This window comes from Diplocloster hominis, assembly GCF_032380655.1.
Classification (GTDB): domain Bacteria; phylum Bacillota; class Clostridia; order Lachnospirales; family Lachnospiraceae; genus Diplocloster; species Diplocloster hominis.
Genome location: NZ_JAWDIY010000041.1, coordinates 1 through 43,363, shown reverse-complemented (window position 1 = coordinate 43,363; position 43,363 = coordinate 1). Strand labels below are relative to the sequence as shown.

35 protein-coding genes are annotated in these 43,363 nt (G+C 50.1%); 10 read left to right on the top strand and 25 right to left on the bottom strand.

The window, feature by feature from the left end:
• Window positions 1-274: 274 nt before the first annotated feature.
• Window positions 275-892 carry a superoxide dismutase gene (locus tag ABC831_RS23185; protein WP_343250447.1) on the top strand — a complete coding sequence of 206 codons (618 nt, stop codon included), beginning with the start codon at window positions 275-277 and terminating at the stop codon, window positions 890-892.
• Between the two features lie 79 nt (window positions 893-971).
• Here the strand turns inward: ABC831_RS23185 and ABC831_RS23180 are convergent, their stop codons facing one another.
• From ABC831_RS23180 to ABC831_RS23145, 8 genes are all read right to left on the bottom strand, one after another.
• The gene (locus ABC831_RS23180; RefSeq protein WP_343250446.1) at window positions 972-1,865 is read right to left on the bottom strand and encodes a phosphatidylserine decarboxylase; all 894 of its coding nucleotides are present in this window, start codon (window positions 1,863-1,865) and stop codon (window positions 972-974) included.
• Window positions 1,862-2,545: a CDP-alcohol phosphatidyltransferase family protein gene (locus ABC831_RS23175; protein ID WP_343250445.1), complete on the bottom strand. Its 684-nt coding sequence runs from the start codon at window positions 2,543-2,545 to the stop codon at window positions 1,862-1,864. The genes ABC831_RS23180 and ABC831_RS23175 overlap by 4 nt, the downstream gene beginning before the upstream one ends.
• Window positions 2,542-3,609, bottom strand: coding sequence for a lysylphosphatidylglycerol synthase transmembrane domain-containing protein (locus ABC831_RS23170; protein ID WP_343250444.1), 1,068 nt, complete (start codon window positions 3,607-3,609; stop codon window positions 2,542-2,544). The genes ABC831_RS23175 and ABC831_RS23170 overlap by 4 nt, the downstream gene beginning before the upstream one ends.
• Window positions 3,606-4,325, bottom strand: a complete 720-nt coding sequence (locus ABC831_RS23165) for a phosphatase PAP2 family protein (protein ID WP_343250443.1) — start codon at window positions 4,323-4,325, stop codon at window positions 3,606-3,608. The genes ABC831_RS23170 and ABC831_RS23165 overlap by 4 nt, the downstream gene beginning before the upstream one ends.
• 190 nt (window positions 4,326-4,515) lie before the next feature.
• Window positions 4,516-5,877, bottom strand: a complete 1,362-nt coding sequence (locus ABC831_RS23160) for an arylsulfatase (protein ID WP_343250442.1) — start codon at window positions 5,875-5,877, stop codon at window positions 4,516-4,518.
• Window positions 5,878-5,911: 34 nt separating this feature from the next.
• Entirely contained in the window at window positions 5,912-6,979 is a 1,068-nt protein-coding gene (locus ABC831_RS23155; RefSeq protein WP_343250441.1) for an ABC transporter substrate-binding protein, read from the bottom strand.
• A gap of 77 nt (window positions 6,980-7,056) precedes the next feature.
• The gene (locus ABC831_RS23150) at window positions 7,057-8,028 is read right to left on the bottom strand and encodes an ABC transporter permease (protein WP_343250440.1); all 972 of its coding nucleotides are present in this window, start codon (window positions 8,026-8,028) and stop codon (window positions 7,057-7,059) included.
• Window positions 8,028-9,542, bottom strand: a complete 1,515-nt coding sequence (locus ABC831_RS23145) for a sugar ABC transporter ATP-binding protein (RefSeq protein ID WP_343250439.1) — start codon at window positions 9,540-9,542, stop codon at window positions 8,028-8,030. The genes ABC831_RS23150 and ABC831_RS23145 overlap by 1 nt, the downstream gene beginning before the upstream one ends.
• Window positions 9,543-10,109: 567 nt before the next feature.
• Here ABC831_RS23145 and ABC831_RS23140 point away from each other — a divergent pair.
• Together ABC831_RS23140 and ABC831_RS23135 are read left to right on the top strand one after the other, a co-directional pair.
• Window positions 10,110-10,538 carry a MarR family winged helix-turn-helix transcriptional regulator gene (locus ABC831_RS23140; protein ID WP_343250438.1) on the top strand — a complete coding sequence of 143 codons (429 nt, stop codon included), beginning with the start codon at window positions 10,110-10,112 and terminating at the stop codon, window positions 10,536-10,538.
• 54 nt (window positions 10,539-10,592) lie between these two features.
• Entirely contained in the window at window positions 10,593-12,029 is a 1,437-nt protein-coding gene (locus ABC831_RS23135) for an MATE family efflux transporter (protein WP_343250437.1), read from the top strand.
• Here ABC831_RS23135 and ABC831_RS23130 read toward each other — a convergent pair.
• The 5 genes from ABC831_RS23130 to ABC831_RS23110 all read right to left on the bottom strand — a co-directional run bounded on the left by ABC831_RS23130 (window position 12,009) and on the right by ABC831_RS23110 (window position 17,973).
• Entirely contained in the window at window positions 12,009-12,812 is an 804-nt protein-coding gene (locus tag ABC831_RS23130; protein ID WP_343250436.1) for a MerR family transcriptional regulator, read from the bottom strand. The genes ABC831_RS23135 and ABC831_RS23130 overlap by 21 nt on opposite strands.
• Window positions 12,813-12,828: 16 nt before the next feature.
• On the bottom strand, window positions 12,829-14,244 hold the full coding sequence (locus ABC831_RS23125; protein ID WP_343250435.1) for a sugar ABC transporter ATP-binding protein: 1,416 nt from the start codon (window positions 14,242-14,244) through the stop codon (window positions 12,829-12,831).
• On the bottom strand, window positions 14,234-15,283 hold the full coding sequence (locus ABC831_RS23120; protein ID WP_343250434.1) for a sensor histidine kinase: 1,050 nt from the start codon (window positions 15,281-15,283) through the stop codon (window positions 14,234-14,236). Before ABC831_RS23120 ends, ABC831_RS23125 begins: the two co-directional genes overlap by 11 nt.
• A gap of 10 nt (window positions 15,284-15,293) precedes the next feature.
• Window positions 15,294-16,919: a response regulator gene (locus tag ABC831_RS23115; RefSeq protein ID WP_343250433.1), complete on the bottom strand. Its 1,626-nt coding sequence runs from the start codon at window positions 16,917-16,919 to the stop codon at window positions 15,294-15,296.
• A 76-nt stretch (window positions 16,920-16,995) separates the two neighbouring features.
• A complete protein-coding gene (locus tag ABC831_RS23110) occupies window positions 16,996-17,973 on the bottom strand; it encodes a Gfo/Idh/MocA family protein (RefSeq protein ID WP_343250432.1) in 978 nt (325 codons plus the stop codon).
• Between the two features lie 200 nt (window positions 17,974-18,173).
• On the opposite strand from ABC831_RS23110, the gene ABC831_RS23105 reads away from it, so the two are divergent.
• Complete coding sequence (locus ABC831_RS23105; RefSeq protein WP_343250431.1) at window positions 18,174-19,658, top strand: DUF1846 domain-containing protein; 1,485 nt, start codon at window positions 18,174-18,176, stop codon at window positions 19,656-19,658.
• Window positions 19,659-20,447: 789 nt separating this feature from the next.
• Here ABC831_RS23105 and ABC831_RS23100 read toward each other — a convergent pair.
• The 5 genes from ABC831_RS23100 to ssnA all read right to left on the bottom strand — a co-directional run bounded on the left by ABC831_RS23100 (window position 20,448) and on the right by ssnA (window position 28,745).
• Window positions 20,448-20,831: a RidA family protein gene (locus ABC831_RS23100; RefSeq protein ID WP_343250430.1), complete on the bottom strand. Its 384-nt coding sequence runs from the start codon at window positions 20,829-20,831 to the stop codon at window positions 20,448-20,450.
• 80 nt (window positions 20,832-20,911) lie between these two features.
• On the bottom strand, window positions 20,912-23,476 hold the full coding sequence (xdh, locus tag ABC831_RS23095) for a selenium-dependent xanthine dehydrogenase (protein WP_343250429.1): 2,565 nt from the start codon (window positions 23,474-23,476) through the stop codon (window positions 20,912-20,914).
• A gap of 120 nt (window positions 23,477-23,596) precedes the next feature.
• Window positions 23,597-24,388 (bottom strand): selenium-dependent molybdenum cofactor biosynthesis protein YqeB, encoded by a 792-nt coding sequence (gene yqeB / locus ABC831_RS23090; RefSeq protein ID WP_343250428.1) that lies wholly within the window; start codon window positions 24,386-24,388, stop codon window positions 23,597-23,599.
• Window positions 24,385-27,387 carry a putative selenate reductase subunit YgfK gene (gene ygfK, locus ABC831_RS23085; RefSeq protein WP_343250427.1) on the bottom strand — a complete coding sequence of 1,001 codons (3,003 nt, stop codon included), beginning with the start codon at window positions 27,385-27,387 and terminating at the stop codon, window positions 24,385-24,387. Before ygfK ends, yqeB begins: the two co-directional genes overlap by 4 nt.
• A gap of 26 nt (window positions 27,388-27,413) precedes the next feature.
• A complete protein-coding gene (gene ssnA, locus ABC831_RS23080) occupies window positions 27,414-28,745 on the bottom strand; it encodes a putative aminohydrolase SsnA (RefSeq protein WP_343250426.1) in 1,332 nt (443 codons plus the stop codon).
• Between the two features lie 305 nt (window positions 28,746-29,050).
• Here ssnA and ABC831_RS23075 point away from each other — a divergent pair, with 305 nt between their 5' ends.
• The 5 genes from ABC831_RS23075 to arcC all read left to right on the top strand — a co-directional run bounded on the left by ABC831_RS23075 (window position 29,051) and on the right by arcC (window position 35,086).
• Complete coding sequence (locus ABC831_RS23075; RefSeq protein WP_343250425.1) at window positions 29,051-29,695, top strand: helix-turn-helix transcriptional regulator; 645 nt, start codon at window positions 29,051-29,053, stop codon at window positions 29,693-29,695.
• A gap of 44 nt (window positions 29,696-29,739) precedes the next feature.
• Window positions 29,740-30,936: a diaminopropionate ammonia-lyase gene (dpaL, locus tag ABC831_RS23070; RefSeq protein WP_343250424.1), complete on the top strand. Its 1,197-nt coding sequence runs from the start codon at window positions 29,740-29,742 to the stop codon at window positions 30,934-30,936.
• A gap of 94 nt (window positions 30,937-31,030) precedes the next feature.
• Window positions 31,031-32,224, top strand: coding sequence for a YgeY family selenium metabolism-linked hydrolase (locus tag ABC831_RS23065; protein WP_343250423.1), 1,194 nt, complete (start codon window positions 31,031-31,033; stop codon window positions 32,222-32,224).
• A gap of 116 nt (window positions 32,225-32,340) precedes the next feature.
• Window positions 32,341-33,534, top strand: a complete 1,194-nt coding sequence (ygeW, locus tag ABC831_RS23060) for a knotted carbamoyltransferase YgeW (protein WP_343250422.1) — start codon at window positions 32,341-32,343, stop codon at window positions 33,532-33,534.
• Window positions 33,535-34,144: 610 nt separating this feature from the next.
• On the top strand, window positions 34,145-35,086 hold the full coding sequence (arcC, locus tag ABC831_RS23055) for a carbamate kinase (RefSeq protein ID WP_343250421.1): 942 nt from the start codon (window positions 34,145-34,147) through the stop codon (window positions 35,084-35,086).
• 25 nt (window positions 35,087-35,111) lie between these two features.
• On the opposite strand, the gene ABC831_RS23050 is transcribed toward arcC, so the two are convergent.
• From ABC831_RS23050 to ABC831_RS23020, 7 genes are all read right to left on the bottom strand, one after another.
• On the bottom strand, window positions 35,112-36,044 hold the full coding sequence (locus ABC831_RS23050; RefSeq protein WP_343250420.1) for a DMT family transporter: 933 nt from the start codon (window positions 36,042-36,044) through the stop codon (window positions 35,112-35,114).
• A 225-nt stretch (window positions 36,045-36,269) separates the two neighbouring features.
• Window positions 36,270-37,511 (bottom strand): threonine synthase, encoded by a 1,242-nt coding sequence (locus tag ABC831_RS23045; RefSeq protein ID WP_343250419.1) that lies wholly within the window; start codon window positions 37,509-37,511, stop codon window positions 36,270-36,272.
• Window positions 37,512-37,531: 20 nt separating this feature from the next.
• Window positions 37,532-39,007, bottom strand: a complete 1,476-nt coding sequence (locus ABC831_RS23040; protein WP_343250418.1) for a hypothetical protein — start codon at window positions 39,005-39,007, stop codon at window positions 37,532-37,534.
• A 103-nt stretch (window positions 39,008-39,110) separates the two neighbouring features.
• Window positions 39,111-39,812 (bottom strand): LytR/AlgR family response regulator transcription factor, encoded by a 702-nt coding sequence (locus ABC831_RS23035; protein ID WP_343250417.1) that lies wholly within the window; start codon window positions 39,810-39,812, stop codon window positions 39,111-39,113.
• A 219-nt stretch (window positions 39,813-40,031) separates the two neighbouring features.
• Entirely contained in the window at window positions 40,032-41,375 is a 1,344-nt protein-coding gene (locus ABC831_RS23030; RefSeq protein ID WP_343250416.1) for a uracil-xanthine permease family protein, read from the bottom strand.
• Between the two features lie 167 nt (window positions 41,376-41,542).
• Window positions 41,543-41,719 (bottom strand): (2Fe-2S)-binding protein, encoded by a 177-nt coding sequence (locus ABC831_RS23025; protein WP_343250415.1) that lies wholly within the window; start codon window positions 41,717-41,719, stop codon window positions 41,543-41,545.
• On the bottom strand, window positions 41,719-42,231 hold the full coding sequence (locus ABC831_RS23020) for a ferritin (protein WP_343250414.1): 513 nt from the start codon (window positions 42,229-42,231) through the stop codon (window positions 41,719-41,721). The genes ABC831_RS23025 and ABC831_RS23020 overlap by 1 nt, the downstream gene beginning before the upstream one ends.
• 263 nt (window positions 42,232-42,494) lie before the next feature.
• On the opposite strand from ABC831_RS23020, the gene pduL reads away from it, so the two are divergent.
• Window positions 42,495-43,136, top strand: coding sequence for a phosphate propanoyltransferase (gene pduL, locus ABC831_RS23015; protein ID WP_343250413.1), 642 nt, complete (start codon window positions 42,495-42,497; stop codon window positions 43,134-43,136).
• The last annotated feature ends 227 nt before the right edge of the window (window positions 43,137-43,363 follow it).

The window sequence follows — 43,363 nt, the reverse complement described above, 5'->3', positions numbered from 1 at the left end:
TAAAAATAATTTCGAAATAAGAATACCATACAACATTTCATAATCAAAAAAAGAGAAGAATCCCCAGTGTTTATGCGGGTTTTCTTCTCTTTTCTCTTTTTCAAGTGTCGAAAACGGGATTTTAACATATATAGATGGCTGGAGCAACCGCTTTGTAGGAAATGTATGTAATTGGCTTTTTCCTCTAAAATATTAATGTTGTATGATTTTTCCAATTACCGCATATAATAACTGCGTAAATTCCAAAGAAAACCCAAAAAAGAAGGAGGGCCCTATGAACCAACAACATTATCCTTTTACTCTGCCGCCGCTTCCGTATACTTATGATGCCTTGGAACCGGCTATCGATATGGAGACGCTGCATTTTCATCATGACAAGCATTTCAAAACCTATGTGGATAACCTTAACAAGGCTCTGGAAAACCATCCGGAGTATCATGACTGGACACTTCCCATGTTACTGTCCCGCCTGGATGAACTCCCGGAGGATCTGCAGAAACCTGTCCGGAATAACGGCGGAGGCGTTCATAATCACGCACTGTATTTCGATTCGATGAAGCCGGGAAAGAATGAACCTTCCGGAGCCATCCGTTCCGCAATCGAATCTCAGTACGGCTCCGTGGACCACTGGAAAAGTGAGATGAAAACCGCCGCGCTGGGACAGTTCGGTTCCGGTTATGCATGGCTGGTAAAAGACGAAAACCAGCATCTGCTGGTCATCAATCTTCCGAATCAGGACAGCCCGCTTACTAACGGTTACTGTCCGCTGCTCCTGGTAGATGTCTGGGAACATGCTTATTATCTGAAATACCAGAACCTTCGGGCCGACTATGCAGACGCCTGGTTTGGTCTGATTAACTGGGATGTGGTAAACAGCCGTTTTGCGGAATAAGCAGCCATTTGATCCAAAGAAATTAAGAAAAGGCAGGATGACGGCACGAAAGTCCGATCACTTGCCTTTTCTATTTCAGTTATGAACGCTTATGGTCTGTATTTGAGGTGTCAGCTACGCCGATGCGCTCCCCCATCTTCACTATGGTCTCGCCGCCGGCGCGGGTATTGTCGATCAAATCCTGATCCGGCCGGACACGGCCAGCGGGAAGCAGTACCACGATCGTGGAACCGCCGAACTCAAACCGGCCTTTCTCCTGTCCCTTACTCACAAAAGTTTTCCGGGGCTGATGATTCGTGATCCGGCCGACCATCAGCGCGCCGACCTCCATGATCAATAAGCTGCCGAAATCCTTCGTCTTTAACACACAGTACTCTCTGGTGTTTTCCTTATAGATTGGATAGCAGTCATTGGCAATGGGATTCACCGTGTGAAACATCCCCGGAATCTTCCGGTTTGCTGATTTTAATCCATCCGCCATATAACAGTACCGGTGGTAATCATCCACCGTCAGGCGAAACACACAGGCAAAGCCCCCTTCATAACGTTTGGCCAGGCTCCCCGACCGAAGCAGTTCGTTTAGCGTATACCAGGTATTCTTGATCTGAAAACTCCGGTCATCCTTAATAGGCCATACACTGAGTTTCCCGTCACAGGGACTGATCAGCACCTGCTCCCCCTCCGCGATGGGTCTGGCTGCCACCTGTAATCTCCTGGTGAAGAAATCATTAAAAGACTGAAATGTTTTCCGTTCACACTGGCTCAGATCGATCCGGTTCCACCGGACGAACGGCTTCACCAGCAATGCGGATACACGGGAATTTAACAGCCATCCTCCCGCTTTGGATACGGCGGGACGAATCAGAGGCTTTAACAGCAGCCGGCCTGCTGCGTGGGTATAGAGAGCTTTTAGCAGCCGGTCCTGCCCGGACGATTTCTCTGTCAGGCGGCCCTCTCTGTCAAAATATTTCAATGGACTCCTCCTTTGAGTATGGCCCCATTCAGCAGTCCTCCCCGGAACCGGATCGGATACCTGGTAAAGATCAGCATGACCAGCAGCGCTGCGGCGACCACAAGCACCAGAATCGCAAGCGTTGAATTCTTCGGCTTCTTTAATTTAAAATCCACCACAAACAGGATACCAACGAGAAGCAGAATAACATGCAGCAGGATCCGGAATACAAAATTTGGCACAAAGAACTGTACCATGAACACCAGAGGCAGGGCCACTGCCATGGAAGTGATCGGAAGCCCCCTGTAAAACTTTTCTCCGTCCTCCGATACCAGCGCATTCTTGGATTCCATCACATTAAAATAACCCAGCCGGATGACCGAAGCCGTACAATACAGCACGATAACCGCTATTCCCAGTATCCCCCGCACACCCAGCAGATAACAGATCAGCGCCGGAAATGCGCCGAAACAGACCATGTCACACAGGGAATCGATCTGGATTCCAAACGCTTTCGCGTCTTCGGACCGGTTCTTCATGGCTCGGGCGATCTTACCGTCGAACATATCACAGAACCCCGACAGCGCCAGGCAGAAAATGGCAGTTTTAAACCTTCCATGGATCGCCTGTGTCATCCCGAATACGGAAGATGCCAGACTTATATAAGTTAAGATAACTGAGTGATTATAAAATCCTATCATATGCTTTTTCCTCTACTTTGTTGTTCAAACAATACCCGTTCGGGTTTTGGTTTACCGATTACAAAATGTGCCACTACCGTCATGGCAGCGCTGAACAGCAGCTGGCTGTAGTAGGCCAGCCCTCTGCTTAGGATCATACCCGGCAGCAGCAATGCCGTGCCGAACACCGGAGGGAATATCATCAAAAACAGCTTTTCGCTGATCCCCATCCCTCCCGGCAGCGGAAGCATATCCACTGCTACAGAGATAGCCGCCTGCAGCATCATCACATCATAGATACTGGTACCGCTGAGTCCGAACGCCCGGTAGACCAGATAGGTGACAAAAAACAGGGCAAAGCGCTGTACAAAAGTAATCAGTGTGACATTGACAATCACTTTCTTGTTCTTTTTGAAATATGCTGCCGTTGCCGTATACTGCTCCATGGAATCCGTGAGCCTACGGGCCCGCTCCGGTTTGTCCTTGAGAATGTGCATCCTGACCAGCAGCTTCAGGCAGCCCTGCATGATATTCTTTGCCAGCACCGGATGAAACACCAGCACCAGCATAATGGCGCAGCAAAACACATTCAGTACAACCCCCAGATAAAATACAGGGAGAATACCGGTCAGATACCGGTTCACGAATCCGCGCTGGAATATGACCAGAAAGAGCCCGGTAAAAACAAGGATCGATTTATACGTGATGGTGACCACCATCAGTACCAGCGTAGAGACGGATATCGGAATTTCATTTTTCTTCATATAATAGATCTGCGCCGGCTGCCCGCCGCTGGCCGACGGTGTGATGCAGCTGAAGAAAAATCCCACGCAGGAATACAGAAAGCAGGTTCTCTTCCTCGTACGGATGGAAAGCGTCCCCAGCATATAATGGATGATGATCGATTCTCCCCAGATAAAGAAGATTACAAATATCATCCCGAACAGCAGATACCAAAGTTTCACCTTCGTCAATGCATGTAAAACCGCATGCAGATCTTCACCTTTAAACACTCCATATATCGTAAGTCCGAATACCGCTGCCAAAAACAGCAGATTCAGTATATTTTTCTTTTTTCCCTTCAACGTAAACTCTCTTTTCCACTGTCCAAAGCCTTTTTGCCAAACAACAGTCCGGTAATCCGATCCATCCATCTTTCTACAGATCGGTAAAACTGCGTGTGGTGTGTCAGATAATAAGCCGCTTCCGCTATGACCATTCCACCAATCACGTCAATGATATAGTGCTGCTTCGTCACCTGGGTGGAGACAAAGACCAGTACGGCGAACACACAGGAGAATATCCGGTATGCCCGGGGAATAGACTTCTGCCCCCGGATGCCGATAAAGCAGAACCAGCTGACCAGACAGTGAATCGACGGAAACAGATTCGTAGCTTGGTCGATCTGATAGATCATTCGCAGCAGCTCTGTCCACATGCCGCTTCCTTCCAACACCGGTCTTACATTCGTAGTAGGTATCAGAAGGTAAAAAACACCACAGACCAACCGCGATATCATATCTGCCGTCACAAACCGCATACAGTGCTCTTTACTGATTCTCGCAATCATTATGTAATTCACAATCCAAAACAGATAACAGCCTAAATATATACTAACAAACCATGGCACGACCGGAACCAGCCGGTCAAACGCAGTTGTAAAGTCATAATGCTTCCAGCCGGAAGCGAATCCCGCCAATCCAAAATAAACCAGACAATTTACAATAACACAACTGATCAGGGGTATAATCGCATATGTCGGCACCAGCTGTTTGGAATACCCCGTAGTTTTCCTTACCATATAGCAGCTCCTAACTTGTAAGACCATCACATATTATAGCAAATTTCGCCGTTCTCTTATAGGTTATTGGGTAATCTTAATATTTCTTAATATTTCATAGGAAATGGGACTGGCACTTTACGGCAGTCCCCCCGCGAAAAAAAGGATGTATGTCGATTACTGACTTACATCCAATCTTTTCCCTATTCTATTATTGGCCGCCAGCCACGTCTTCAAACCAGGCATACAGGGAATGCCTCATCTCCTCCGCCTGCTGGGGATGCCTTGCAACGAGATTCTCCTCTTCTTTCCGGTCCGCCGACAGGTCGTAGAGTTCCCCCTGTATGACCGCTGGCAGCGCGCGGTCTGGTATCGGCCGTTCGATGACGGCCTGATATTTTTCCGGATGGTACTTGATATCCTCGTCGATGTCATATTCCCACTGAGGCAGTTCCAGATAGGATGCCACCGGCGGATGGATGAATTTCAGATTCCCCCTGCGGACCGCACTGTTACAGTATTTCTCCGGCCGGTAACGGTTCCACTGCCAGTAGAGCGGCCGCTCCGGCAGGGAAGCCCCGTAAAAAGCGCCGTCTGCGTTGATCCCATCCAGCTTTAGCTCCTTCGGGTATTGCAGTCCGCACATGTGCATCAGGGTGGGCAGCCAGTCAATTCCATGAATCACTTCCGCAGAGCGGCTTTTCGCTGCTATTTTCCCTTTAAAGACCACCACCGCCGGTACCTTGATTCCGCCTTCGTACACCCGCATTTTACTTCCCCGCAGCCCGCAGTTATAGCGCATCAGCGCGGAGTTTCCCGACTCATCTCCCAGATCCGGACCATTGTCACTGGTGAATATAAGAATCGTGTCCTGATACAGGTTTTCTTCCTCCAGGGCATGGAGTACTCTTTGGATTCCGGCATCCATACATTCGATCATCCCATAGACCGCTGCCACTTCTTCCGTAAATTTCCCAGCCGCGCGGTATTTTTCCACATAGGTCTCAGGCGCCATCAGCGGATAGTGCGGGCAGTTGTAGGCCAGATGCAGGAAAAACGGCCGTTCTTTGTGTTCTCTGATGTAATTCACCGCCTGATCACTGAACAAGTCCGTCAGGTACTGTCCTTCGCAGGCAACCGGCTGCCGGTTGCATTCTATATGGTATTGATAATAATCACTCCATCCTCCCCGGAATCCGTAGAAATAATCGAACCCCCGGTTATTCGGATGATAGGCCGGATCGATGGCGCCCAGATGCCATTTACCGATCAGTCCGGTGTCGTAACCATTAGCCCGGAACACATCGGCCATGGTCGTCTCATCCGGATTCAGACGGTCCAGGCCTCTGGCTTCCAGTGTGTCCACCACGCCGGTCCGATGGGGATACCGGCCGGTCATGATACCGGCCCTGGCCGGGGCGCACACCGGGGAGGCGCTGTAGCATTCCTCCAGTGTGCAGCCTTCTTCCACCAGGCGGTCCAGGGCGGGTGTATGCACGTCCGGGTTAAACGCGCCAAAGTCTCCATATCCCATATCATCGGCCAATATATAGATCACATTTGGTTTTTTCATTCTTAACTCCATTCCGCCGCTAACGGCAAGACGCTTAATCCAAAGGATTGATGATTTTCTGGATTTCCTCAGAGTCCAGATTGTCTTTCGTCACCAGCGCGACGCCGGTGTCTATCAGAGGTTCCACTTCTTTCCCGTTCAGCGCGTCCACTGCTTTTGCCACTGCGTCATAGCCCATCTTGTAGGGGATCTGTGTGACGATGCTGGATGTGATGCCGTCCTTGATCTGGGCACAGGTCTGTTCTGTGGCATCGAAACCGATATGTGTGATTTCTCCCACCTTGCCTCTCTCGGACAGAACTGTAGCTGCCGCGATGGTTCCGGTCTCGTTGTTGGTATAGATTCCCTTAATATCCGGGTTGGATGTGATCCAGTCATTGATAATAGAGATCGCTTTGTTCATGTCATTGTCCATGTACTGGGTCTGGATCAGCTCCATATCCGGATAATTTTTTTCAATATAAGCTACGGCTCCGTCACTTCTGTCTCTGTTATTCTTTACCCCTTCTGCGCTCCCCAGCACAGCATATTTTCCAGAACCGCCCAGCGCCTCGCCCAGAGTCTTGCCTGCCAGTTCCCCGGCCGCGTAGTTATCAGTCGCCACATGGCAGACCGGGACGTCGCTGTTGATTGTGGAATTGAAGGTAATAATCTTGATTCCTTTGCTGTCCGCCTCCTCGCAGATCGGGACCAGTGCTTCGGAGTCCAGGGTAGACAGGGCGATGGCATTGGCGCCTTTCATAATCGCGCTTTCCACCAGCTGTATCTGCTGTTCATATTCGGTCTCGGTATCACAACCGTCCACCACCACTTTGACCCCCAGATCCTTACCGGCCTGTTCCGCGCCCAGCTGGACGGTTTTCCAGAAATCTCCGGTGAAGCTTTTCATAATCACTGACACATAGTAATCACCATTGCTCTCACCGGATGCCTGCGTTTCCTGACCTTCCCCGGTCCCTCCGGCCGGTTCTGCGGATTCCTTCTGTCCTTGTGCCTGCGCTTGCGTACCCGCCGCGGGCGTCTCTTCTTTTGCTCCGCATCCGGCCAGTAAACTTGCCGCTAACATTCCACCCAATATCAAACTCCATAATTTTTTTCCCATTCTGTAATGCCCTCCTTTATTTTTAACTTCCGCTTAGGAAGTTTTTATCATGGTTTTATCATGGTTCCATCGTGTTTTTATGAACCGCTCTTGGCATTCCTTAATTTATCCATATAGACCGCACCGATTACTACCAGGCCGGTAATTACTGTCTGCCAGTTCTGTGATACGGACATCAGATTTAACCCGTTCAGCAGGATGCCCATAACCAGCGCTCCCAGGATCGTTCCGCTCACCGTTCCGTGACCGCCGGTCATGGAAGCTCCCCCGATGACTGACGCGGCGATGGCGTTACATTCATAACCGGTCGCTATGGTCGGCTGCCCTGAATTCACCCTGGCCGCCAGCACGATCCCCGCGATGGCCGCCATAACTCCGCTGTAAGAATAGGCAAACATCCGGATCTTAGCCGTATTGATCCCGGACAGTTTGGCCGCGTCCTCATTGCTGCCCACGGCGTAGATGTGCCGTCCGATCACCGTTTTCTTTAAGATAAAGGCTGATATAATTCCAAGCAGCACCAGATATATGGCCGGAAACTGGATCACTCCAAAGAGCTTTCCCTGTGCGATCTTTTTGAAAAAATCCGAGTTGGTTACATACACCGGGGACGCATCCGTAACTACCAGCGCCAGTCCCCGCAGTACCATCTGCATTCCCAGCGTGGCCACGAAAGGCGGAAGGCCCATTTTGGATACACAGAATCCATTGACCACTCCGATGACCGCTCCCAAAAGGATACACAGCAAAACCGCAATCGGAAGCGGGATACCAGCCGAGATCATCATGGCGCAGACCACGCCGGCCACAGCGATCGTTGAACCGATGGATAGATCCACCGCCTGCGATATGATGACGAATACCATGCCGTAAGCGGTTATGCCCGTAACCGCGGTCTGGGTGATAATCAGCAGAAAATTATCGGTCGACAGGAAATAGGGGCTTTTAAAAGCGAAAAAGATACATAATAAAATCAATGCCAGCAATACGGTCAGCCGCTGAAGCTGTTCATTATCCAGCGAGCGGAATTTTTCTTTGATGGTTGTCATCACATTACCTCCCTTTTACGTGTATGCGTATTGGATGCCATATGCAGGATCGTTTCCTGGTCGGCCTCGTCCCTAGTCACTTCCCCTGTGACCCTTCCCTCGCACATGACGATGATCCGGTCGCTCATACCCAGGATCTCAGGCATATCCGAGGAAATCATGATCACGCCGACGCCGCTTTGCGCTATCTGATTGATCAGTGAATAGATCTCATACCTGGCTCCCACATCGATGCCCCGGGTTGGTTCGTCAAATATGATCAGGTCCGCCTTCCTGCACAGCCATCTGGCGATCAGCACCTTCTGCTGGTTGCCGCCGGACAGGAATTTGGCGATCTGCCGGTCGGACGGGGTTTTGATCCGAAGTTCCCGAATCTGATCCGCCACGACCTTCCTGGCCTTCTTTTCATGAATGACGTTATGGCTGGCATAGTAGGGCAGGCTGCCGATGATGATATTCATCCCCACTTCCATATCCAGGAAAATGCCGTCCTTTTTCCGGTCCTCCGTCAGATAGAGCATCCCTCTCTTAATCGCGTCATAGGGTCTTTTGATATGCAGCTGCTGTCCATTTAAATAAAACTCTCCGGACTCCACAGGATCGGCCCCGAAGATCGCTCTGGCAAGCTCTGTTCTGCCCGCTCCCATGAGTCCCGCCAGACCTACCACTTCCCCTCTGCGCACACAGATCCCCGCGTCCTTTAGCACCTTTTTGCGGCTGACATGCCTGGCCTCAAATACCACTTCTCCTGGTTTTACCGTCCTCTTGGGATACTGCTCCGTGATACTGCGGCCTACCATCAGGGTCACCACCCCGTCGATGTCCGTATCTTTCCATAGCATGGAATCCACATAGGTGCCGTCCCGAAGGACTGTGACCCGGTCCACGATCCGTTCGAATTCCTCCAGCCGGTGGGATATGTAGACGATTCCTTTTCCCTCGTTTCTCAGAGAGCGGATGATATCGAACAGTGTGTTCACTTCATTCTCCGCCAGCGCGGAGGTGGGTTCATCCAGAACCAGGATATCGGAATCCACCGCCAGCGCTTTGGCGATCTCAACCATCTGCTTTTGCGCTACACTTAAGTTCCCGACGATTTCCGTAGTCCTTATGTCGATCGAAAGTTTCTGCATCAGCTCTTTCGCCCTCTGATGCATCTTTTTGTCATCCACCATACAGCCCGCCGCTTTTGTCGGTTCCCGGGTTATAAAAATATTCTCCGCCACATTCAAATCCGGCAGCAGATTCAGCTCCTGATGGATGATACTGATTCCCTGTTCCTGTGCATCCCTGGGATTCCTGGCCTGGAACTCTTTCCCTTTGAAATGTACCGTACCGCTTTCGGCTCTATAGATACCGGTCAGCACCTTCATCAGCGTGGACTTTCCGGCGCCGTTCTCACCGATCAGGGCATGTACCTCGCCGCGTCTCACGGTAAAGTCCACACCGCTTAAGGCTTTCACTCCCGGAAATTCTTTACAGATATTCTTCATTTCCAGTATGATTTCTCCCATTCTGACACCCCCTTAATTTCGTTTTGTGATCCTTTCGATAGATAAAGTTTAACATTTCTGGTCCAGCCGCCTCAATTGGGTGAATTTATGAATAGGTGTGTGATTTTATTTTTTTGTCGAATTTATGCAGTAACAGAACCCCTGCAAATATATTTTTGTGTAATAATCATTATATAACAGATCATCTGTCCAAAGTTTTGGTAAAATTTTGCACGGTCTCGGCCATCTTCGGTAAGTGGGGATTTTAATAAACTAAGGGATGAGGAAGGGAAGCGGCCGTCGATCTGCAGTACAAGCCGCAACTATAAGACCATATCAATGAACAAACTTTAATAGAAAAACAGCCTTCCAAATGGTAGCTACTCATAAAACAGTATCAACCAACAAACTGAAATAGGGTAGCTGCCATACAGGGTGCAGAAAAAGGCGAGTGAGAAACAAAGCGTTTCTTGCCCGCTTTTTTCATGCTCTTTTCTGGCTTTGCTATTTAAGAACATCAAAAAAGAGGCTTGACAAAAAGGAAAATTCGATTTAGAATTACTTAGGAAACTAAGAAAGGAGAGTGCTATGACTTCACTTACCAAAAATGCGGCAAGATATGTTAGCAAGCTGTCCAACAAACTGCGTAGAAAATTAGATATGCTTTCCTCAAGAGAAGAATTTAGCGGTTCCCAGGGAAGAACGCTCCATTTTTTGCTTGCGCAGACAGACGATATATTTCAAAAGGACATAGAGGAAGAATACAGCATACGCCCTTCTACTGCAACGGAATTGTTAAAGCAAATGGAAAAGAATGGGCTTATTGTCCGTGAGCCAGTAGCTTATGACAACCGCCTAAAAAAGATTGTGGTAACGGATAAAGCCTTATTGTATAAACAACAAGTTGTAGCGGACTTGACTGCATTAGACGAAACCCTTGTAAAAGGTATTTCGGAAGCAGATTTACAGGTCTTTTTCAAGGTAATTGAGAAAATGATGGATAACTTGTCTGAATGAAAATTTTAGATGTGTTATCCAAAATTTTCACACAAATACTTAGGAAACTAACTTATGAAAATGAAAGAGAGGTACAAAAACATGAACGAAACAAATAATTTTTCGACAGGGAAATTGTTCCCTATGATTTTGAGGTATTCTATTCCGGCGGCGATTTCGCTTCTGATTACGGCAATTTATAACATTGTTGACCGTATTTTTGTAGGAAACTTTAATGGTACTTCCGCATTAGCCGGATTATCAATCTGCTTTCCTCTTTCCTACATGATGATGGCTTTTGGGCTTACTTGCAGCGCAGGCGGTTCCTCGCTGTTCAGTTTATTTGCAGGAAAAGGCGAACAGAAAAATATGAACCGTTCTTTTGGAAACTCATTGATATTAGTCGTTATTTTTGAAGTTCTGCTGTCTGCGCTTCTGCTTATTTTTGCAAATCCTATCCTCAAAGTATTTGGAGTAACGGAAACGGCATACGAGTATGCGTTTGAATATTATAGGATTGTGGCGCTGGGCTGTCTGTTTCAAGGGCTTACACAAGTTTTTTGCGACTTCGTGCGTGTTTCTGGAAAGCCTGTTCTGGGTATGTGTGTTACGGGTATCGGTGCAGTAACGAACATCATTCTCGACGCTGTTTTTGTGGCAGTTTTGGACTGGGGTGTTACCGGCGCGGCATGGGCGACTGTGATAGGACAAATTCTTTCCGCACTGTTTGGTACATACCTCGTTTTGAAAGGCTACACAAAAGTAGAAATTGAAAGAGGAACTTTTTCTTTTGATTTTAGACTTTCTGAAAAAATTATATCCTGTGGCTTTGCCTTTTGGATTGCACAAATGGCTATGGGGCTGATCAGTCTTGTTTATAACAGTCAATTAGGCAAATATGGCGGCGATATAGCGATCAGCGTGTATGCGGTTGTTGCAAGCATTATGACCTTTGTAATTATGCCCGCCAGCGGTATCAGTCAAGGTATTCAACCGATTGTCGGCAATAACTTCGGCGCAAAAAATTACAAAAGAGTTATGGCTACCTTGTATCAGGCTTCTGCTTTCTCGGTAGGCATTACCTGTATCATCTGGCTCATTGTTATGTTCTTTCCGGAAGCAATCCTGTTGGCTTTCGGTGCTTCTGATGAAATGCTGGAAATTGGCGTTTCGGGACTGCGGACAAACTTTTGCATTACGCCTATCTTAGGATTTGTAATGCTTGTAACGACATTTTTTCAGTCGATTGCAAAACCAGTTCCCTCAATCGTGATTACATTTTTAAGGCAAATTTTGTTTTTAATATCGTTTATCTACATCTTCCCTGTAATCTGGGATATGAACGGAATTTTTGTGGCTCAACCTGTAAGCGACGCATTGGCACTGATACTTTCTACTGTTCTCGTCATCAAAGAAAAGCGACAGCTTTATAGCATGGCGGATTGTTCAGCGGGAAATAGCCCTCGAATATCTCATGGAAGAAAAGTATTATCAGTTCGGTATAGAAGATGAATATTGCAAAGCACCAGGGCAATTCTTTCCTTCCAAATAACAATTCAAAACAGCATTCATATATTCATCAATCTCCTGCTGCTTTTCGGCTATCTCATTATTCCATTCCCCTTTGGCGTTATTAAAATCTTCCAGCTGGACGATCAGATTGAGATCTCCGCCGGTGAATTCCAGAACCATATTCCACCACCGTTCTGCCAGCTCCTGGCTTAGATCACTGTCCGCTGCCTCCCCGCGCCGTTTCAGTATAAGCGCCTCCTCCACCATTTCTTTATAAGTCTCATAAATTTTCAGACCGGAGTCAGCATCCTCCCCGAACCGATTCCGTATATGATGCCTCAGCGGTTCATCCATGTGTTTCCAGACCCAGTACCCCTGATTCCCTGTCCTCAGGAACTCGATTATTTCCGCGTATTTGGTAAAATCCACTTCCTGGTCAGCCAGAACCTCCTCCTTAAGTTTACTGACCGCCTGTAAAGCCTCCTGCAAAGCTTCGATCTCCTCCCGGATCGTCCTCTTCTGATGTTCCAGGGCCATAGCCACGTCCTGAGGAGTATCCAGTGTAAGCAGCCGGCTTTTGATCTCCTCCAAAGAAAACCCCAGATACTTAAACGATAAGATCTGATGGAGCTTGACAATATCCTTCTTAGAATACAGCCTGCGCCCGCCCTCACTTTTCGCCGAAGGCTTCAGCAGCCCCTCCTGATCATAATACTGCAGCGTGCGTACGGTAGTCCCCATTAAACGCGCCAGTTCCCCCACCGTTAGAAATTCTTTATCCACAACCGCAAACCTCCGTTTAAATCAAATCATTGTAATAAACCATTCTGGTACAGATCTTTTCCATTTCCACCGCATTGGTTGAAAGAATCAGCACGCTCTTCCCCTGCTTTTGCAGATCATAAATATAATGAAGCAGCGGATGGCTCTGGGTCACCTCATCGGTCAAATTAGACAGCTGCATAACCAGCAGCTCCCACCGGTACTGGGAATATCTTTTGATCATCAGCTCCAGTATCTCCGAACGGTGCATCTGTTTCAGCGGCTTTTTGCCCGCATCCGTGTCTCCGCCTCCGAGAAACTTTCCGGTGAAATACTTTTCCAGCGGCTTATTCAGTACTCCGGGAATCCGGCACAGCTTATCGTAGGCCAGGATTTCCACATTATCCCGGGCGGAGAGATCCCGGAATGCGGTCCGTTCCACCGTATCATAAAACAGACCCACCCCCTGCTGCAGCAAGACTTCCAGACTGCCGGTCATAAGCTGCTGTCCGTCCATTTCAAGTCTCCCCATTTTTTTCTTCATAAATATACCGTCGATTATGCCGTCACTTACTTTTTCCCCGGCTGCCACTCCGAGGATTTCACCGCTCCCCAGCTGTATCGTATCTGAACCGAACGCCGCGATGGCAGGTACGGTAATGTTGATATGGCCTGTCTGCAGGGAAGTTTTTTTCTGCAGAGGGATCAGATGCTTATAAATATTCTGATGATACTGCCGCAGCATCGCCTCGTTATGGATCTTATACGGACCGTCATCCCGGTAAAACGTTCTGGCCATGCTGTTTTCGTGCATATAGTAATTCAGATCCGTCTGATCGAACAGAGGCGTATGCACACTGGAAAAATAAATCACCGCGCCGCCCTGCCGGCGGAAGTTTTCTGTACATTCCACCAGCTCCTGCTGTTTTTTTTCATCGGTAATCTCATTGATATGGTCGATCGCCAGCAGTTTCACGTGGTAAACTTCGATGGCTTTCGCCAGCTCCAGAAGATAACGCTCATATTTTGTCAGCTTGTCCACGGGAAGGTCCAAAGAGATATCCAGATGGTATTTCATCAGGATCTCTGCCGCTTCCTTCCTGCACCGGGCGTTGGATAAGATCAGCCGCCTTCCGGTCTTTTGTTTCAAAAAAAGCAGATTGTCCATCACGCTCATATTGCGGATACAGCTGCCTGCGTCGACCAGAAACGTGTAAGGATCGTTTCCGCTGGTGCGGGCCGCTTCCCTTAAGCTGTCATTCATCTCGATTGTCCCCTCGTCCGGCGCTGTCTGCAGTAACAAAAGCTCCGTCAGCCTTCTGCGCGCCTTTGTACTGGCACAGAGAATCCCCACCTGATCGCCTTCGCAGATCACACAGTTGATATGCCGCATGACCCGGCCGGCTGAGAAGGTCTTTCCCACATCCCGGAAACGGCATAATTCAGCTTTCATGTACCTGCTCCCCTTTTTCTTTGATCGGAGGAAGCAATATTTTCACTTCCGTCCCCAGCTGCTCCAGGCTGTTGATTTCCAATCCGTATTCCTCGCCATAGTACAGTTTTATCCGCTTATTTACATTGATCAGCGCAATGCCGCCCTTCTTCGGCTTTTCTGCGGTTCTGTCCGCTGCCCGGTCGCTGAATCTGTCAAGCAGCTGTTCCAGTTCCGCCTGCTTCATCCCTATTCCATTATCCTGGATCAGTATTTCCAGATAACGGTTGGTGAAGGTGGAGCGAATATGGATAATTCCCATACCGGTTTTGGGCTCCAGCCCGTGGTTAATGGAATTTTCAACGATGGGCTGTATGATCAGCTTTGGTATCTTATATTCCATCAGCGCAGCGTTGTTATAATCACAGTCATTGATCAGATAGAACCTGTTTTCAAACCGGTATTGGATAATTTTGAAATAATTGTCCAGATTATCCAGTTCTTCCTCCAGTGTGATGATGTTATTTTTCATATTAATGCTGTACCGGAAAAATTTGGCCAGCGCCTCCACCATATCGGCGGTGTCGCCAAGCCCTTCCTCCACGATATCGCCCCGGATCGCATCCAGCGCGTTGTAAAGGAAATGCGGATTAATCTGGCTTTGCAGCATATTCAGCTCCGCTTCCTTTTTTAACAGCTTCTTTTCATATTCCCGCTCTGCCAGTTCTTTTTCCCTGGAAGCCGCCTCCAAAAGTTCCGGAAATATGGTCATGTCACGATTTGATATTTCTTCCTCCAGCGTCTGGGCACTGAAGATCTGATGCAGCCGTTCCTGTGTCTTCCTGTTATGCTTCCGGCAAATAACCAGTTCATAAAGGGTACCCGCTATCCCAATGATATCCAGCAGAAGGATGAGAAAAAGACCGCCCTTCACACCGCTGCCGTCTAAGCGTTTCAGCGGTAAGAGCAGCCACAGGCCAATGAGGAGGGACAAGAGCAAAAGGATTCCGGTGCCTGATAGCCAGACGAGAAATGAGCCATTCCTGTTTTTAAATTTCATGGTATTCCTCCTACGCATTCATCCGGCGGTATTCCTGGGGTTTGATTCCCACCCGCTTGGCAAACAGCCTGCTGAAATGGCGTGCGTCGGAATAACCGCAAAGTTCAGCGATCTCCGAAATATTTTTCGTCGTATCTTTCAGCAGCCGTTTCGCATGATCGATCCGGACCTGTATCAGATAGTCCGTGATCGTAACTCCCGTCTCCTGTCTGAACAGGCCGCTGAAATAGTGATAGCTCAGATCCACCTGCGCGCATACCTCTTCCAGGGATACCGGCTCTTTATAATGTTGTTCGATATACTCGATGGCGATGGTGATCGGCTGCTTGTGCCTGCTGTTCATGGTTTCAATATAGGCGGCCATGATCTGCGTAATGTATTCACAGACAGCCCGCTTCAACTGTTCAAGGCTGTTCAGCGCCAGGAAATATTCATTCTGAGCGGTTATTTCCTCCTGCAATATTTTAATCCCGTCTTTCTTAACCTCTTCCCTGAACTGATTTAAAAGTTCCATCAGCAGGATTTCCAGCTGCCATGGGCTCTCCTTCAGCTTGGGGGACCATTCTTCAAAACTCTGTTCCAGAAATTCTTCCATCCGTCCGGTCTGGTAGTTATGGATCATCTCATCAAACTTGTGAATCCACTGTTTCGTCAGCATGGGAACCGCTTCCTTTAGCTGAATCCGCTCGGCCGAGACTGGTTTTGAGGTACCGAACACCGGCTTCATCCTGGTACAGGCAAAGGCGTCCCGGACACTTTTGCTGATCCCCGAATGGCTTTCATAAAATCTGCCGACTCCCAGTATGGATACCATCTCCGGATAGACTAACAGGGCGGACGCCCAGTCCGAATGGAGCTTTAAAAACGCTTTGTTCATTTCTTCTTTTTTGCCTGCCGGGATATTATAGATACATTCGATGACATTCTTTTCTTCGATCATGGCCCAATCATAGCACAGACCGGAAAGCAGCCGATCCGCCATATTATATATTTTATAAGAGACTGATGGGCAATCCTGCGCATCCATAAGCCTCCGGTTCGCATGATCCGGACAGAATATCCGAATGAGAAACGCTCCATACAGCCCCTCCCGGAACCGGAACCCATTCTGCCGGTTAAACCGCTCCAGATCGGCCTCGCAGTCCCCGACCTGGTGCAGGCAGTTAAACAGGAACTGGTTCCTGGCCAGTTTGGTAAACTCTTCCTCCAGTTTCTGCTGCTTTTTGCCGATATCACTTCGCTCTATCCGCTGTGACTCTTTGATTTTCAGAATTCTGGCCAGACTGTTGTTCAGATCCGAAGCGTTGATCGGTTTTATCAGGAAATCGATCACACCGCTTTTCAATGCGTCATAGGCGTAGTCAAACACCTTGTACCCGCTGATGATAATAACGGATATCTTCTCCTGTATCTCCTGCACTTTCCTGGCAAGAACCAGACCGTCCACACCGGGCATCTTGATATCCGTAATCAGGATATCCGGATGCAGCTCCCTGACTTTTTTCAGCGCTTCCTCGCCGTCGTACGCTTCTCCCGCGTATTCCAATCCCAGGTTTTCCCAATCCACAAGGTTTTTTACCAGTTTCACTACCCGCTTTTCGTCGTCCGCGATTAATACCTTGTACTTCTCTTCCATTGGATAAAGCCTCTCTTCCTTCTTCTGCCCTTCCTCATAGAATTTCCATAAAGGGAAGCTCTATGCACATGTCCTTTTATTCAAATGGATATTTCATCCCCAGTTTTGCCCGGATCGCATCCATCAGTTCCATGATCCTTAAGGTTTCCTGAAGCGGCATAAGAGGCGATTCCAGAAGCCCTTCCCGAAGGCAGCGGCAGGCCTCCCGGATCTCATATTCATATCCTCTGATTCCGGCTTCCTTTTCGTAAACAGCCGTTATTTCCTTTTGTTTGTTATAAACCGTCATCTTTTTCCAGTGATTGAATTCATCGATGAGGATCATCCCCTGCTGTCCGCTGATCAGCCCCTGGGTCATAAGCATGGACTCCATGGAACAATGCAGTACCGCCATACTTCCGTCCTTATAACGCAGGGTAATGCTGTCCTGGAGGTCCACTCCCTTCTCCGACATTTTAGCAAAAACATCAAAGTCCTCCACCTGGTCCCCCAGCACCATCGAGGCAAACGTAAGAGCGTATACCCCCATATCCAGCAGCGCACCGCCGGCGAGCTCAGGTTCATCCAACCGGGCCCATCCGCGCAGATTATTGCCAAGGGAAGCTTCCACCGACTCCACCTTTCCGATGGCGCCGCCGTCCAGCAGCTCCCTCAGGGTGTGAAGCTGGGGGAAATACCTGGTCCATACCGCTTCCATCAGAAGTACGCCCCGCGCCTTGGCCATTTCGATCATTTCCCTTGCCTGGCCTGCGTTGGCGGTAAATGCTTTCTCACACAGGATATTTCTCCCGTGGGCCAGACACAGCTTCATATGCTCATAGTGATGGGAATGGGGCGTCGCGATGTAGATCAGATCCAGGTCGTCATCTGCCGCTAATTCTTCGTAACTGCCGTAGGCTTTTTCAAACCCGTACTTCCCGGCAAACTCTTTCGCCCGTTCATAATCCCTTGCCGCCACCGCGGTGACTGCCGCCTCATCCATGCGCCCGATCACAGCCGCCAGCGTATTTGCGATACCTCCTGCTCCTAAAATTCCTATCCTGATTTTTTCCATAGAAAATCTCCCTCTCCCTTTATAAAATTTCGTGTCACCCACTCTTCTCCGCTATGAGTAGTACTATTCTTAATACATCATATGACAGCCCTTAAGCAGTCCGCAAGTCTTTTTTTTCATAAAAGCGGTTGAATCGACAGAAAGAATTCTATATAATGGAAATGTTGAGTAAAGAAATGAACATTCGAGGAGAGAGATTGATGAGAACAGGTTTTGACAATGAGAAATATGTAAAATTACAGTCCGAGCATATCAGAGAGCGGATTTCGTCTGCGGGAAATAAACTGTACCTGGAATTCGGCGGGAAGCTTTTTGACGACTTTCATGCTTCGAGAGTGCTGCCCGGCTTCAAACCTGACAGTAAGATTAAGATGTTGATGCAGATGAAAGATCAGGCAGAGATCCTCATCGTCATCAACGCTTCCGATATTGAGAAAAACAAAGTCCGCGGAGATCTGGGAATCACCTACGATTCCGATGTTCTCCGTCTGATCGATGCCTTTCATAACATCGGGTTGTATGTGGGAAGCGTCGTAATCGCCCAGTTCGCCGGCCAGAGCGCCGCGGAAACCTTCCAGAAACGGCTGGAGTCCCAGGGGATCAAAGTCTATCTGCACTATCCGATTCCCGGTTATCCCACCAATATCCCACTGATCGTAAGCGATGAGGGGTACGGAAAAAACCAATATATCGAAACCACAAAACCACTGGTCGTGGTGACCGCTCCCGGTCCCGGCAGCGGCAAGATGGCCGTCTGCCTGTCCCAGCTCTACCATGAGTACAAAAGAGGAATTAAAGCCGGCTATTCCAAGTTCGAGACCTTCCCGATCTGGAATCTGCCGCTCAAGCATCCGGTCAATCTGGCCTACGAGGCCGCTACTGCCGACCTGAACGACGTGAATATGATTGACCCGTTCCATCTGGAGGCCTACGGCAAAACCACCGTCAATTATAACCGGGATGTGGAGATCTTCCCGGTTCTGAACGCGATTCTGACCAGAATCCTGGGTGAGAGCCCCTACAAATCTCCCACCGACATGGGTGTCAATATGGTGGGCAACTGTATTACTGATGATGACGCGGTTCAGGACGCAGCCCGCCAGGAGATCATCCGCCGCTATTACACAGCTCTCTACGAAAAACAACAGGGGCTGGTAGACGACGAACAGATCTACCGCTTTGAGCTGCTGATGAATCAGGCCAACACCAGCATCGAAGACCGCCGGGTGGTAAGCGCCGCTTTAATCCGCTCCGAGGAGACGGACCAATTGCCCGCCGCCGCTATCGAGCTGACGGACGGCAGAATCATCACCGGCAAGACCACTTCTTTGCTGGGAGCTTCCTCCGCCGTCTTGTTAAATGCCCTCAAGGCCCTGGCCGGAATCGACCACGATGAGCACCTGATCTCCCCCACCATCCTGGAGCCGATCCAGCACTTAAAGGTCGATCACCTGGGCAACCGGAATCCCAGGCTCCACACGGACGAGACCCTGATCGCACTCTCCATCAGCGCCGCCACGAATCCCCATGCGGAGCAGGCCATGGCCGAGCTTGAAAATCTCCGGGGCTGCGAGGTCCATTCTTCAGTCATCCTGGCGCAGGTCGATGTGAATACCTTTAAGAAGCTGGGTGTGAACCTGACTTTTGAACCTCGGTATCAGACGAATAATTTGTATCATAAGTAGCTATTGCTTTGCTTGAGGGGCCGGAAGGCGGGGGAAGGCGCTGACGGGGGCTTGAGGGGGCGATCCCTGCGGGGCTCAAATCGCTTCGGCCAGACCTAAGAACGAGTAACTACAAAGATCGAAGAACCTCTTATTAGCAGGGCCTGGAACAAACTCGCCAAAGGGCGGCTCGGACAGTGTTCCAGGCCCTGCGAGGTTCTTCGATCTTTTCCGTAACTCGTTCTAAGGCCTGGCCTCAAGCGTTTGAGCCCCGCAGGGATCGCCCCCTCAAGCCCCCGTCAGCGCCTCCCCCCGCCTTCCTACTCTGGTAAGGTATGAGTATGAAAAAGTACCAGGTAACTCCTGTATATCATAAGCTAGGTTTCCATGGTACCGATAAAAAGCAGACAATAAACATTGTCCGGTATATACCGATGTAACTAAAACTATAATTCTAAAAATTATAGTCTAAGAAACTATAACCTTCACCAATGCAGGGAGTCTGGCGGACCGAAGGGCGGATTCTGGAAAGGGCGCTCCAAAGGCAGCGGAACCCAAACCGCTTGAGGGCAGATCTTAGAATGGGTTACGGAGAAGGAGGAAGAACCTGGCAGGACCCGGGGGCGTGTCTGAGCCGAATGGCGAGTTTGCCCACGGGTTCTGCTAATAAGAGGTTCTTCCTCCTTCGTTGTTACCCATTCTTAGATCTGTCCGAAGCGGTTTGGGTTCCGCTGCCTTTGGAGCGCCCTTTCCAGAATCCGCCCTTCGGTCCGCCAGACTCCCGGTCCCCCAGGCCCCGGCTTCCCAGGCTTAGTCCTCCTTCACAGCGACCGCCTCGATCTCCACTAGGCCTCCCTTGGGAAGGGCCGCTACCTGTACGCAGGAACGGGCGGGGGTGTCTCCTTCAAAATAGTTCGCGTAGATTGCGTTGACTGCGGCGAAATCGCCTATGTTATCCAGGAATACTACGGTTTTTACGACGTTTTTTAAGGAAAGGCCGGATGCTTCCAATACGGCTTTCAGGTTTTCCAAAGCCTGGGTGGTCTGCGCTTCCACGCCTTCTTTTAGTTCTCCGGATACGGGGTCAAGACCCAGCTGTCCGGAGGTGAATAATACATCGCCGGCCATTACGGCATGGGAATAAGGTCCTACTGCTGCGGGTGCATTCTGTGCGGTGATTACTGTTTTTTTCATAATTCAATCTTCCTCTCTTTTTATCTGAGTTATCTATCCTATATTATGGGGACATGCCCGTTTCAGACATGCCCTCCATCCTACTTTTTCGGTTTTCGATAGAATGTGTCGTCTAAGGGGAGCTTGGTTCGAAACGTCCCATCTAACCGATAGTAAGCATTCTGACAGGCCGGGGCGGTAGGGACACTGCATATCTCTCCAATTCCCTTGGCTCCGTAGGCCATTTCAGCGGGATTGCCGGAATTGACGAAGATCACTTCCACCGGAGGCACGTCGGTGGCCCGAAGCAGTCCGAGCCGGCCGTATCTGAGGGTGGGATACCCGCCTTCCACCGGGAAATCTTCGGTCAGGCCATATCCTAATCCCATGACTACTCCGCCTTCGATCTGGCCTTGTGCCGACTGCGGATTGATCACGGTCCCTGCGTCGTGCGCGGCTACTACTTTTTCCATCTTTCCTTCTTCATTCAGAATTACCACCTGGGTCGCGTATCCATAGGCTACATGGCTGACCGGGTTTGGTTTCTCAGAACCCATCGGATCGGTTTTGCCCAGGTATTCACCCGTGAAGAGCCGGCCTTCCAGGGCTTCCAGGGAACCGGCTGCCTCAAGCGCTTCTTTTAATTTGAGCGCAGCCCTTCTGGCGGCCTCTCCCATAAAGAGTGTCTGCCTGGACGCAGTGCTGGTTCCGGAATCCGGGGTTCTTGCGGTATTACCCCGCTCATATACGGTCAGGGAAGGCTTGATCCCCAGAGTCTGGCAGACGATGTGGGTCGCAGTGGTTCCGATCCCCTGGCCCATGCAGGCGGCCGAGGTCAGGATATGCACATGGCCGTCCCGAATCTCCAGGTTACATCTGCCGGTATCGGGTATCCCTACGCCCACACCGCTGTTTTTCATACAGCTGGCGATCCCGGCGTAAGGGCTGGATTCGTAGACATCTTTTACCGCTTCCAGAGTCTCTAAAAGGGCTGTGTCGGGACTGGCGATCTGGCCGTTGGGCAGTACCTGCCCGGGACGGATCGCATTCCGGTAACGGATCTCCCAGGGAGAGATCCCGGCTAACTCCGCCAGCTCGTTAATATTGCATTCGGTGGCAAAGCAGCTCTGGGTCACACCAAAGCCCCGGTAGGCTCCGGCCGGTATATTGTTCGTATAGACTCCGTAGCCTGTGATGTCCACATCGTGATAGTTATAGGGGCCGGCCGCATGGGTACAGGCCCGCTGCAGGACCGGCCCGCCCAGGGATGCGTAGGCGCCTGTATCTGAATAGATGACGGCCTTCATTCCGGTCAGGTATCCGTTTTCATCACAGGCCGTGGTAAATTCCATCTCCATGGCGTGGCGCTTCACATGGCAGCGGATGCTCTCTTCTCTGCTGAATTTTACTTTTACCGGACGTCCCGTAAGCCAGGCCGCCAACGCGGCGTGGTGCTGGACGCTCATGTCTTCTTTTCCGCCAAAACCGCCGCCCACCAGCTTCGTCTCACTGATTACTTTTTCTGCAGGCAAATTCAGGATATGGGCAATCTCATGCTGTTCGTCATAGATGGACTGGGAGGCTGTGTACAGATGCAGGGTTTCTCCCTGCCGGAAGGCAATCGCACACTCCGGCTCCATGAACGCATGGTCGGTAAATGGCACCTGATATACGTGGGAAACCACGTATTTGGACCCGGCGATCGCTGCATCCGCGTCTCCTCGTTTCAGCACTTCCTTGGTCAGCAGGTTCCCGCCCTCGTGGATCTTCGGCGCGTCCTCTTTGAGCGCCTCTCTTGGCGAGGTAACCGGGGGCAGCTCCGTGTCATCCACCTCGATCAGATCCAGGATTTCATCCAGCGTTTCCTTGCGTTCTGATACCACCAGCGCCAGCGCATCCCCGATATAACGGGTAATATCGCCCTCCGCGATCATAACGTCCCAGTCTTTTTTCAGATGGCCATGTTTATTATTCGGCACATCTTTTGCCGTGTAGACCGCCACACAATCCGGATGTGCCTCCGCCTTTGACAGATCTATTTTATTGATCCTGGCTCTCGGGTATTTACTCCTTAACGCTTTGGCATAGACCATATCCGGCAGCACGATGTCATCCACAAACTGTCCGGTTCCCAATACTTTTTCTCTGGCATCCACACGGGGGAACCGCTCGCTGACCAGCAGGTGGTCCGGTTCCTCCTGCGGGATCTCACGGTTTTCCCGGAAATATTCCGCAGCCATCAGGATCGCGTCCTCGATCTTTTGGTAGCCGGTACACCGGCAGATATTTCCGCGGATCGCCTTTTTCACATCTTCCCGGCTGGGCGTGAGTGTCTCATCCAGCAGCACCTTCGCGGATATTACCATGCCCGGTATGCAGAAGCCGCACTGCACCGCTCCCGCTTCCGCGAAACAGTAGGCATAGACCTCTTTTTCCCGGCTGCTTAAGCCCTCCACCGTGGTAATGCATTTCCCGTCCATCTTCGAGAGCTTCTGCACACAGGCCTTGACCTTCCTGCCATCCACAATAATGGTACAGGTGCCGCAGGCTCCCTCACTGCAGCCCTCCTTTACGGAGGTCAGCCGAAGCTCATCGCGCAGATAGTCGATCAGGCGGATATCTTTCTCGCTTTGACATTCCTTTCCATTAACAATAAATCGAAACATTTTCATGCTCCTTTCCTTAGATCTGCCTTGTATTTTAAGGCATATAGGTATACCCGAAGGGTGTTTCCTTAGATCTGCCTTGTATATTAAGGCATAAAGGTATACCCGAAGGGTGTTTCCTTAGATCAATCCGGCTACCCTTCGCAATATGGCTTCCAGCACACCGCCCCCGATAGCCCTGGCCTTATCTGAAATAGTAAAGCAATACTCCCTCTCGCATCTGGCGTCGATGTCGCCGCATTTCATCCCTTCTGTGACCAGGACACCCGCCTGCAGCATGCCCCGTACCATACCGGACATCTGTGCCCGGATAGGTACGCCGCCGCTGCCGGCGACCACCTGTCCTTTTGTTACAGTATCCCCGATCGAGACCGCAGGCTGAAATAGCCCGCCAGCCTCCGCCCGGATCAGCCGCTCGGCCGTATAGCCGGCTACTTCACCGGGGATTCCCGTATTTGGTATAGCGCTTCCCCGTTCGATTACCCTTCCAAGATAGTGACCCCTTTTGGTCTCCACTACCAGATGGCAGTCCTCCCCAGCCGTAAATCCAGGCCCGACTCCGATCACCAACGGCGCGTCGTCAATCTGAGTTCCTAAGTTCTTTTTCGCCAGTATGGCGTCCACCACCACATCCGGCTGCCAAGTCTCTTTGATCTTCGCTTCGGGATCTGCCAGCACGGAGATGTCTCCCTCTTTCACGATCCGCTCCGCCTCTTCGCTCCCTGCCGCAAAGACGGCCAAGAGCCCCTCAACTCTCGCTTCGCCTTCGTATACCGCGCGGGAAAATGCCACGGTGCGCCGTACCGTAGTCGGCACGGGAATCTCCGTCATACAGATATCAAATCCGCAGTGTTTCAGCCGCCATGCAATTCCGGTCGCCAGATCCCCGGCTCCCTTAATCAAGATCTTCATATCGCGTCATTCCCTAACAGATAAGCGTAATCGCAGATCACCGCCTTCATGAGCCGGACCAGCTGTTCCGGCAGCCCATTTCCGCCTTTTAATTCGATCTCGGATTCCCTGCCGGTAAAGCGGACTTTTACCCTCTGTCCTTCCTGATCCAGCACCACAAATCCTTCATTTTCACTGTCAGCGAAATCCGCCTCATTCGCAAACAGGGTAAATTTCTCTTTGTAAGGCGCGCTGTCGTATGGACAGAAGCTGGCGCAGTTCCCGCATTCATTACACATATAGTCAACATGGATAATCTGTGCCATCCGCATTCCCGGCACCTTCACCGAGATATTGGCCCTGTTGGGACATACGTCTGCGCAGTTCTCACATACGGCTCCGCATTCCAGACAGCGGTAATTCTCACCTGCTGCCTCATGGGCTTCTTTGAGAACACCCTTCTTTTCCGCGATCGCTTCTTCCTGACCGGTCTCCTCACGGTCCGCCCCTACCGGAGCTCCCAGAATCGCGGCCGCGGCCAGGGATGCATCCCGGATCGCCTCCACAACCGTCGCCGGTCCATTCACGCCGTCGCCGGCCACATAGACGCCTTCCACGCTGGTTTCCAGGGTCTGTCCGTTGACCTTCGCCCGTCCCCTGTCATCGGTTAGTATCCCGTTCACCTGGTACCATGCGCCGTTCACCTGTTCCCCGGTAGCGGCGATGACCGTATCGGCCGGTATCTTAACCGTCTCTTTTGTCTCTACCGGCCTTCTTCTGCCGGAGGCGTCGGCATCGCCTAGCTTCATCTTATTACAAACCAGGACGTTATCTTCCAAAGACACAGGTGATAACAGTTCCGCAAATTCCACTCCGTCCTCGACAGCCAGTTCCAGTTCCTCTGCATCTGCCGGCATATAGCGCTTTGTCCTGCGGTAGACCAGGGAGACTTTCTTCACTCCATCCGCCCGTTTGGCTGCTCTGGCCGCGTCCATAGCCGTATTGCCGCCGCCGATGACCACGACTTCACTTCCCAGGTTCAGATGGCCGTCCGCTTTCTTGAATTCTTCCAGGAAGGCCAGCGCATTTACCGCTTCCCCCTTCTCAAGGCTTAACAGCCCCGGTTTGGAAGCGCCCACAGCCAATATGATTTTCTCAAAACCCATTTCTTTCAGGGATGCGATCGTCTTTATTTCCTGATTCAGCTTAACCGTAACCCCCATCTTCTCCATCAGCGCCACGTCTTTATCGATGGAGCCGGAGGGGATTCGGAATTCCGGGATTACATAGCGGACGACTCCGCCAAGGGCGTCCCGCTTTTCATACAGTGTCACCTTCCGGCCTGCTCTGGCCAGAAAATAAGCCGCTGCGATACCGGCAGGCCCGCCGCCGACTACGGCAACCGGTTCTGCCTGCTCCTTCTGAGGTTCCTGAAGTTCTGCGATCAGTTCTTCATATCCGCCTTCTGCCGCTTTTAACTTCATATCGCGGATATGTACCGGTTCTTCATAGAAGTTTCTGGTACATTTGCTCATACAGTTATGGGCGCAGATCGTGCCTGTAATAAACGGAAGCGGATTCTTATCGGTAATCACTTCCATAGCCTCTTTATATTTTCCTTCCCCGGTCAGCTTCATATAGGCGGTGATATCCTGGTGAATGGGGCATCCCTCTTTACAGGGGGCCGCGAAGCAGTCCATCAGCGGAACTTTTTTCTTCATCTTCCGGGAAGGCAGCGGTTTGACCGCCTTCTTATGATGCCGGTCCTGTCTGGATGCTTCCGCCAGATCCTCCAGTTCCCTTTCGTCCACTCCGGTGTACGTATGATACCCGCCTTCCGCCAGCAGCTCTGCGATCTGTACCATTCTCTGATAACCGCCGGGCTTTAGCACAGTGGTTGCCACAGTGATGGGCCAGATTCCCGTATCAAATATCTGGCGGATGTTATATTTATCCGCGCCGCCGGAATAAGAGATCCGCAGTTTTCCGCCGAATTCTTTTGATAATCTGGCCGCCAGCGCGATGGACAGCGGATAGAGAGAACGGCCGGACATATACATCTCCTCCCCCGGAAGCTCGGAAGCCTTGATATCTACCGGGAAGGTGTTCGTCAACTTCACACCAAAGGCCAATTTCTTTTCATCCGCCAAATCCTGCAGACGGTGCAGCATCGGTACTGCGTCTTCATACTGCAGATCATCCTTAAAGTGGAAATCACCAAAGGCCACATAGTCGTATCCCATGTCGTCCATGGTCTTTCTGGCAAACTCGTATCCCAGCAGGGTCGGGTTGCATTTGATGAAGGTATTGAGTTTCTTCTCCGTAATCAGGTAGGTGGCGATCCGCTCGATCTCCGCCGGAGGACAGCCATGCAGGGTGGACAGGGTGATGGAATTACATACATGCGGGGAAATCCCCTCCACATCTTCCCTGGTGATATGCTCGAACCGCCCCAGATTGTCCAGCAGCCATTCCCGGCATTCCCGGAAAACCGGCGTTTCCGAAGCGTCTTTTAAGCCCTCGATAAAGCGGTCGATCTTCTCAGACTTAATCCCCTCCAGGTCATACCCCACACTCATATTGAACTGGAACCCGTCAGGGGACCCCAGGCCGAATTCTTTTGACAATACCTTGATGGCCATCCAGGCCTTTACATATTCATCAAAAGCCTGAGGCACATACAGCTCCGTTGACCATTCCACGTTATAGCACTCATCATCCGCTTTGATACAGGGTTTGGAAACCGGGAGATCTTCGCCGTCCAGAATCTGTACGGTTTTCAGCTCAAAGAAACGGCTGCCTGCACAGTAAGCGGCCACCAGGTTCTGGCACAGCTGGGTATGGGGACCGGCAGCCGGCCCGAAGGGTGTCTCCAGCGCCCGTCCGAAGATCATCAGGCTCTGCCCTGCATCGGCTGTATATGGTCTGCGGATACCGAACACGGTTCCCTTTGTTTTCTTTTCTTCCAGTATCCAATTCATAAACCCGGCAAACGGGATAGGTGTCATACGATCGCTCATTTTCTTTTCCTCCTGATCTTTATGATTTAACCGTTAATGGAATGCCATAATTTCTCTGCCTCTGCCCGGCAGTCCGCCATCGCTTTTTCTTCGTCCACGCCTGTCAATACACGGTCCTTCATCAGAACCTTTCCATTACATACCGTTGTCGTCACATCATGTCCGCTCATTCCAAAAAGGATATGTCCGTTACAGTTGTCACCATTCATAGGGGTCAGCGGATCGTAGGCAGCCACGATCACATCGGCGGCGGCTCCTGCTTTCAGTACACCCAGAGGCTTTTTAAAATACCGGTTGGCGATCCTGGCGTTATTCCGGAACAGCATCTCGGGCACCTCCGCCCATGCCGCATTCGGATCGCACAGATGATGCTTATGCAGAACATTCGCTACCTTATATGATTCTAACATATCATGGGTATAACCGTCGGTGCCAAGTCCTGTCAGAATTCCATGCCGGAAGATCTCCATGGTAGGAGGACATCCGCAGGCGTTCCCCATATTGGATTCCGGATTATGCACGACCATGGTATCGGTATGCTTTAACACATCCATTTCGTGTTCATTTACATAAATGCAGTGGGCGGTGATGGTCTTCGGCCCCAGTATATTCAGATCCATCAGGCGGTCGATGATCCGCTTTCCGTATTTTTTCAGGGAATCATACAGATCTTCGATGCCCTCCGCCACATGAATGTGATATCCTGCCTCTGAGGGCTTATTCACCGCGCAGTATTCCAGCGTGTCGTCGGAAAGGGTAAAGGATGCATGAAGCCCCATCATACCTGCCGACATATCGTCCTCTTCCGCCAATGCGGCCTTAATAAATGCTGCGTTTTCCTGCACACCTTCCCGCATCTTTTCCGTACCGTCCCGGTCGGACACCTCATAGCACAGGCAGGTGCGGACTCCCAGTTCCCTGGCCGCGTCCTGTATGGTAAACAGGCTGTCTTTGATGGAACCGTAGCTGGCATGGTGGTCAAACACGGTGGTGACGCCATTTTTAATACAATCGATATAGGTAGCCATGGCGCTCTGCCTCACCTGCTCCAAAGTCAGATGGCGGTCGATCGTCCACCACATACCGTCCAGAATATCCAGGAAGCCGTCCGGGTTATATCCATTGATGGAAAGCCCTCTGGCCATGGCGCTGTAAATATGTTCATGGGTGTTGATCAATGCCGGCATGATGACACCGCCTTTGGCGTCTATGTATTCCGCATCCGGATACTCCTTTTTCAGGTCCTGCGCCGTTCCCACTTTTTGAATCACCTTGCCGTCTATCAGTACAGCGCCGTTATCAAAAAAAGTATTTTTCTCATCCCTGGTAATCAGCCTGCCATTTCCTATTAATAGCATAGTCCTATTCTCCTTTCATCCTCACCTGCGATCATTCCCAGTGTATTGCACAACCTCTGATTTCCCCAACCCAAAATCATTTATGCAATATCCACAGAATCTATTTCTATAATGATAGTTTACTACTGAAAACTATATAATGCAAGACATAAATCAAAAATTTTTGAGGCAACCTAAAAATTTTTGTAAAAAACTATTGAATTTCTGAAATTATATGCTATGATGGATTTATAAGAAACAAAACTGCTGTGATTTTACACCCCAAAATCTTCGGCAGCCACTCTTTGCGCAGGGAGGATTCTTACATGAAATTTCAACTAGAGTTTTTGAAACAGGTAGCACGCGGAATAACCAAACAGTTCGGACAGAACTGCGAAGTCGTTATACATGATCTGACCACCGGTGACCTGGAGCATTCCATCGCTTTTATCGAAAATGGCCATGTCTCCAACCGCTCTTTAGGTGACGGACCCTCTCATGTGGTTCTGGAAACCTTGCAAAAAGGAGCCAATGAATTACAAGACCATCTGGGATATCTGACCAGGACAACCGACGGGAGAATTTTAAAATCCAGTACGATCTACATAAGAAACGACCAGGACCAGATCCGTTATATTTTTTCCATCAATTATGACATTACCGCCCTTCTGACGGTAGAAAACGCTCTGAAATCGCTGACCGCCACCGAAACCACGGCCAAAGAGCCCGAAAAAATCACCCAAAACGTCAACGACCTGTTGGACGATCTGATCGAACAGTCCGTTGTCCTCGTCGGGAAGCCGGTAGCGATGATGAACAAGGACGATAAGGTCCGCGCCATCCAATTTTTGAATGAGGCCGGCGCTTTCCTTATTACAAAGTCAGGCGACAAAGTCTCCAATTACTTCGGCATCTCCAAATACACGCTTTACAGCTATCTGGATGCCGGAAAGGAAAATGACAACGCCTGATCCGTAAGCTGCGAACACATTGTATTATGGAAGGAGTTAATAAAATGAACGACATTTTATGGGTTGAAAACACGATGCCGCAGACCGACGACAAGAACCTGGAGATCATGGCATTGGAAAACGTCCGCAAAGCCCGGGCTTTCCACGAGAGTTTTCCCCAGTACACCAGAACCCCTCTGGCCAAGCTGGAACGCATGGCGACCTACCTCGGGATCAAGGAATTATATGTGAAGGACGAATCTTACCGGTTCGGTCTGAACGCTTTCAAAGTATTGGGCGGTTCCTTCGCCATGGCCCGCTACATAGCAAAACAGATTGGCAAGGATGTATCGGAGCTTCCCTACCGGGTACTGACCTCCGACGCATTGAGAGAGGAATTCGGTCAGGCCACTTTCTTCACAGCGACGGACGGCAATCACGGCCGCGGCGTGGCGTGGTCGGCAAATATCCTGAAGCAGAAAGCTGTGGTATTTATGCCGAAGGGCACGACCAAGACCCGTTTTGACAATATTGAACGTGAGAATGCGACGGTAACCATCGAAAACGCCAACTACGACGAATGTGTCCGGATGGCCGCCGAAGCTGCGGAAAATACAAAAAATGGTGTCGTCGTTCAGGATACCGCTTGGGACGGCTACGAAGAGATCCCGTCCTGGATCATGCAGGGATACGGAACCATGGCTGACGAAGCCAACGGGCAGATGGAGGCCTACGGCTGCGAGAGCCCCACCCATGTATTCGTGCAGGCCGGCGTAGGCTCCTTAGCAGGCGCCGTACAGGGGTATTTCGCCAACCGTTATCCCGAGAACCCTCCCATGGTGATCGTAGTCGAGGCGCAGGCCGCCGACTGCCTGTATCGGAGCGCCGCCTCCCATGACGGGTCGATCCGTATCGTAGATGGGGACATGGAAACGATTATGGCCGGTCTGGCTTGCGGGGAACCCAATACCATCTCCTGGGATATATTGAGAAATCATGTAAAAGTATTCACCTCCTGCCCCGACTGGGTGGCAGAACGTGGAATGAAGATGCTGGCCGCGCCTTTCCGCGGAGATCCGCAGGTGATCTCCGGAGAATCCGGCGCCGTCCCCTTCGGACTGCTGGCCTGCATCATGAAGATGAAACGCTACAGAGATCTGCGGGATGTATTAAAATTAGATGAGAATTCCAGGGTACTGCTCTTCTCCACCGAGGGCGATACCGATCCGAACCGATTTAAGGATATCATTTGGGATATGTGATCTATGAATAAACATAAGTAATGTTCCTAATTTCAGTTTTACTTTTTAAAAGTTACTCAATGTATTAAAAATGTAAACCACAGGAGGTAGTAAAATGGATTTCAACAAAATCAAAGAACTGGCACAGAGTTATGAAAAGGACATGACAAAATTCTTACGTGACCTGGTAAAAATCCCCGGTGAGAGCTGCGGGGAAAAAGGCCACATTGACCGCATCGCTGAGGAAATGCGCAAAGTAGGATTCGATAAAGTAGAAATTGACCCCATGGGCAACGTACTGGGTTATATGGGCAGCGGTAAGACGCTGATCGGCTACGACGCCCACATTGACACCGTCGGTATCGGCAACATCAGCAACTGGGAATTTGATCCTTACGAGGGCTTCGAAACCGATACGGAAATCGGCGGCCGCGGAACCTCCGATCAGCTGGGCGGTATCGTCTCCAGCGTGTACGGCGCCAAGATCATGAAGGAACTGGGCCTCTTAAGCGACAAATATACCGTACTGGTTACCGGAACCGTTCAGGAAGAAGACTGTGACGGGCTGTGCTGGCAGTATATCATCAACGAGGACAAAGTAAAACCGGAATTCGTCGTAATCACCGAGCCGACCGACGGCAATATCTACAGAGGCCAGCGCGGACGTATGGAAATCCGTGTGGATGTCAAAGGTATCTCCTGCCACGGTTCCGCTCCGGAACGGGGAGAAAACGCGATCTATAAGATGGCTGACATCCTTCAGGAGGTACGCGAGTTAAATAACAAGCTGCACTATGATCCTTTCCTAGGAAAAGGAACCCTTGCTGTATCTGAGATCTTCTTCACCTCCCCTTCCCGCTGTGCGGTAGCCGACAGCTGTGCGATCTCCATCGACCGCCGTCTGACTGACGGGGAGACCTATGAGATGGCATTGGATGAAATCCGCGCCCTGCCCACCGTCAGGAAATATGAAGCCGTAGTCAGCATGTACAAATATGAAAGACCCAGCTACACCGATCTGGTATATCCGACCGACTGCTATTTCCCTACATGGGTGATCCCCGAAGATCACGCCGCGACACAGGCCATGGTAGAATCTTATCAGGGAATGTTCGGAGAGCCCAAGGTTGACAAATGGACCTTCTCCACCAACGGAGTTTCCATTATGGGGCGCTACGGAATCCCCTGCATCGGATTCGGACCTGGAAAAGAAGCCCAGGCCCATGCTCCCAACGAGAAGACCTGGAAAGCAGACCTGGTGAAATGTGCCGCTGTATATGCCGCACTCCCCACTTTATACTGTAAATAATTTTATCATCTGTCAATTGTGACTTCGTATCTGGTTTAATAAATTCATGGATTCCTGTGGCTGATTCCCCCAACAATCAGCCACAGCCAACATATATATTTAAAGGAGAGAAAAAAATGAAAACATTGCAGGATTACATCGATAAGCTAAACCAATTGAATTTCAAAGAAATGTACAATAACGACTTTTTCCTGACCTGGGAAAAAACCGATGATGAACTGGAAGCAGTATGGACCGTAGCCGACGCGCTGCGTTTCATGAGGGAAAATAATATTTCCACAAAAGTATTTGAAAGCGGTCTCGGTATCTCCTTGTTCCGCGACAATTCCACCAGAACCCGTTTTTCCTTCGCATCCGCCTGCAACCTGCTGGGCCTGGAAGTGCAGGATCTGGACGAAGGCAAGTCTCAGATCGCTCACGGCGAGACCGTCCGGGAAACCGCCAACATGATTTCTTTCATGGCCGACGTCATCGGAATCCGTGATGACATGTACATCGGTAAAGGAAATGCCTATATGCACGAAGTATCCGACTCCGTAAAGCAGGGCAATATCGACGGAATCCTGGAGCAGCGCCCTACCCTTGTTAACCTGCAGTGTGATATCGACCACCCGACCCAGTGTATGGCAGATATGCTGCACATCATCCATGAGTTCGGCGGTGTGGAGAACTTAAAAGGCAAGAAGCTGGCCATGACCTGGGCATACTCTCCTTCCTACGGCAAACCCCTCTCCGTTCCCCAGGGTGTCATCGGTCTGATGACCCGTATGGGCATGGAAGTGGTGCTGGCGCATCCCGAAGGCTACGAAGTAATGCCTGAGGTAGAAGAAGTTGCCAAGAAAAACGCGGCAGCATCCGGCGGAAGCTACCGCAGAACCAATGATATGAAGGAAGCCTTCAAAGACGCTGATATCGTATATCCGAAGAGCTGGGCTCCGTTCGCCGCTATGGAAGAAAGAACCAAACTGTACGGCGAGGGTGACACCGAGGGTATCAATAAACTGGAAAAAGAGCTGCTGGCGCAGAACGCAGAGTACAAAGACTGGGCATGTACGGAAGAAATGATGTCCTTAACCAAAGACGGCAAAGCCCTCTATCTGCACTGTCTGCCCGCTGACATCTCCGGATTAAGCTGTGAAACCGGCGAAGTGGATGCCTCCGTATTCGACCGTTACCGCAATCCCTTATACAAGGAAGCCAGCTATAAGCCCTATGTCATCGCTGCTATGATCCTGCTCAGCAAATTTGAAGATCCGGCCGCTCTGATGAAAAAACTGGAGGAGCGTAATACTCCACGTGTTTTTAAATAAAATAGTCTGGGGCGGATAATGGGCCGGGATAATGGGCCGGGAAGAGAGGGAACGGGCGGGGCCTGGAACCGGGCGGCTCATCTCGTGGGGCCATATCACTTCGACCGGACCTAAGAACGGCTAACTACGAAGACGGGAGAACCTCTTATTGGCAGGGTCTGGAACAAACTCGCCAAAAAACGGCTCGGACAGTGTTCCAGGCCCTGCGAGGTTCTCCCGTCCTCTGCGTAAGCCGTTCTAAGGCCCGGTCTCAAGTGATATGGCCCCACGAGATGAGCCGCCCGGTTCCAGGCCCCGCCCGTTCCCTCTCTTCCCTACTTTAATTATGGCCTGTTTGTATGTTCTTTCTGGCTGATTTTTTTGCAGTTCTTATTGTGTTAGCTATTGTGACTGCTATAGTTGGCCGTAGAATTTTGACACTCTTAAATACTTCTTTTATTTTAATACTTCTTTTATTTTAATGCTTCTTTTATTTTAATGCTTCTTTTATTTTGCTTCTTTTATTTTAATTCTTGGTATTTAAATCTACGAAGGGCGGTTTTTTGATATCTTGACCTCTCTTCTATCCTATATACCTGTTGTGCTGGAATATGCACGAATGGAGGAAATTATGAGTAAGAAAAGAATTGTTATTGCTTTGGGCGGTAATGCCCTGGGGGATACCCTGCCTGAACAGATGAATGCTGTAAAAATAACCTCTAAGGCCATCGCGGATCTCATTGAAGAAGGGCATGAAGTCGTTGTATCACACGGAAATGGCCCGCAGGTCGGTATGATTAATAATGCTATGGCTGCGCTTAGCCGTGAGAATCCAAAACAGCCAAACACTCCCCTCTCCGTCTGCGTAGCTATGAGTCAGGCTTACATCGGTTATGATCTGCAGAACGCATTGCGGGAAGAACTCCGCAATCGGGGACATTTCGATATTCCGGTTGTCACCATGGTAACTCAGGTCCGGGTTAATCCTGATGATCCGGCTTTTGAGAATCCGTCTAAACCCATAGGGCATTTTATGACTAAGGAACAGGCTGATATTTCGGCCGAAAAATATGGGTACATCATGAAGGAAGACGCCGGGCGCGGCTACCGCCGTGTCGTTGCCTCTCCCCGGCCCGTGGAGATCGTGGAATCCGACGCGATCCGTACTTTGGTAGAGAGCGGTAATATCGTCATCGCCGGCGGCGGCGGCGGAATCCCGGTAACCCTGCAGGGGAATCATCTAAAAGGCGCCAGCGCGGTTATCGATAAAGACTTCGCCAGCTGCCTGATGGCCCAGGAACTGGATGCCGATTATCTGATTATCTTAACCGCTGTGGAAAAAGTGGCTGTCAATTTCGGCAAACCGGATGTAAAATGGTTGTCCGAAATAACCGTTGACGAGGCGAAGAAATATATGGACGAGGGACACTTCGCTCCTGGTTCCATGCTTCCAAAGGTGCAGGCGGCCGTGCAGTTTGCCTCCTCCAAACCCGGACGCACCGCACTTATCACCCTGTTAGAGAAGGCAAAGGATGGGATCGAAGGTAAGACCGGGACGATTATCCGGCAGTAGTACTGATTCTTCTTTCCGGGGAAGACTACCGTTGTTTTTGGACCGCTTTCCCCGGAAAGTGCGTATTGGCGATGTATACACCTGCAATGATCAATAGTGCCCCTATCATCTGAAATTCTGAAAAACCTTCGTTCAAAATCAATATTCCCGCAACTATTGAGACTACCGTTGCTGCTCCGATAAAGGAAGCAGCGCGGTTGACACCTATCCTTGAAATAGCTATATTCGATAGGAAAAATGCAAGGACGGAGCATCCAATCCCCTGATACAAGACCGCGATCAGAAAGCTCTTATTGGTGAATGGTAATCGTATTACTTCGTTCAGGCTGCCTTGCAATGATGCTTCTAATACAGCAAGTACTCCAAAGATAATTGCTCCGGCAGCCAGCATTATAAATGTTATTTCACCTCCGGTATATTCCTGGGCTTTTTCGACATATATGCTGTACAATGCATAGGAAATGACAGCTGCCGTAAGCATTGCATACCCGGCAAACGAAAAACTCGCTGCTGCGCCCACTGCGAATATGGTTACAAGAACGCCGGACAATGTCACAAGGATTCCTAATATTTGCTTTTTTTGAGGCTTTTTGTGTAATAGAAAGGTAGATGCCAGCAAAGAAATCACCGGTATACATGCCAAAAAGGCTCCGCTTTCTGATGCAGTCGTGTAACGAATCCCCACTGTTTCCCCGATAAAATAAATGCAAGGGCTAAAAAAAGCGACTGTCAGCAGGGGCTTTAATTTTTTCCCTTTTAACTGTATTTTGATAATACCGCTGAAAGTACACAGCCCCATGACTATGATCGCAACCAAAAACCTCCATCCTAACAGGGTCAGCGCACTGGCATCCCTGGTTGCCTGCTTGGTAAATATATAACTCAGTCCAAAAAGCGTTTCACACCCCAATGCACAAAAACATCCGATGAAAGCGTCTTTATGTTCTCTTTTTTTCACTGTCATACTCCCGTTTCTGTTTCATACTCCCATTTCTGTTATATCTGCCGTTCAGAAAAACATTCTGGATGCCAGAACCGTTCTCAAATATTATAACGGATTACGCGCAGAAGAGGACGAAACCTGGCAGGACTCCCGGCGCTGTTAAGCGCCTTTGGCAAAATACCACGGCTCCTGCTGATAAGAGGTTTCGTCCTCTCCGAAGTTATTTGGTTTTTCTAAATGCTACTGCGGCCCGCCGCTTTTTGAAAAGGCCTCCAACAGTAAATCCATCTGCGGTGGTATGTGAATCGGTTCTCCTGCCGCTTTGACCGCATTATTTACGTCCTTTAAGCCATTGCCCGTTACGATGCTGACCACAGACGCTCCTTTCGGAATCAGACCCAGTTCCACTGCTTTTTTGACACCGGCCGTTCCGGTCACACCGGCAGGCTCGCCAAAGACTCCGCAGGTTCGTCCCAACAGACGCATAGCCGCCAGTATTTCGTCATCGGACACTTCTACAGTGACGCCGTTTGACTCCAGAATGGCGTTGATCGCCTTATCCGGGTTGCGGGGTACTCCTACCGCGATGCTGTCCGCGATGGTGTTTTCTTCCATGGGTTCAAGGGGCGTATTGGTTCTGGCCGCACGGTTGATCGGATAGCAGCCCGACGCCTGTACGCTGATCAGCTTCGGCAAACGGTCGATGAACCCGGCCTCATACAGATCCTTAAATCCTTTCCAGACTCCGGCGATCGAACAGCCGTCGCCTACGGAGATCGCTGCGTAGTCAGGCATCTGAAAGTCCAGCTGCTCCGCGATCTCCAGGGCTACCGTCTTCTTCCCTTCCATCAGATAGGGATTGATCGCCGCGTTCCGGTTATACCAGCCCCAGCGGTCGATGGCTTCCGCCGACAGCCGGAATGTGTCCTCATAGGTTCCCTGCACGCTGATCACCGTGGCCCCGAAGATCATAAGCTGGGACACTTTTCCCTTCGGCGCCCTCTCCGGCACAAAGATAAAGGTCTTATAGCCGGCGGCGGCCGCATTCCCGGCCAGGGAGGAGGCCGCATTTCCGGTGGAGGAGCAGGCGATGGTATCCGCCCCCGCTTCGTAAGCCTTGGCCACAGCCATGGCGGAGGCGCGGTCCTTCATGCTTGCCGTGGGATTGATTCCGTCGTCCTTGATATACAGGGTTTTGATGCCGATCTTCTCCGCCAGGCGGTCCGCCTTGTAGAGAGGGGACCAGCCTACCCGAAGCTTTGGATATTTCCCTTCCTCTCCTACCGGAAGGAACTCACGGTAGCGCCACATGGAATAATCTTTCCGCTGTGTCAGCTGCTCTTTCGTCAAATGCGCTTTTATATGGTTATAATCATATTTGATATCCAGAATACCGCCGCATTTGTGACAGGTCGTCACGTTAGGAACGGCTTCATACTCCGCGCCGCATCGGACGCAGACGGCTGAAATAACATGTTTCATTCTCTTTGCGCCCTTCCCTTCTACAGATTCTTAAGCAGTCCGGTGTTCTCATTGAATTCCTGAATCAGTTCATCGATCTGGGCAGCCTGTTTATGTACGGCGCCCCAGGTATTTTCATAGTCATACCACAGCGCGTTCAGTTCTTCCACTGTCCTGCCCTGCTGCTCTACCCAGGTGTAGTATTTCAGATTATGAATCCGCTTCCTGCCCACATAGGTCAGCTCTTCCAGGTTATCCGTCTTAATGGACCGCAAATGAGTATGATAATCGATCGCCGCCTTCCCCGCGCTGTATTCGCCATCCTCTTCCCGCAGCTCATCGATTCTGGAACCATACATAGCGGCGGAATCTGTCAGAACGGTGGCCACCACATCATTCTCCGTCAATTCGTAATATTTGGCCATCTTGATCGCGCACAGAACATTGGCAATTCCTGAGATTCCCATGAAAGCAAGTTCATCCACCAGTTTCGGATCAACTCCCGCTTCTTTTATCAGATACTCGCGGCCTTCCGGTTCGTTGAACAGGCGCAGCAATTTCTGGCTGTCTTCGTCATCGATGGCAATGACCATATCCGTATTCTTTACATTGTGAATCCACGGTACGTGCTTGTCACCGATACCTTCGATGCGGTGTCCCCCGAATCCGTTGTTTAACAGGGTCGGGCACTGCAGCGCCTCTCCCACGCCCAGCTTAAGCCCTGGGAATTTTTCTTTGAGATAATCGCCGGTTCCTGTGGTTCCCGCGGAACCGGAAGTAAAGCAGGCGCCGGCCAGATGGCTCTTCTCATCGGCTATGCTAAGATAAGCCTCCTCTATCGCGTTTCCGGTCACCGCATAATGCCACAGATGGTTCCCCATCTCCTCAAACTGGTTGAAGATCATGACATCGTCTCTGGTGTTGCGAAGCTCCCAGGTTTTGTCAAAGATCTCTTTTACATTGCTCTCGCAGCCGGGGGTGGCAATGATCTCCGTAGCCACCGTGGCCAGCCAGTCGAATCGTTCCCGGCTCATCTGCGCCGGCAGGATAGCGATGGAATCACAGGACAGGAGTTTGGAATTAAACGCGCCGCCCCGGCAATAGTTGCCGGTGGACGGCCATACCGCTTTCTGGCGGCTGGCGTCGAACTGTCCGGTCACCAGCCTAGGCGCCAGACATCCGAAGGAAGCTCCTACTTTATGGCAGCCGGTCGGGAAGAATTTTCCGATCATACACAGGATCTTCGCGTCCACACCGGTAAGTTCCTTGGGGAGCACGATAAAATTCGAGCCGCCGAACAGGCCTCCGCTCTCTTTCGGCTCATTTTTCCATGTAATACGAAACAGGTTCAGGGGATTGATATCCCACAGACCTACACTTTTTAACTGTTCTTTAATCGCTTCGGGTACCTTTTCCGGATTTCTCATCTGCTCGAAAGTGGGAATGATGATATTCTTTTCCTTTGCCCGCTCAATATTTCTAGCCAAAGCCTCTTGTTTCCTGGTTAAATCAATCACTCTATTCATCCTCCTGATATATGTAGTTTTAGGCGTACCCCAACTGTAACCTATGTGTAATATTATAGCATCTGAAAGCGTTTTATTCAATGAATCTGAGTGATTATCGGGAGTAATATTGAAGCAGGTGTTCTTTTACTGTCTTGTAACGGGCGCGGCTGACAGGAACCATACGGCCATCGGTAAATTCGGCGGACAGGGCGCTTAGTTTTCTTAGCTTTGTCATGTTTAGCGCGTAGCTTTGATGGCATCTTACAAAATAAGACGGGAGACGTTCCATGATATCGTCTAATTTTATGTAGTATTTCCACTGATGGTTCCGGCCGTGGAGGTAGATCACATGTTTATCGCTTTCCAGATAGGAGATGTCTGTCAAAGGGATTTTTTGTATTCCGTTTCTGTTCTTCAGGATCAGGGTGTCTTTTTCTTCCTGTCGGCACCTGGCAAGAGCGGCAGTCAGGGCTGCTTTCAGATCATCCGAAGGAATAGGTTTGGGAAGGCAGCAGACAGGTTCGGTATCAAATATTTCCTCCGGCACGTCTTTATCGGAACTCATCCAGATAAATTTGATCTCGGGACATTTTTGACGGATGACTTTTGATTCATTTATAGATACGCAGGCATCTTTGGAGATATCGGACAGGATCAGGTCTGGGCAGGTTGTGCCTGCACCGATCTCTGCAATCAGGGACTCCAAAGAGTCATAGAACACTGTTTTCATTTCCTGTCTGCAGCATGTGGATACCACTTTGGCGATTTCTTTTTGAATGGTTCTATTTTCATCACAAACGGCCAGTCTTATCATGCGGATTCCTCCTTGGTATGTTCTCAGGCTATTATAACGCAGCCGGCTGCCGGCAACAAGACAGCCGGCATTTTTGAGCATTATTTCATCATAAGAGGAAGATTATTCTTGTCTTGCATGGTGATCCCGCTGTCAAAAAAAGATCTTCCTGAAAAGGCGGGCGATAAGCGCTTCGCCTATCGCCCGCCTTTTCCCGCGCCTGGTCTCCCTGCGCTGCGGTTAAGAATCCTCCTGCGGTTTTTCCTTTGGAATAATACAGTTCAGCAGAACTGCCACAATCGTCGCTACCACAACTGCGGATTTCCCAAAAATGGTAGTCACCCAGCCTGGAAACATAGCCAAGGCTTCCGGGACCAGGGTAATTCCCATTCCCAATGCGACGGCCAGGCCCACAATCGCCGTATTCCGGTAATTCAGCGGCTCCTGGCTGATCAGCTTAATCCCCGTCATGGTGATGGAGGCAAACACGGAAACCGTGGCGCCGCCCAGCACACACTGAGGAATCGTTGTGAGAATCGATGCAAACTTGGGTACGGAACCGGCCAGGAAGATAATGACTGCGGCCAGACCCAGTACACACCGGTTTACCACTTTCGTGGTAGCTACGATCCCCACATTCTGGCTGAAAGTTGCAGTAGGCAATCCCCCAAAGAATGCGCCAATCACACTGGCCACGCCGTTACCGATGATACCGCCGGACAGCTCCCGATCCGTCGGCTCCCGGTCCAGTCCACCCGCTGTGGTCGCGGACAGATCCCCGATGGCCTGCACCGAATTAACGATGTACAGGATGGATATGGATATTATGGTCGAAACTTCGAACTTGATCCCAAAGTGCATAGGCTTCGCAATATAAAACCAGTCGGCCTGGGAGATCGCTGTAAAATCCACCATTCCGAGACTGACCGCCAGCGCGTAGCCGACAATAATGCCAATCAGAATCGAAGACAGTTTGAAGAATCCCTTTCCGAAATGGTTCAGCCCTACCACCAGAATCAGCGTGACAATCGCCACAAACCAGTTTTTCGCGCTGCCATAATCCGCGCTGCCCTGCCCTCCGGCCATATAATTAATCGCCGTGGGATACAAAGACAGCCCAATCGTGAATACCACCGTTCCTGCCACTAACGGAGGAAACAACGGCCTGAGCCATTTGATAAAAATGCCTACGATGACTGCCACGATACCGCCCACCAACTGAGCGCCGAAGATCGTAGCCACATCGAAATCGCCTGCAATTGCCTGTAGCGATGCCAGGTAGGCAAAACTGACACCCATGATAACCGGTAATCCGGAGCCGATATACTTTCCGATCGGAAACAGCTGGATTAACGTCGCAACTGCTGCGACCAACAGCGCCGCCTGCACAAGCACCACTTTGTCGGACGCTGTCATCGTACCCTTATCGATAGCCACCCCAGCCACGATAATCGCCGGTGTCACACACCCCACAATCATAGCCACTACATGCTGCAACGCTAACGGCAGTGCCTGCCGCATAGCCGGAATCCCCCGGACATCAAAAACCGAGGCTCCGGTTTTAAACTTGAGATGGTTGTTCATAAATCATGATCCTCCTGTTTTCATCTTCATCCAATGGAATGAATCACCCAAAACATTCTATCGGATCATTTGATTTATTATCACCCTATCTCATTATACCCTGAACACCCTCCTATTTCAAGAATACTGCCGGATTATTTATGGTTCCTTAACTCTTTTCTTTTCCTTTATTCCAGTGCTTTTTTTACCAGCTTTTTGACCTGCTTTTTGCATTTGCCGCAGGCGCTGCCCGCTTTGGTGGCTTTTTTGACTTCCTTGTAACTGGAGGCTCCTTGTTCTACCGCTTTTAGGATGTCACCTTTGGTTAGTTTGCGGCAGGGACAGATTACTTTTTCTTTGTTCATTACAGCACCAGTGAGGGAGCGGTGTATACGCGGGCGCTAAGTTCGTTGTCCAGCATATACAGACCTTTGGCGTCTCCTGCAAAAAGCTCGTACTTTTTGATCAGGTCTTCCGCGTTGGTCTCCTCTTCTCCCTGCTCCTTTACAAACCAGTCCAGGAACTGCATAGTACGGAAGTCTTTTGCCTGGTAGGCTTCATCGTAGATCTCGTGGATCAGGCCGGTGACATATTGTTCATGCTCCAACCCTAATTTTAAGGGGTCCAGAAAGCTTTGGTACTCCTTGTGGGGGCTGTCGATCTCTGTGAATGTAACCTGATGGCCATTGTTCAGCAGATATTTCCGAAACAGCATCGCATGGTCCCGTTCCTCCTGGGCCTGGATCTCGTACCAATTGGCAAATCCTTTGAGTCCTTCGTTTTCATAATAATTGGCAAAATCTAAATAGAAATAAGCGGAATAAAATTCTTTATTAATTTGTGTGTTCAGTAATTGTGCTACTTTTTCTGCAAGCATTCTGCATTTCTCCTTTCGTGGCTAAAACCGTATACTAACATTATTTCTGATTACGGTTTTTATTATAGATCTTATATATCTTTTTTTCAACTTCAAACCTTTTCCTGTCTTTCCCTTATTTCCCATCTTATCTCCCGGCTAATCTCCACTCATCCTCCTTATTTCCTAAAGTTACAGCCAGTGCGCATCCGGTCAGTAACATCCTTATTGCTTTCCGCGGTCTACTCTGGTACAATAGTCAACAGAAATGGAGTGACCTGCTTATGGGAATGAGAATTCCGATAGAGACTTCCGCCAGACATGCGCATATCAGCCAGGCGGATTTTGAGATATTGTTTGGGGAGGGAAAGGGCCTGACTTTTGTCAAGGAGTTAAGCCAGCCGGGACAGTTTGTGGCGAAGGAGAGGATTACGGTCTCCGGCCCCCGCGGGACTTTCCGGAATGTGGCGATACTGGGGCCGTTTCGAAAGGAGACACAGATCGAACTGTCCGTTACGGATACCAGGAAGATCGGTGTGCCTGTGGTGATCCGGCAGTCGGGGGATCTGGCGGGTACTCCGGGATGTACGATTCAGGCGGGACGGCGTTCCATCGAGCTGCATCATGGGGTAATTGTGGCGAAACGCCATATTCATATGACACCGACGGAAGCGCTGCAGCTGCATGTCTCCGACAATGAAGAGGTGTTTGTCATAACCCAGAGTTATGAACGGGCGCTGATCTTTGCGGATGTGGTGGTTCGTGTCAATCCGAATTACAGACTGGCTATGCATGTGGATACCGATGAGGCTAACGCCTTTGCCGGCGATGCTTCTCCCTATGGGGTCCTTTTGAAAATGTTCGACGGTAACGTATATAATCTGGCTTCCTGGGCGGAAGAATTACAGGATGGCATCAAGAGATGATGCCATCCTGCTTTTTTATTTCATAGGAAAATGCTCCTATGAATAAAAAACGCTCCGCTGGGATCGCACTACGGCGGAAAGGAAGATGCCGCTTACGCGGCCCGCCGCAGGCGGAGAGTTTCGCAAGCGAAACTCTTTTTCATATAATAAGAAAGTTCGCCAAATAGCTAACTATTGATTAAAAAAGCCCGCAAAATGCGAGCAAAGTAAACAGACGGTGGTTAGAA

Excerpts from the sequence above, each read along its gene's own strand:
- ABC831_RS23065 (WP_343250423.1), top strand. The coding sequence starts at position 31,031 with ATGGATTTCAACAAAATCAAAGAACTGGCACAGAGTTATGAAAAGGAC.
- ABC831_RS23120 (WP_343250434.1), bottom strand. The coding sequence starts at position 15,283 with ATGAAATTTAAAAACAGGAATGGCTCATTTCTCGTCTGGCTATCAGGC.
- ABC831_RS23075 (WP_343250425.1), top strand. The coding sequence starts at position 29,051 with ATGAAATTTCAACTAGAGTTTTTGAAACAGGTAGCACGCGGAATAACC.
- ABC831_RS23145 (WP_343250439.1), bottom strand. The coding sequence starts at position 9,542 with ATGGGAGAAATCATACTGGAAATGAAGAATATCTGTAAAGAATTTCCG.
- ABC831_RS23150 (WP_343250440.1), bottom strand. The coding sequence starts at position 8,028 with ATGACAACCATCAAAGAAAAATTCCGCTCGCTGGATAATGAACAGCTT.
- yqeB (WP_343250428.1), bottom strand. The coding sequence starts at position 24,388 with ATGAAGATCTTGATTAAGGGAGCCGGGGATCTGGCGACCGGAATTGCA.
- ABC831_RS23100 (WP_343250430.1), bottom strand. The coding sequence starts at position 20,831 with ATGAAAAAAACAGTAATCACCGCACAGAATGCACCCGCAGCAGTAGGA.
- ygfK (WP_343250427.1), bottom strand. The coding sequence starts at position 27,387 with ATGAGCGATCGTATGACACCTATCCCGTTTGCCGGGTTTATGAATTGG.
- ABC831_RS23045 (WP_343250419.1), bottom strand. The coding sequence starts at position 37,511 with ATGAAACATGTTATTTCAGCCGTCTGCGTCCGATGCGGCGCGGAGTAT.
- ABC831_RS23030 (WP_343250416.1), bottom strand. The coding sequence starts at position 41,375 with ATGAACAACCATCTCAAGTTTAAAACCGGAGCCTCGGTTTTTGATGTC.
- xdh (WP_343250429.1), bottom strand. The coding sequence starts at position 23,476 with ATGTTTCGATTTATTGTTAATGGAAAGGAATGTCAAAGCGAGAAAGAT.
- ABC831_RS23155 (WP_343250441.1), bottom strand. The coding sequence starts at position 6,979 with ATGGGAAAAAAATTATGGAGTTTGATATTGGGTGGAATGTTAGCGGCA.
- ABC831_RS23160 (WP_343250442.1), bottom strand. The coding sequence starts at position 5,877 with ATGAAAAAACCAAATGTGATCTATATATTGGCCGATGATATGGGATAT.
- ygeW (WP_343250422.1), top strand. The coding sequence starts at position 32,341 with ATGAAAACATTGCAGGATTACATCGATAAGCTAAACCAATTGAATTTC.
- ABC831_RS23035 (WP_343250417.1), bottom strand. The coding sequence starts at position 39,812 with ATGATAAGACTGGCCGTTTGTGATGAAAATAGAACCATTCAAAAAGAA.
- ABC831_RS23110 (WP_343250432.1), bottom strand. The coding sequence starts at position 17,973 with ATGGAAAAAATCAGGATAGGAATTTTAGGAGCAGGAGGTATCGCAAAT.
- ABC831_RS23115 (WP_343250433.1), bottom strand. The coding sequence starts at position 16,919 with ATGGAAGAGAAGTACAAGGTATTAATCGCGGACGACGAAAAGCGGGTA.
- ABC831_RS23125 (WP_343250435.1), bottom strand. The coding sequence starts at position 14,244 with ATGAAAGCTGAATTATGCCGTTTCCGGGATGTGGGAAAGACCTTCTCA.
- ABC831_RS23140 (WP_343250438.1), top strand. The coding sequence starts at position 10,110 with ATGACTTCACTTACCAAAAATGCGGCAAGATATGTTAGCAAGCTGTCC.
- ABC831_RS23105 (WP_343250431.1), top strand. The coding sequence starts at position 18,174 with ATGAGAACAGGTTTTGACAATGAGAAATATGTAAAATTACAGTCCGAG.
- dpaL (WP_343250424.1), top strand. The coding sequence starts at position 29,740 with ATGAACGACATTTTATGGGTTGAAAACACGATGCCGCAGACCGACGAC.
- ABC831_RS23020 (WP_343250414.1), bottom strand. The coding sequence starts at position 42,231 with ATGCTTGCAGAAAAAGTAGCACAATTACTGAACACACAAATTAATAAA.
- ABC831_RS23175 (WP_343250445.1), bottom strand. The coding sequence starts at position 2,545 with ATGATAGGATTTTATAATCACTCAGTTATCTTAACTTATATAAGTCTG.
- ABC831_RS23185 (WP_343250447.1), top strand. The coding sequence starts at position 275 with ATGAACCAACAACATTATCCTTTTACTCTGCCGCCGCTTCCGTATACT.
- pduL (WP_343250413.1), top strand. The coding sequence starts at position 42,495 with ATGGGAATGAGAATTCCGATAGAGACTTCCGCCAGACATGCGCATATC.
- arcC (WP_343250421.1), top strand. The coding sequence starts at position 34,145 with ATGAGTAAGAAAAGAATTGTTATTGCTTTGGGCGGTAATGCCCTGGGG.
- ABC831_RS23165 (WP_343250443.1), bottom strand. The coding sequence starts at position 4,325 with ATGGTAAGGAAAACTACGGGGTATTCCAAACAGCTGGTGCCGACATAT.
- ABC831_RS23025 (WP_343250415.1), bottom strand. The coding sequence starts at position 41,719 with ATGAACAAAGAAAAAGTAATCTGTCCCTGCCGCAAACTAACCAAAGGT.
- ssnA (WP_343250426.1), bottom strand. The coding sequence starts at position 28,745 with ATGCTATTAATAGGAAATGGCAGGCTGATTACCAGGGATGAGAAAAAT.
- ABC831_RS23135 (WP_343250437.1), top strand. The coding sequence starts at position 10,593 with ATGAAAATGAAAGAGAGGTACAAAAACATGAACGAAACAAATAATTTT.